This is a genomic window from Prevotella sp. P5-126 (assembly GCF_002251185.1).
Taxonomy (GTDB): domain Bacteria; phylum Bacteroidota; class Bacteroidia; order Bacteroidales; family Bacteroidaceae; genus Prevotella.
In genome coordinates this window covers 1-54,675 of sequence record NZ_NPIZ01000076.1, presented here as the reverse complement: position 1 = coordinate 54,675, position 54,675 = coordinate 1, and the positions used below count along the sequence as shown (strand labels likewise).

Sequence of the window (54,675 nt, the reverse complement as noted above, 5' to 3'; positions counted from 1 at the left end):
AGCGCCTAATATCAATGGGGTAGCTATGTCAAGTTGAGTAATAACAAACAATATAATAAATTAAAAAACAAACAATTATGCCTACAATTTCACAATTGGTAAGAAAAGGCAGAAAGGTGCTCGTTGAGAAGAGCAAATCTCCCGCTTTGGATTCATGTCCTCAGCGTCGTGGAGTTTGCGTTCGTGTATATACAACGACTCCTAAGAAGCCTAATTCGGCTATGCGTAAGGTAGCCCGTGTACGTCTGACAAACCAGAAAGAGGTAAACTCTTACATTCCTGGAGAAGGACACAACTTGCAGGAGCACTCAATCGTTCTCGTTCGCGGTGGACGTGTGAAGGACCTTCCTGGTGTACGTTATCACATCGTTCGTGGTACTCTTGATACCGCAGGTGTTGCAAGCCGTACACAGCGTCGTTCTAAGTATGGTGCTAAGCGTCCTAAGGCCAAGAAATAATAGCCGGTGAGGGTTATTTGGCTCGAAAAATCAAAAGTAAAACGTTTTGCTGGAGAATTGTTATAGACAGGTTGAGTAAATGCTCATGTGAGAGCGTTGAAGAACAAGCAAGAACAGCCCCACGCAGACAACAAAACAAAAAAAACAAAAAATGAGAAAAGCAAAACCAAAGAAGCGTGTGATCCTTCCAGATCCAGTCTTCAATGACAAAAAAGTGTCTAAGTTCGTTAACCATCTGATGTATGATGGTAAGAAATCAATCTCTTATGAGATTTTCTACAATGCTCTTGAAACCGTAAAGGATAAGATGCAGAATGAAGAGAAATCTGCTCTTGAGATTTGGAAGCAGGCTCTCGACAACATCACTCCTCAGGTTGAGGTTAAGAGTCGTCGTATCGGTGGTGCAACCTTTCAGGTTCCTACTGAAATCCGTCCCGATCGCAAGGAGAGTATCTCTATGAAGAATATGATTTCTTTTGCACGCAAGCGTAGCGGTAAGTCAATGGCTGACAAGCTTGCTGCTGAGATTATGGACGCATTTAACAATCAGGGTGGTGCCTACAAGCGCAAGGAGGACATGCATCGCATGGCTGAGGCTAACCGTGCTTTTGCCCACTTCAGATTCTAATTATAATACAAGGAGAAGAAAGAAATGGCAAATCGCGACTTACATTTGACTCGTAATATCGGTATTATGGCTCACATCGATGCCGGTAAAACCACTACTTCTGAGCGTATCCTTTTCTATACAGGAAAGACTCATAAGATTGGTGAGGTGCACGATGGCGCTGCTACCATGGACTGGATGGCTCAGGAGCAGGAGCGTGGTATCACTATTACCTCTGCTGCTACTACCTGTAACTGGACTTGGCAGGGTAAATCATTCAAAATCAACTTGATTGACACTCCAGGACACGTTGACTTCACTGCTGAGGTTGAACGTTCACTGCGTGTTCTTGACGGAGCTGTTGCTACTTATAGTGCTGCTGACGGTGTACAGCCTCAGTCTGAAACTGTTTGGCGTCAGGCAGATAAGTACAATGTTCCACGTATCGGTTATGTAAACAAGATGGACCGTTCTGGTGCTGACTTCTTTGAGACTGTACAGCAGATGCGCGACATTCTTGGTGCTAACCCTGTAGTTATCCAGGTGCCCATTGGTGCTGAGGAGAACTTTAAAGGTGTGGTTGACCTTATCAAGATGAAGGCTATCCTGTGGCACGACGAGACCATGGGTGCTGAATATGATTTAGAGGAAATTCCTGCTGATCTTCAGGATGAGTGCGACGAGTGGCGTAATAAGCTGCTTGAAGCTGCCGCTGAATATGATGAGGCCTTGATGGAGAAATACTTTGATGATCCTAACTCAATCACTGAGGATGAGGTTATCGCCGCTATCCGTAAGGGTTGTGTAAGCATGGCCTGCACTCCTATGGTTTGTGGTTCTTCATATAAGAACAAGGGCGTACAGCCTCTGCTCGACTATGTTTGTGCATTCCTCCCATCTCCTATCGACATTGAGGTAGTTAAGGGTACTAACCCTGATACTGATGAGGAAGAAGATCGTAAGCCCAGCGAGTCAGAGCCTACTTCAGCTCTTGCGTTCAAGATTGCTACCGACCCATACATGGGCCGTCTGGTATTCTTCCGCGTTTACTCAGGTAGCGTAAAAGCTGGTTCTTACGTTTACAACCCACGTTCAGGTAAGAAAGAGCGTATCAGCCGTCTGTTCCAGATGAACTCAAACAAGGAAATTCCTATGGAGTCTATCGACGCTGGTGATATCGGTGCGGGTGTTGGTTTCAAGGATATCCGTACTGGTGATACTCTCTGTGATGAAGATCATCCTATCGTACTTGAGTCTATGAGTTTCCCTGATACTGTGATTTCTATTGCCGTAGAACCTAAGTCACAGGCCGACATTGCTAAGCTTGACAATGGTCTTGCTAAGCTTGCCGAGGAAGACCCAACCTTTACTGTCCGTACTGATGAGCAGAGTGGTCAGACTATTATCTCAGGTATGGGTGAGCTTCACCTCGATATCATCATCGACCGTCTGAAGCGCGAATTCAAAGTAGAATGTAACCAGGGTAAGCCTCAGGTTAACTACAAAGAAGCCATCACCAAGACGGTTAACCTCCGTGAGGTTTATAAGAAGCAGTCAGGTGGTCGCGGTAAGTTCGCTGACATCATTGTTAATGTTGGACCAGTTGATGACGATTGGGATATCAAGGAGAATGGTGGACTTCAGTTCGTCAACGAAGTTAAGGGAGGTAACATTCCTAAGGAATTCATTCCATCAATCCAGAAAGGATTTGAGACAGCCATGAAGAACGGTATCCTCGGTGGTTACCCCGTTGATTCACTTAAGGTAGTTGTTGTTGACGGTTCGTTCCACCCAGTTGACTCTGACCAGCTCTCATTCGAAATCGCCGCTCAAATGGCTTATAAGGAAGCTTGTGCACAGGCTAAGCCCGTACTTATGGAGCCTATCATGAAACTCGAAGTTGTTACTCCAGAGGAGAACATGGGTGACGTGATCGGTGACTTGAACAAGCGTCGTGGCCAGGTAGAAGGAATGGAAGAAGGTCGCAGCGGTGCTCGCATCGTTAAGGCTCAGGTACCTCTGTCAGAGATGTTCGGTTATGTAACCGCTCTCCGTACCATTACTTCTGGTCGTGCAACCAGTTCTATGGAATATGATCACCACGCTCCTCTGTCAAGCACATTGGCTAAGGCTGTGCTCGAGGAAGTTAAGGGACGTGCCGATCTCGTATAATGCAATTTAGGAGTGCCGCTGAGCAAATGACTCTTTAGCGGCCTCCTTTCAATATTTTTATTCATCAATTTATAATTCAAGACAAATGAGTCAGAAAATTCGTATCAAGCTGAAGTCTTATGACCACAAGTTGGTTGACAAGTCTGCAGAGAAAATCGTGAAAGCTGTTAAGGCTACAGGCGCTATCATCAGCGGTCCTATCCCCTTGCCAACCCACAAGCGCATCTTCACTGTTAACCGTTCAACCTTCGTTAACAAGAAATCTCGCGAGCAGTTCCAGCTCTCAGATTACAAACGTCTGATTGACATCTATAGCTCTACAGCAAAAACTGTTGATGCTTTGATGAAGCTCGAACTCCCCAGCGGTGTTGAAGTTGAGATCAAGGTCTAGTAACGATTAAGTAAGATACAAAAACGAATTTATTTATTATTATTAAAAAGTAATTGAAATGCCAGGATTAATTGGAAAGAAAATCGGAATGACATCCGTATTCAGTGCCGACGGTAAGAATGTACCGTGCACTGTTATCGAAGCCGGTCCTTGTGTTGTTACTCAAGTAAAGACCGTCGAGAAAGACGGTTATGCTGCCCTTCAGCTGGCCTTTGGTGACAAGAAAGAAAAGAACACCACTAAGGCTATGCAAGGTGTATTCAAGAAAGCAGGTACAACACCTAAGGCTCACTTGGCCGAGTTCAAATTTGACGAAGAGCATAATCTCGGTGATGTTATCACTGTAGAGTTGTTTAGCGACAATGACTTCGTTGACGTTGTAGGAACTTCTAAGGGTAAGGGTTTCCAGGGCGTTATGAAGCGTCATGGCTTCGGTGGTGTTGGCCAGGCTACCCACGGTCAGGATGACCGCGCACGTAAGCCAGGTTCTATCGGTGCTTGTTCGTACCCTGCTAAGGTGTTTAAGGGAATGCGCATGGGCGGTCACATGGGTAGTGAGCGCGTAACCACGCAGAATCTCAAAGTATTGAAAGTAATACCGGAACACAATCTTATCCTTGTCAAAGGTAGTGTTGCTGGTTGTAATGGTTCAACCGTTTTAATTCAGAAGTAAGCAATGGAAATTAACGTATTAGATATCAATGGTCAGGAGACCGGAAGAAAGGTTACGTTAAACGAATCTATCTTCGGAATTGAACCAAATGACCACGTTCTTTATTTGGACGTAAAGCAGTATCTCGCTAACCAGCGTCAGGGTACACATAAGGCTAAGGAAAGAAGTGAGCATGCAGGTTCAACCCGTAAGCTCGGTCGTCAGAAAGGTGGCGGCGGTGCACGTCATGGTGATATTAACTCTCCTCTGTTGCGTGGTGGTGGTCGCGTATTCGGTCCCCGTCCGCGTGACTATCGTTTCAAACTCAACAAAAAAGTAAAGGTTCTTGCACGTAAGTCTGCTCTGTCTTACAAGGCACAGGAGAATGCAATCATTGTTGTTGAAGACTTCAATTTTGAGGCTCCAAAAACTAAAGATTTCATAAAAGTTGCTAAAAATCTTAAAGTTGAGGGCAAAAAACTGCTGATGGTTTTGCCAGAAGCAAATAAAAATGTATATTTGGCAGCTCGTAATTTGCAGCGCTCTGAAATTGCCCTTGCAGCACAGCTCAATTCATACAAAGTTTTGAATGCTGATGTGATGGTGATCACTGAGAATTCGCTCAAGGCTATCGAGGCTGTTTTAAACAAATAAAGGAGACATAGAATATGACATATATCATCAAGCCTCTGATTTCAGAGAAAATGAATAATATCACAGAGAAGTCTTCTGCTGACAGAACTTTCAAGGCTAAGACCGGTGCTCACAAGGGTGAGATGGTTACTAAGAAGGCTCAGGCTAAATACGGTTTTATCGTAAAGCCTGAAGCCAAAAAGCTTGAGATTAAGTCAGAGGTCGAAGCTCTGTATAATGTTACAGTAGAGAATGTGAACACACTTCGCTATGCCGGCAAGCGCTCTCAGCGTTACACCAAGGCAGGACTCGTGAGAGGCCAGAAGAATGCGTTCAAGAAGGCAATCGTTACTCTTAAGGAGGGCGACACTATTGATTTTTATAGCAATATTTAAAATAAAAAATGGCAGTACGTAAATTTAAACCCGTTACTCCGGGTCAAAGACACAAGATTATTGGCACGTTCGAGGATATTACTGCATCCGTGCCAGAGAAGTCTCTCGTTTACGGTAAGCGTTCTACCGGTGGTCGAAACAACACTGGTAAGATGACCGTTCGTTATATGGGCGGTGGTCACAAGAAGAAGTATCGTTTGGTCGACTTCAAGCGAGAGAAAGATGGTGTTCCAGCCGTAGTAAAGACAATTGAATACGATCCGAACCGTTCGGCTCGTATTGCATTGCTTTTCTATGCTGATGGTGAAAAACGTTATATCATTGCTCCTAACGGACTGCAGGTTGGTGCAACCTTGATGTCAGGAGAGGATGCAGCGCCTGAGGTAGGTAATGCACTCCCATTGGCTAACATTCCCGTTGGTACCGTCATCCACAACATTGAGATGCGTCCCGGTCAAGGTGCTAAGCTCGTTCGTTCGGCTGGTAATTTCGCTCAGTTGACTTCTCGTGAGGGCAGTTATTGTGTTATTAAGCTTCCTTCAGGAGAGACTCGTCAGATTCTCTCTGCTTGTAAGGCTACAGTTGGTAGTGTAGGAAACTCTGACCACGCACTTGAGCAGTCTGGTAAGGCTGGTCGCTCACGCTGGTTGGGCCGTCGTCCTCACAACCGTGGTGTTGTTATGAACCCGCATGATCACCCAATGGGTGGTGGTGAAGGACGTCAGTCTGGAGGTCACCCACGTTCACGCAAGGGCTTGTACGCTAAGGGTCTCAAGACTCGTGCACCTAAGAAGCTTTCAAACAAGTATATTATTGAAAGAGCTAACAAGAAGTAATCACGAAGTTAATTAGAGTAAATTATGAGTCGTTCATTAAAAAAAGGCCCTTACATCAACGTATCTCTCGAGAAGAAAGTTCTTGCCATGAATGAGAGTGGCAAAAAGAGTGTCGTTAAGACATGGGCTAGAGCTTCAATGATTTCCCCCGATTTCGTGGGACATACAGTTGCAGTTCACAACGGAAATAAGTTCATTCCTGTTTACATTACTGAAAACATGGTTGGTCACAAGCTCGGAGAGTTTGCCCCCACTCGTCGCTTCGGCGGACATGCTGGTAATAAGAAATAACAGGCTAATCCACCAGAAATAAAAAGAATAAAATAATGGGAGCAAGAAAAAAAATTGCGGCTAATAAAAGACAAGAAGCCAAAAAGACACAGTATTTTGCAAAGCTGAAAGGTGTTCCTTCTTCTCCACGCAAGATGCGCTATGTCGTTGATATGATTCGCGGCATGGAAGTTAATCGTGCACTTGGCGTACTGAGATTCTCGAAGAAGGCCGCTTCGGCTGACGTTGAGAAACTTTTGCGTTCAGCTATTGCCAACTGGGAAGCCAAAAACGATCGCAAGGCTGAAGATGGCGAACTTTACGTAACACGCGTCTTCGTTGATGAAGGTGTTACAATGAAACGTATGAGACCGGCACCTCAGGGTCGTGGATACCGCATTCGTAAGCGTTCTAACCACGTTACTCTGTTTGTTGACGCTAAAACTAATGATAAATAATAAGTATGGGACAGAAAATAAATCCAATTAGCAACCGTCTTGGAATTATCAAAGGTTGGGATTCAAATTGGTTCGGAGGCAAGGACTTCGGAGATAACTTGGTAGAGGATCAGAAAATCCGCAAGTACCTCAACGAACGTCTGGCTAAAGCTAGCGTATCAAAAATTGTCATCGAACGTACATTGAAGCTCGTTACCATTACTATTTGTACCGCTCGCCCCGGTATTGTCATTGGTAAAGGTGGACAGGATGTCGATAAATTGAAAGAGGAACTGAAGAAGCTCTATGATAAAGAGATTCAAATCAATATCTTCGAAGTGAAGAGACCTGAGCTCGATGCAACAATCGTTGCCAACAACATCGCTCGCCAGATAGAAGGCAAAATCGCTTACCGCCGTGCTATCAAGATGGCTGTTGCCAACACCATGCGTGCAGGAGCAGAAGGTATTAAAGTACAGATCTCCGGTCGTTTGAACGGTGCTGAAATTGCACGCAGCGAAATGATCAAAGAAGGTCGTACTCCACTCCACACTTTCCGTGCTGATATTGACTACTGCCAGGCAGAGGCTCTTACAAAAGTTGGACTGCTGGGATTGAAGGTTTGGATTTGCCGTGGAGAAGTTTACGGTAAGGTTGATCTGGCTCCAAACTTCACTCAGGAGAAAGGCATGGGTCGCTCTAATGGTGGTAACAATGGTGGCAGAAAGTTCCGTAATAGAAAAAAGTAATTAACGTTAAAGTAAGAAGCTAACATGTTACAGCCTAAGAGAGTAAGATATAGAAGACCTCAAGATGGACGTGGCAATAAAGGCAACGCTCACAGAGGTACGCAACTGGCCTTCGGTTCTTTCGGTATCAAGACACTTGACGCCAAGTGGATTGACAGCCGTCAGATTGAGGCAGCCCGTGTTGCTATCAACCGTTATATGAACCGTGAAGGTCAGGTATGGATCCGCATCTTCCCCGACAAACCTATCACCCGCAAGCCTGCTGATGTACGTATGGGTAAAGGTAAAGGTGACCCCGCAGGATGGGTTGCTCCGGTAACTCCCGGACGCATCCTCTTCGAGGTTGAAGGTGTTCCTTTTGAGACAGCCAAAGAGGCTCTTCGCCTCGGCGCTCAGAAGTTGCCTGTTAAGACTAAGTTTGTTGTTCGACGTGATTACGATAAAAACGCTTAATTTATGAAGACAAAGGAAATCAAAGAGCTCGAGACCAAAGAATTGGCCGAGAAATTGGAGACTGAAGTTGCCAAGTACAACATGATGAAGATTAATCATGCAGTAACTCCTGTGGAAAATCCATCTCAGATTAAAGCAGCACGTCGTGATATCGCTCGTATGAAGACGGAGCTCCGTCAAAGAGAACTTAACAAATAATAATGGTTCAGATGGAAACAAGAAATTTAAGAAAGACAAGACAGGGTGTTGTCATCAGCAACAAAATGGATAAAACCATTGTTATTGCCGCTAAGTTCAAAGAGAAGCACCCTATTTATGGTAAGTTTGTCCAGAAGACAAAGAAGTACCATGCTCATGATGAGAATAACGAGTGCAACGTAGGTGACACCGTTCTTGTTATGGAGACCCGTCCCTTGTCGAAGACAAAGAGATGGAGATTAGTACAAATCGTAGAAAAAGCTAAGTAATTATGATACAAGCAGAATCAAGACTGACAGTAGCAGACAACAGCGGCGCTCGCGAGGCCCTTTGCATTCGTGTATTGGGTGGTACACGCCGTCGTTATGCAAGTGTAGGTGATGTGATCGTTGTTGCTATCAAGAACGCCATCCCTACTAGTGATGTTAAAAAGGGTGCAGTATCAAAGGCTTTGGTTGTTCGCACAAAGAAAGAGATTCGTCGTGCTGATGGTTCTTATATCCGTTTCGACGATAATGCTTGTGTGCTTTTGAACAATGCTGGTGAGCTCCGCGGAAGCCGTATTTTCGGTCCTGTTGCACGTGAGTTGCGTGCTGTAAATATGAAGGTCGTTTCACTGGCACCTGAGGTTCTTTAACATTATAAAGTATTAAAGAAATGAGTAAGTTACATATTAAAAAAGGTGATGAGGTAATCGTCCTCGCTGGTAAGAATAAAAACAGCAAGGGAAAGGTGCTCAAAGTCTTGGTAAAGGAAGAAAAGGCTATTGTTGAAGGAGTCAATATGGTTTCTAAGAGCACTAAGCCTAATGCCCAGAACCCTCAGGGAGGTATTATCAAGCAAGAAGCTCCTATTCATATCTCAAATATTAGTCTGATTGACCCGAAGAGCGGTAAGCCTACTCGTGTTTCTATCAAACATGATGGCAAAAACGTAATCCGTGTCTCTAAAAAGTCAGGGGAGGAAATTAAGTAATGGATACAGCACAGTTAAAGAAAGAGTATAAGGAGAAAATTGCTCCAGCTCTCCAGAAGCAGTTCAACTACACTTCAGCCATGCAGATTCCTGTCCTGAAGAAAATTGTTATCAACCAGGGTTTGGGTGATGCAACTCAGGATAAGAAAATCATTGATGTTGCTATCAATGAAATTTCTACTATCGCTGGACAGAAGGCCGTTGCAACCTATTCCAAGAAGGATATTGCTAACTTCAAACTTCGTAAGAAGATGCCTATCGGTGTTATGGTAACTTTGCGTCGTGAGCGTATGTATGAGTTCCTTGAGAGACTCGTACGTGTTGCTTTGCCTCGTATCCGTGACTTCAAGGGTATCGAAAGCAAGTTTGATGGTCGTGGTAACTATACTCTTGGTGTTCAGGAGCAGATTATCTTCCCTGAAATCAACATTGACTCAGTGGACCGCATCCAGGGTATGAACATTACCTTCGTTACTTCGGCTACTACCGACGAAGAAGGTTATGCTCTCCTCAAAGCTTTCGGTCTGCCATTCAAAAACGCTAAAAAAGATTAATAGATATGGCAAAAGAATCTATGAAGGCTCGCGAGGTAAAGCGTGCTAAGATGGTTGCTCAATACGCCGAGAAACGTGCTGCCCTGAAGAAAATCATCGCAACAACAGAGGATCCCGCAGAAGCTTACGAGGCAGCTCGTAAACTTCAAAGCATTCCTAAGAATGCTAATCCTATCCGTCTGCACAACCGTTGCAAGATTACAGGACGCCCCAAAGGTTATATGCGTCAGTTTGGACTGTCGCGTATTCAGTTCCGTGAGATGGCCTCAAACGGTCTGATTCCAGGCGTAAAGAAAGCAAGTTGGTAATCAACATTTGAATCGAAAGAGATTATTTATTTAATATTGTCGGGGTTGTCCCGATTAATTAAACATTTTATTTTATGACAGATCCAATAGCAGATTATCTGACAAGACTCAGAAACGCAATTATGGCTCATCACCGTGTTGTTGAAGTTCCTGCGTCTAACTTGAAGAAGGAAATCACTAAGATCCTCTTCGAGAAGGGTTACATCTTGAACTACAAGTTCGTAGAAGATGGACCTCAGGGAAGTATCAAAGTTGCTTTGAAGTATGACCCTGCAACAAAGGCAAATGCCATTAAGTGTTTGAAACGCGTATCGACTCCAGGTCTTCGCAAATACACTGGCTACAAAGACATGCCGAGAGTTATTAACGGATTAGGTATTGCAATCTTATCTACATCCCAAGGTGTAATGACAGACAAAGAAGCTTCTGATTTGAAGATTGGTGGCGAAATACTTTGTTATGTATATTAAATTGGAGGAATAGCATATGTCAAGAATAGGTAAATTGCCAATTAGTATTCCTGCTGGTGTTACTGTAGCTCAGGGTCAGGATGGAATTGTAACCGTTAAGGGTCCCAAAGGTGAACTCTCTCAAAAGGTTGATTCTTCTATCAAGGTGACTATTGCTGATGGTCACGTTTCTTTCGAAATTGACGAGAATAGTCCTGTTAATCTCAAACAGAAACAGGCTTTCCATGGTCTTTACCGTGCCCTTGTACACAACATGGTTGTTGGTGTAAGTGAAGGTTATAAGAAGGAAATGGAACTGATCGGTGTAGGTTATCGTGTTTCAAACCAGGGTAATCTTATCGAGTTCTCTCTCGGTTATACTCACCCCATTTTCCTTCAGCTTCCAAGTGAAGTAAAGGTTGAGACTAAGTCTGAGCGCAACCAGAATCCTCAGATTGTACTTGAGTCTTGCGACAAACAGTTGCTCGGACTCATCTGTGCTAAGATTCGTTCTTTCCGTATGCCTGAACCTTATAAAGGAAAGGGTATCTTGTTCAAGGGCGAGGTTATCCGTCGTAAATCGGGTAAGTCAGCTTCAGCTAAGTAATAATCATTAAACGAATTGAAGATTATGACAACAAAGAAAGTAGAAAGACGAATTAAGATCAAATACAGAATTCGTAAGAACGTTTTCGGCACAGCCGAGCGTCCCCGCTTGAGCGTTTTCCGTAGTAACAAGCAGATTTATGCTCAGGTGATAAATGATTTGGAAGGTAAAACTCTTGCATCTGCATCTTCTCTCGGTCTTGAGGCTATGCCTAAGATCGAACAGGCTGAGAAGGTTGGCGAATTGGTAGCCCAGAAGGCCAAGGAGGCTGGCGTTGAAAGCGTGGTCTTTGACCGTAACGGTTATCTCTATCATGGCCGAGTAAAGTCTTTGGCTGATGCAGCTCGTAAAGGTGGACTTAATTTCTAAACGATTATGGCAATAAATAAAGTTAAAGTAAATAGTGACGTTGAGTTGAAAGACAGATTGGTTGCCATCAACCGTGTTACCAAAGTAACTAAGGGAGGTCGCACCTTTACTTTCGCAGCCATTGTTGTTGTCGGTGACGGCAACGGTATCATTGGTTGGGGTCTTGGCAAAGCTGGTGAAGTTACCGCAGCTATCGCCAAGGGTGTAGAAGCAGCCAAGAAGAATCTTGTAAAGGTTCCCGTACTCAAGGGAACCATTCCTCACGAGATGGAAGCACGTTACAGTGGTGCTCAGGTCTTCTTGAAGCCTGCTGCTGCTGGTACCGGTCTTGTTGCCGGTGGTGCTATGCGTGCTGTGCTTGAGAGCGTAGGTATTAAGGATATTCTGGCCAAGTCAAAGGGTTCTTCTAACCCTCACAACTTGGTTAAGGCAACAATCGTTGCTTTGAGCCAGATTCGTGATGCTTATACTATTGCCGGCACACGTGGAATCAGTATGGATAAAGTATTTAGAGGATAATAAGGAGATATTAACTATGGCAACAATTAAGATTAAGCAAATTAAAAGCAAAATCGGTTACCCTGTAGATCAGAAGCGTACTCTTCAGGCTCTTGGCCTTCGCAAGATCTCTCAGGTAGTTGAGGTGGAGGATACTCCTGTCATCCGTGGTATGGTACGTAAAGTCCATCACTTAGTGACTGTTATCGATTAATTATCATTTATTAAACAGATTCGAATATGAAACTTCATACTTTAAAGCCCGCTGAAGGATCTACACATTCAAGCCGTCGAATCGGACGTGGTCCCGGTTCAGGTCTTGGTGGTACTTCTACGCGTGGACACAAGGGTGCAAAGGCTCGTTCAGGTTACAAGAGAAAGATTGGTTTCGAAGGTGGTCAGATGCCTCTTCAGCGCCGTGTTCCTAAGGCTGGTTTCAAAAATATCAACCACAAGGAGTATTTCGCAGTAAACCTTTCTACACTTCAGAAGCTTGCTGAAAAGCATGGTTATGCCAAGATTGGTGTTGCTGAACTCGTTGAAGCAGGTCTTACCAATGGTAAAGAGTTGGTTAAGGTTCTCGGAAACGGTGAACTGAAAGTCAAGGTAGATGTAGAAGCTAATGCATTCTCAAAAACTGCCGAAGAAGCAATCAAGGCAGTAGGTGGTAACGCAACAATTATCTAAAAAAGATGAAGAAGTTTATAGAGACACTGAAGAACATTTGGAAGATTGAGGATTTGCGTCAGCGCATCCTCATCACCTTCTTGTTTGTAGCAATATACCGTTTTGGTTCGTTCGTAGTTCTGCCTGGTATTAATCCTAGCATGCTCGACAAACTGCAGTCACAAACGCAAGGTGGCCTTATGTCACTTTTGGATATGTTCTCCGGTGGTGCATTTTCCAACGCATCAATTTTTGCGCTTGGAATCATGCCTTACATCTCTGCTTCTATCGTTATGCAGCTTCTTGCTGTTGCTGTACCTTATTTCCAAAAGATGCAGCGTGAAGGCGAGAGTGGCCGCAAAAAGATAATGACTTATACTCGGTATCTGACAGTAGGTATCCTGCTGTTTCAGGCACCGAGTTATCTCATTAACTTGAAAATGCAGGCTGGTCAAGCTTTGGCCTCGGGAATCAACTGGACGATTTTCTCAATCCCCGCATGTTTTATTCTCGCAGCAGGAAGTATGTTCATCCTTTGGTTGGGTGAGCGCATTACAGATAAAGGTATAGGCAATGGTATTTCTCTAATCATTATGATTGGTATCATCGCACGTCTGCCTCAAGCTTTCATCCAGGAAGTAGGCTCGCGTTTTACCGCTATTACCAGTGGTGGACTTGTGATGTTCCTTGTAGAGATTATCATTCTCTATGCAGTTGTTTGCGCATCTATCATTCTGGTACAGGGAGTTCGTAAGATTCCCGTACAGTACGCAAAACGTCTTGTAGGTAATAGTCAGGTTGGTGGTGCACGTCAGTACATCCCACTCAAGTTGTTTGCCGCCAATGTGATGCCAATTATCTTTGCTCAGGCATTGATGTTCATCCCCTTGGCATTTGTGCAGTATGCAGCTCCTGAGAATGCAAGTTGGTTTGTTCGTTCGTTGTTGAATCATCACAGTTGGACTTACAATATTATCTTTGCAGTTCTTATCATTCTATTCACCTATTTCTATACAGCTATTACGCTTAATCCAACCCAAATGGCTGAGGATATGAAACGTAACAATGGATTTATTCCTGGTATTAAGCCTGGAAAACCGACTGCTGATTACATCGACACTATTATGTCGCGTATCACATTCCCTGGTTCGTTGTTTATTGCTTTCATTGCTGTTATGCCCGCTTTGGCTGGATTGTTGAATGTTCAGGATGCCTTCTCTCAGTTCTTTGGTGGAACATCTTTGTTGATTCTTGTTGGTGTTGTTATTGATACACTCCAGCAGATTGAGAGTCACTTGTTGATGAAACACTACGATGGACTATTGAGTTCTGGCCGTATTCATGGACGTGGCGGTGTAGCAGCCTACTAATCTGTATGAAGATATTTCTAAAAACAGAGGACGAAATAAACTTGATGCGCGATGCTAACCAACTTGTTGGTAAAACGCTCGGGCATCTTGCGAAATATATTAAGCCTGGCGTAACGACCCTTCAGTTGGATCAGATGGCAGAGGAATTTATCCGTGACCATGGAGCTATTCCGACTTTTAAGGGATTTCCAAATCCATATGGAGGGCCGTTCCCTGCCAGTATTTGTACATCAGTCAATGATGTCGTAGTTCATGGAGTACCTAATGCACAGACCGTATTAAAGGAAGGTGATATAATCTCCATTGATTGTGGTACGTTATTGAATGGATTTTGCGGTGACTCTTGCTATACGTTCTGCGTTGGGGAAGTCAGTGATGAAGTTAAGAAATTACTTCGCACAACTAAAGAATCTTTGTACAAAGGCATTGAAAATGCAGTTGCAGGAAATCATTTGGGTGACATCAGCAGTGCTGTTCAAGATCATTGTGAAGTACAAAATTACGGTGTTGTCCGTGAGTTAACCGGTCATGGTATTGGTCATGAGATGCATGAAGATCCTCCTGTACCTAATTATGGTCGTAGAGGAAACGGTATTCTCTTGAAGGCCAATATGTGTATAGCGATTGAACCGATGATAACGATGGGAAAACGCGAAATTTGGCTTGATGCCGATAAGTGGACCATTCGTACTCGAGATGGTAAACCTGCTGCACACTTTGAGCATACCATAGCAATTAGAAAAGGCAAGGCTGAAATTTTATCCTCATTTGAAGAAGTTGAAACGATAGAAGGAAAACAATATTAGTATGGCAAAACAAGGCGCTATTGAGCAAGATGGTACAATTGTCGAGGCATTGTCCAACGCAATGTTCCGAGTTGAATTGGCAAATGGTGTGCCCATTATAGCACACATTTCTGGTAAGATGCGTATGCATTATATCAAAATTCTTCCCGGAGACAAGGTGAAGGTTGAGATGAGCCCCTACGATCTTACTAAAGGACGAATTGTATTTAGATACAAATAAATAAGGAGAAAATTATAATGAAGACAAGAGCATCATTGAAAAAACGTACCCCAGAGTGCAAGATTGTACGTCGTAAGGGACGTCTGTTCGTTATCAACAAGAAGAACCCTAAGTATAAAATGCGTCAGGGCTAATGTTAAATAAGCATAAAGGATACATGAAGTTTCGCAAATTCTGTGTATCTTTGCATGCTTTTTAGCAGAAATTCGAATTTTAATTATTTATTTTAAGTAACAAATGGCAATTAGAATTGTTGGAGTAGATTTGCCCCAAGAGAAGCGTGGCGAAATCGCATTGACCTATATCTATGGTATTGGTCGAAGTAGTTCAGCAAAGATTTTGGACAAGGCCGGCGTGAGCCGCGACCTGAAAGTCAGCGAATGGAGTGACGACCAGGCAGCCAAGATCCGTGAGATTATCGGTGCTGAATTCAAAGTAGAAGGTGATCTTCGTAGTGAGATCCAGTTGAATATCAAGCGACTGATGGATATTGGTTGCTATCGTGGTGTCCGTCATCGTCACGGTCTTCCTGTTCGTGGTCAGAGCACCAAGAACAATGCACGTACCCGCAAGGGTAAGAAGAAGACTGTTGCAAACAAGAAGAAGGCCACGAAGTAATTCACAATTCACAAAAATCAGTAACAGTTAAGAATTAAGAATTATGGCAAAGAAAACAGTCACTTCAAAGAAAAGAAACGTGAAAGTAAATGCCCTTGGTCAGCTTCACGTACACAGTTCTTTCAATAACATTATTGTATCATTAGCCAACGATGAGGGTCAGGTTATTTCTTGGTCTTCAGCAGGTAAAATGGGTTTCCGTGGTTCTAAAAAGAACACTCCTTATGCTGCACAGATGGCTGCTGAGGATTGTGCAAAGGTCGCTTTTGACCTTGGTCTTCGCAAGGTTAAGGCCTATGTGAAAGGTCCCGGTAACGGTCGTGAGTCAGCTATCCGTGCGGTGCATGGTGCAGGAATTGAGGTTATCGAGATTATCGATGCAACTCCACTGCCACACAACGGATGTCGTCCTCCGAAGCGTCGTCGTGTATAATTGAAAGGAACATTATTATTATTTATTAGACATCTATTAAGATTATGGCAAGATATATTGGACCGAAATCAAAAATTGCTCGTCGATTTGGTGAAGCCATCTTCGGCGCAGACAAAGTTTTGTCCCGCAGGAACTTCCCTCCGGGACAGCATGGCAACAATCGCCGTCGCAAACAGTCGGAGTATGCTGTCATGTTGGCAGAGAAGCAGAAAGCCAAGTACACCTATGGTGTTCTTGAGCGTCAGTTCCGTAATTTGTTCGAGAAGTCAGCTAAAGCAGCTGGTATCACCGGTGAGGTTCTTCTCCAGCACTTGGAGAGCCGCCTTGACAATGTGGTGTTCCGCTTGGGTATTGCTCCCACTCGTGCCGCTGCCCGTCAGTTGGTTAGTCACAAGCACATTATCGTTGATGGCAATGTTGTGAACATTCCTTCTTATGCTGTTAAGCCTGGTCAGATTGTTGGTGTTCGTGAGAAGTCTAAGTCTCTCGAGGTTATCGACGCTGCCCTTGCAGGTTTCAACCACAGCAAATATCCTTGGATTGAATGGGATGAGCAGACCAAGAGTGGTAAGTATCTCCACGTTCCTGAACGTGCCGACATTCCTGAGAACATTAAGGAGCAGTTAATCGTTGAGTTGTACTCTAAATAAATCATTAAATTAATGGCGATATTAGCATTTCAAAAACCTGATAAAGTCGTAATGTTGGAGGCCAATGACAAGTTCGGCAAGTTCGAATTTCGTCCTCTTGAGCCAGGTTTTGGTGTAACCATTGGTAACGCCTTGCGCCGCATTCTTCTTTCATCGCTCGAGGGTTATGCAATCAACACCATTCGTATTGCTGGTGTTGAGCATGAATTCTCTTCAGTACCTGGTGTAAAGGAAGATGTAACCAACATTATCTTGAATCTGAAGCAAGTAAGATTCAAGCAAGTAGTGGAAGAATTCGAGAACGAAAAAGTCTCTATCACCGTTGAGAATTCTACCGAGTTCAAAGCTGGAGATATAGGTAAGTATCTGACTGGATTTGAAGTGTTAAATCCCGATTTGGTGATTTGTCATTTAGATTCCAAAGCTTCGATGCAGATTGATCTAACAATTAATAAAGGTCGTGGTTACGTTCCCGCAGACGAGAACCGTGAGTATTGTACCGATGTTAATGTAATAGCAATCGATTCAATCTACACCCCAATCCGTAACGTTAAGTATTTTGTTGAACCTTATCGTGTTGAACAAAAGACAGACTACGACAAGCTTGTGCTTGAAGTAACAACGGATGGTTCCATTCACCCGAAAGATGCTTTGAAAGAAGCCGCCAAGATATTGATTTATCACTTCATGCTTTTCTCTGACGAGAAGATTACATTGGAGAATAATGATGTTGAAGGCAACCAGGAGTTTGACGAGGAAGTATTGCACATGCGTCAGTTGCTCAAGACTAAGTTGGTAGATATGAACCTTTCGGTTCGTGCGCTTAACTGTTTGAAAGCAGCCGATGTCGAGACCCTTGGTGATCTTGTACAGTACAACAAGACCGACTTGCTTAAATTCCGTAACTTCGGTAAGAAATCGCTCACTGAGCTTGATGATTTGCTCGAGAGTCTGAATCTGTCGTTTGGAACCGATATTACAAAGTATAAACTGGACCAGGCATAATAAGGCCATTAGTCCTCTAAGAAAAAACGAAAAATGAGACACAATAAGAAATTCAATCATTTGAGCCGTACTGCAGATCATCGCGCAGCTATGCTTGCCAACATGGCTATTTCGCTGATCATGCACAAAAGAATCACTACGACTCTTGCCAAGGCAAAGGCCCTCAAGAAGTATGTTGAGCCCCTGATTACACGCTCAAAGGACGATTCAACCAATTCACGTCGTGTAGTATTTAGCTACCTTCAGAATAAGGAAGCTCTGAAAGAGCTCTTCGGAGTTGTTGCAGAGAAGGTTGGTGACCGTCCCGGTGGTTACACCCGTATCATCAAGCTCGGTACCCGTCAGGGTGACGCTGCTTCTGTAGCTTTCATCGAGCTTGTTGACTTTGATGAGAACATGGCCAAGACCGTTAAGTCTGAAGCTAAGAAGACTCGCCGTTCACGCAAGTCAACTGCTGCTAAGACTGAGGCTCCCGCTGAGGCACCTGTTGCAGAAGCTCCCGTAGCTGAAGCACCTGCTGCAGAAGAGGCAAAAGCAGAGTAATCATCGATTAATCTCAAATAGTAGAATCCCGCTTACATAAAGTGAGCGGGATTTTTTTAGATATTATTTTTGCTTTTATTGCCATTAAGCCAATCAGGTTACAGTGCTTTTATGTATGGTTTATGATCTCTTATATTAAGTTTAATACACTATGTTTAGCGGATTGAAGTCGCTGTCTTTAATTATTGTCGCAGACACCTTGTTATATCGGAGAAGTTGCCTTTTGGTATTGGCATATTTTTGATTCAATGAATAGTGTGTAGATTTTCAGTTGTGAAATGGACATCTTACTATATTGGAGTAGTTGCCTTTTGGTATTGGCATATATAGGATCAATGATGTTGCGATGGACTTTGAGCTATGGAACTGTGACTTTGAACCTAATGTAAGTGCTTTATATATCTCTTGAAGGTACCGTTCAACGATGGTATATGTGGCATCAAGTAAAGAAGAAGTTGTTCTACTGTATATGTAAAACAGTCCTTTTGCAAAGGTGTCATAACGCATATAATTGCGACGACAGCCTTTTATGATAAGCGGCATATTTTTTTCAAATGGTTTTATAGCTGCTAAAAAATAAGTTTATAGATAGTATAGGATAACAAGAAACGGAATCGGTATTTGAATGAACATGTTTGAGGTAGAAATCTTATGGTCCTTTCTGTCTTTAGTTGCTGCATTGAAGGCATTAGTTCTATATTAATAGAACCAGTCTTAGTTACAATAAGAAGATAACGCAATTCAAAGAATAGCAATGATCGTCATAAGTATGTGTAGATACCGTAGATAATAATAATGATTGTATGATAGAGAATGTAGAAGTGATGGTGATTTTGTTCATCATGGTGATATTAGGCTATGTGCTTTATAAGTTGGGTTACATGGGTGATAAATTCGAACAGAAGTTATCTGCTATTGTAATCGATGTGACGTGCCCTGCGCTTATCTTATCGTCCGTTATGGGTTCAGAAATTCCCGATCGTAGTCTTATTCTTCCTTTGTTGGTTACAGGGTTTCTTACCTATATATTGTTATTGGTCTATGGTTTCTTAGTTCCGCGTTTTATCACGCAAGATCGTGATGCGCGTGGGATGATAGGTTTTGCATTGATGTTTGCCAATGTCGGCTTTATTGGATACCCCATAGTTGCTTCGATATTCGGTGTTAAAGCCGTATTTTACGCAGCCTTATTGAACATGCCCAACACCTTTTTTATCTTTACCGCCGGTGTAATGCTTGTAAAAGGCGAATACAGTATCAAGAGTATCAATCCCAAGTTGCTTTTTTCACCTGCAATGATAGCAGCATTTGTAGCCGCCTTAATGGTTGCATTCGGTATTCATACCCCTGCTATGATAGCTCGTCCCATGACGATGGTAGGTAATATTACAGTTCCAGCCTCATTGATGATCATCGGTTCTTCTATGGCGCGTCTCTCGTTAAGAGAGATAGTAGGCAGCCCGAAGGTATATGTAGCCTCCGTTTTGCGTTTGTCAGTTGTGCCTTTATCCGTTTATTTTCTGTTCAAGATATGTGGTGTAAGCGATGTCATCAACAATATCAATACCGTTGTTATTGCTATGCCCGTAGCATCTTTCGGCACAATGTTCTGCATGAAATACGGTCGCAATCCATCTTTGATGACCGAGATGACCTTCATTACCACAGTAGCCTCCATTCTGAGCATTCCATTAGTAACGCTCTTATTCAAATAAGTGTTATTGATTTAATGTCAGTCGTTATGTGTTTTGAGTCATGCTGACGCGTCATTCATCCGATATATACCTATTCCATTCATCTGATGTATTCCCATCGTAAATGTGATAGCTGTACGAAGTGTGGTAGTCTTTCAATAATCTTGTTGAAAGATGCTTTTTTTGAACTATTAAGCCCATAGAAAACAATTGTTGGGTACGTGCACAGCGTAAATAAGTGTGCAAAATTAACATAATGTAAACATTGACTTTAAAATATTTCGTATTTTTCTTTGAAGTTTCGGGAAAGATACCTATATTTGCATTGTCTTAATGACACATTGCAACAAAGTTACTAAAATATAAAATCCTTAAAACTATGAATGTAGAGAAAATCATGCAAGACCTGGAACATAAGCACCCAGGTGAAGCCGAGTACTTACAGGCAGTCCGTGAAGTGTTACTCTCTATTGAGGAAGTCTATAACCAGCATCCTGAGTTTGAGCGCGCCAAGTTAATTGAGCGTCTTGTTGAGCCCGAACGTATTATCACTTTCCGTGTTCCTTGGACTGATGATAAGGGTGAGGTGCATGTAAATATCGGCTATCGAGTACAGTACAATAGCGCCATTGGCCCATACAAAGGCGGTTTGCGCTTCCATCCCTCTGTAAACCTCAGTATTTTGAAGTTCTTGGGATTTGAGCAGACATTTAAGAATGCACTGACCACATTGCCTATGGGCGGTGGTAAGGGAGGTTCTGACTTCTCTATCCGTGGTCGCAGTGACAACGAAGTGATGCGTTTCTGCCAAGCATTCATGACCGAACTGTATCGTCATATTGGTCCAGATGAGGACGTTCCCGCTGGTGATATCGGTGTAGGCGCTCGTGAAATTGGTTTCCTGTATGGTCAGTATAAGAAGTTGACCCATCAATTCCAGGGTGTTCTTACCGGTAAGGGCATCGAGTGGGGCGGTTCAAAGATTCGTCCAGAAGCAACAGGCTTTGGTGCATTATACTTCGTCAATCAGATGATGCAGACCCATGGTCTCGACATCAAGGGCAAGACCGTTGCTATTTCAGGCTTCGGCAACGTAGCATGGGGTGCCGCCAAGAAGGCTACTGAACTTGGTGCCAAGGTAATCACAATCAGTGGACCTGACGGCTATATCTACGATCCAGCCGGTTTGGATGCAGAGAAGATTGCTTATATGCTTGAGCTTCGTGCTTCAGGTAACGATATTTGCTCACCTTATGCCGAAGAGTTTGCAGGTTCTGAATTCTACGCAGACAAGAAGCCTTGGGAGCGCGAGGCTGACATTTATCTGCCTTGTGCTACTCAGAACGAACTCAATGGAGCCGATGCCGACCAGATTTTGGCCCACAAGCCACTCTGCGTAGCTGAGGTATCTAACATGGGTTGCACAGCAGAAGCAGCAGAAAAGTTCATTGCTGCCCATCAGCTCTTTGCTCCTGGTAAGGCTGTCAATGCAGGTGGTGTTGCCACTTCTGGTCTTGAAATGACCCAGAACTCTATGCGTTTGGGTTGGAGCGAGGCAGAAGTTGATGAGAAACTCCACTACATCATGTCTAATATCCATGAGCAGTGCGTGAAGTATGGCAAGCAGGCTGATGGCTATATCGACTATGTGAAGGGTGCAAACGTAGCAGGTTTCATGAAGGTAGCCAATGCTATGATGGCTCAGGGTATTGTTTAAAAAACTCTCTTTACTAAGCACTCCGATTACAAGTAGTCGGAACATATCCTTGGGAGGGAAGTCGCAAGACTTTCCTCCTTTCTGTTTTTTCTTGCGTCAAAGCAGCTTTGCAAATCAGCTTTATTGCTTTGCTGAGTGATATTATGACGCGTCCTTCCATGATATGCACAGCAGTTCATTGTGCAAATGCGACATGCGAGCGTGATGTACGGCTGTTGCTTTGGTGTCTGATGTTGTTGATGAAGGGATATAAATCAGCCTCTGCTCAGAACTTACGCTCTGTGGCAGAGGCCGACTATATGGGTATTATGTGTTAGCGATTGCTTATTTTGCAGTGATGGTAACAACCTGTCCGGGTTGCGTCATGATGTCGTATTCATAGACCGAAGGAATGTTTGCATCTACACCCTCGTCTATGCGTTTAGCCACAATGGGCTTTGCAATGACCGCAGGGGCATAGAGCATGTTTGGACATTGTCCCTTTGCTTTGCGTAGCTTCTTGCCTTTCAACGGCACAGCCGAACGCAGACGGAGCGTTCCGCCGATAGTAGAATGGATGGTAGCCTGTGTCAACTGATGGTTGTTCCATGTCATATCCACTTCAAATCCGCCTCGTGCACAAAGTCCGTTGATGCTTCCTTTCGTCCAATCATCGGGTAGGGCAGGCAAGAGATGCACCGCACCATCATGGCTCTGAATAAGCATTTCTGCCACACCAGCCGTTACACCGAAGTTTCCGTCAATTTGGAACGGCGGATGTGCATCGAAGAGGTTAGGGTAGGTGCGACCTTCTGGATACTGTGCCGCCAGTTTATCAGAAGGCAAAAGGTGCAACATGTTTCGTATAATACGAAATGCATGATTGCCATCGAGCATACGTGCCCAGAAGTTAACTTTCCATCCCAGGCTCCATCCTGTAGCCATATCGCCACGCTGATGCAGTGTGTTAGCAGCCGCACGGAACAGTTCTGGATGAGAGAAAGGCGATATCTGGTTTGAGGGATAAAGTCCGTAGAGGTGCGAGATATGTCTGTGCTCGTTGTGAGGGTCGTCAGCATCGATGAGCCATTCCTGTAGTTGTGCATATCGTCCGACGTGCATTGGAGGTAGCAAGTCCCTCATTTTCTTCATTTCCTGACGTAGCGGCTCGTCTATTGCGAGCACTTCAGAGGCCTGAATTGCATTCGACAGTGCATCGAAAGCAATCTGATTGTCCATGGTGCAACCAGCCGTTACCGCCGTATGCTTGCCTGTTGGTCCCTGTTCCGGGCTTACCGACGGCACAGCAACACGCCATGTTGTTCCCGGCATGGGTTGCAGATAGTCGAGATAGAACTCCGCTGCGCCCTTAATCACCGGATACCATTGCTTCAAAAAGTCTTTGTTGCCCGTGTAGAGATAGTGTTGCCAGAGATGTGTGGTGAGCCATGCCCCACCGTTGGGAAACATTCCCCATTGTGCTCCGTCTATTGGTCCTGCTATGCGCCAAATATCCGTATTGTGGTGAGCCATCCATCCTCGACATCCATACATCTGTTTTGCCGTTGTCGTGCCCGTGACGCTGAGGTCTTTGATCAGTGAGAACAGTGGTCCCACGGTGCTGCGTAGATTGGTCACCTCCGCCGGCCAGTAGTTCATTTCCGTATTGATATTGATGGTATATTTCGAGTCCCACGGTGCATGGGTATTATCGTTCCATACGCCCTGAAGGTTAGCAGCCTGTCCTCCCTCCTGCGATGATGCGATCAGGAGGTATCTGCCATAGTGGAACATGAGAGCCACCATTGCCATATCCTTGCTTTCTGCAAAGTGAAGCAGTCGTTGATCTGTGGGCAGCAAAGCGTTGCTGTCAGCATCGAGTGTGAGCTCCACGTTGCCAAACTGCCTTTTCCATTCCTTTTCGTGTTGTTCCAAGAGTTGGTTATAGGTGAGTGCTTCTGCAGCATTGAGCCATTCGTTATTGCGCTTTGCAGCGTTTCCCGATACATCGTGATAGTTGACGAAATTGGTAGCCGCGCTCAACAGCATGGTTACCTCCGATGCTTTTTCCACGTGTAAAGCATTCGCAGTGTTGCAACTGTCGTTCAAACATTTCTCCACGACCTTTCCATCGGTTCGAATCTCAGCCACACATTCAGCGGTGAGCGCTGCGTCAATGCCTTCCTGCTTGCATCCTTTCACGCTCATTGTAATCTGTTTGCCGTCAGCCTTTGTTGTATAGTCAAACGGTGCATCGAGTGTGGCTGTCATGTTGATAGCTCCTTTCCGATCCGCCGTCAGTCTTACCACGAGCACCTTGCTTGTCATTGAGGCAAACACGGTGCGTGTATAGTTCACGCCGTCAATCTTGAAATGTGTTTCCGCCACCGCACGGTCCAGTTGCAGATTGCGCAGATAGTCGGTAGCCTTACCGTTTCCGTCCATTTTCATCCGCAGATGTCCCATCGGCAGAAATCTCATACCGTGTGGTCCAACGATGAAGTCTTGGTTGATGAGCTTTGCAGCCTCCTCCTCTTTGCCGTTGAAAATGAGGTTGCGCACCTCCGCCAAGCGCCCCAGCGACCTTGTGCTGTTGTTTTGGTGAGGTCCGCCGCTCCAGAACGTCTCTTCGTTGAGTTGTATGGTCTCGTCGGTTGTACCTCCATAGACCATAGCGCCCAAGTGTGAATTGCCCACTGGCAATGCTTCAAGCCATTGCGTAGCCGGCCGATCGTACCATAGTTGCATAAGTTCACGGCGGTCGTCGCGTGCTGAAACAGCCACCGCCACGACCGCCATGATAATCAGTGATAATGTTTTCTTCATATTTTTTTAATTTGTAGTATTTCGCATTGTTTCCACCTCATCGCCTTCTGCGAGTGGTGATGGTGAGCGTCTTTCCGCCCTCTTTCACCTCTTGGTTGCCTATTGCTGCGCCCACTCGGATAGTCGCTGTACCGTTTTTCAGTTTTCTATCCGCCAGTATCGTCGCCGTATAGCGTATTCCGGCATTGGGCGAAATGCGCTCCACGTGGAGGTTTGGCGATATGTGGATGTGCTTATTGTTGCTCTCGTCGATGACGAATGGTTGCACGTCATATACCGTTTCGTTGCTACAGTTCATGATTTCAAACTGTATGGTGCACTCATCTCCGGCACATACCACCTCATCCATTCCCGCATAGCTGATGCGTATTTTTCGTATGTCGAGTGTCGGCTCCGCTTTCGGTTGGTAGCTGTCCGTCTGCGGCATCTCCTTTGGTCCCTGTCCATCGAAGTCGATTACATCGTTGTTGCCTGTTGTATCCACGCTGTATGCGCTGTCGTCGTTAGGTTGCATGGGCTCACACCGTGGGTCGTAAACATCGGCATCGGCCTGTTGCTGCCGTCTGTTCTCCATTTCCTCCTTGTCGTCAGCCGCCTGTCCGACGGCAGCACCGATAGCAGCTCCGCCCGCCATGCCTATCACGGTTCCGATGTCGCTGCCTCTCGGTCCTCCGATAATGCCACCGATGGCAGAACCGAGGATCGTTCCAAACTGTGCTCCCACATAGGTTCCTACCGCAGCGTTATTAGAGCAACTGCTCATCATGATAGTTGCTACTATGATTGCGAAAACTGTCTTTTTCATACTGTTACGTGTTATGATCTATTGTTTTTCGCAGGCAAAGTTAACAAATTTCTGTCAGATGGCAAGAAAAAATCCCCATCATTGCATAGGGGAATCCCTAATTCTGTAGCAATGATGGGGTCAGCTGTTACCCTGATGTATTATTTCATGAGGTGCTTAGCAGCGAGCACCAAGAACATATAGTCAGACGATCCGCCTCCCAACACATATTCTGTTTGCTGCCAGAGGTATGGAAATTCCAGCAGTTCGGGGAAGTCTGGGCGTATGATGGCTGTGCCCGAAACCACGCCACCCGGCACGTACGACCAGTCAGCGCGTGTAGTTCCGTAGGCCACGGTAGCCGACTTTGCACCCACACCCGATGCAAACGATGCCGTGTTGGAGCCCGGATGACATCCCAATATAAAGTCGAGTGCACTGTAAACCGGCTGTGGTTCGAACAGTTCGGGATAGTATTTTGTGAGATAGTAGTATTTCACACCGAAACTCTGAATACCCCATCCAGCTCCCCAGATGCTTGGTTCGTAGGGCACACCGTATGGAGTTTTCGCCGCTTCGTTCTTCATTTGTTCCACACAGGCAGGTAGTGCTTTGCGGAATGTTGCAGCAAAGCGACGTTCCTGCTTGTCGCCTTGTTGTTCCCACTGTCGTGCGAGTCGTGCCAGAATCGGTGCGTTTCTACCGATGTTCTTGATCACTGCCGCCTGATTTCGCAGGATGTAGTTGCGATAAACAGCATCACCAGTGGTCAGATAGAGTTCCACGGCAGCGTGCAGTTTAGCCCCAGCCACTGGTTCTTCGCGTGCAAAGAGTGCGCGTGCCATTTCCAGACACTGTGCCGCCAAGGTATCGTTATGCAGTTTCAGCACTCGTGTGACACCCGCCAGATGTGCAGCTGTAGTCAGGTCGCGCATTGGATTGTCTTCGGTATATACCCATCTGTCGTCGTCGTTGCCTTTGATACCATCGGTCATGGCGGCAGCATCGCCCAGCATGGCATATTGCCTGAGGTCGTGACTGATGATGCCACGGTAGGGGCGGCCCAGTGCGCGATATGCTGCACATACCGACAATGCGCCGTGTTCTATCTGTTGCAGGATGTCGTTCTTACCGTCAGCTTGGTGAATCTCCGTCAGATGCTGCTGTTGATCGATGGTCGTCACATCTATTTCAGGCTTAAACTGCTCGTATATCATCGCCAGATTGTAGGCTTCGCCAATCTGCGACTCGATGCGAAGGTCCAGGTCGCCAGCATCGTGCCATCCGCCCACAGCCAGTCCATCCACCTCTTCTTCCTCAGCAAAAGGAGACAGTCCCGGTTTCTGATCATAACCATCTATACCGTTTTCGTTGCGTGCCATACGTGCATCGTCCATGTGACATCTGTCGTGCCAAACGCGATATTTCTCGTTGACCCTCATGTGACACATCTGATTAGGCAGGAAATATTCTATCACCGGTTGCCATACACCACGGTCAAACACGGTGTCGTCGATTCTAAATACCGACGACTGCACATTGCGATAGCGTATCTTGTAGAGTCCCGGAGTGACAATGTCAGAGAAATCGAGACGTGCATACTGGTAGCGCAGAAAATTTCCCCACTTGTTGAGTGGCATGGTGCGTACCACTTTCTCGCCTTCCGCGCCAATGTATATGAGTTCGGCAGCGCCCTCTGCACCGTCTCGGCTGTCCATTTCCACTACCGCCACTTTCTGTTGGCGAGTGAGATATCCCACCTGTGAGGTTTGTATCACGGGTTGGTAGCGCCATCCTTTCACCACAGTAGGTGTGATAATCCATTTGATAGCCCCTTTGGTTTTGCTCGCAGGAATCTCCGATCGTAACACAAACCAACCGTTGTTATGGTTCATGCGACCGTCGTAGAGCTTCAAATCTGCTGTCATGCTCTCTATCGTCACCTTATTGTAGTTGTCGTCAGGACGCGACACAAAGCGCCTGCCGACGCAGTATGGCTCGGCAATGATGTCGTCGGCAATGATAGGATTGTAGCCCTTATCGGTGCGCGTCAGACGCTTGAAGTCAATGATCGATTTGCCTTTTTGGTGGAAATCGCCCGTGCGCAGATAGTTGGGTGTGGTTGTAGCGAGCGGAGAGTTCGGTTGCCGTGGGAAAATGCCCGATTGACTGTCCATCAGCCAAGGCTTTCCGAAGAGCGCCCCTGGATAGAATTCAAGGTTGAATCCCACTTTGCCCAACCATTCCTCTGGTATCGGACGATCTAAATCCACGGTTACTTCCACGTGGTTCCCCACAGCCTCAGTTGTTACCGTGTAGCGCAATTGCAGGTCGGGATATATCATCGGGTTGAAGCCCGTGAGGTGTCTTGACGAGTCTGGATAAGCCAGTTCAGCCACGATGGTGTTGCCTTTCGCCTCGCGTCGCAGTTGTTTCGGCACCGGTTGCCATTGTCCTGGAGTAGCTTCCATACGTATATCGCCGTTTGTTGCCACTCTGTTTCCGTTCATCAGGATAGACACTCCGCCTTGATGTCCCTCTGGATAGAAGTCGTAGAATGCCATCACATCGACTCCTTCACACTGGAAGTATCCACCTTCAGTCAGTTTAAAATCTTGTGCTTGAATACCAATGGCATATGCCAATGCGACAATCGTCGGTACGAAACTTCCGACATTAGTTTTGAATAGATGCTTAAAATTCTTCATAGTGAGTAGGTTGTTCTATTGTGCTTGAAAGTAGTAGTATTGGACATGATCTGCGCTATTGCGCACCATCTTTAGTTATTTCGTTGCAAAGATACGCTTTTTCTATCAACTCCACAAGTATTTGAGGTTAAGTTACCATTCATTTGAAACATGATAAAAAAGGTTTGAAACAATAGTGCATGTCTCATGCTTTATTTCTTCACACTGTCCTTATGTCATTCATGTATGTTGTATGGTAGAGTGGTTGACGTTGCATACTTTGCCCTGCAATGCCATCTTTCTGTCTTGTCGATATTCTCTTTTTCAGCAAATCAAATTGATTTGCAGACCAAATCAAATTGATTTGCTAACCAAAATAAATTGATTTGCTGAGCAAAGTAAATTGATTTGCTGAGTAAACTCATTGAAATTGCAGCGTAAATTGATATTTGCAGCTCACAAATGCTTGATACTTAGACAGCTTTCGGATTATGGCAAATCATCGTGAAAAGCATCCTTTTCACAGCGGCGCAATAGTACTTCGCTTGACGCACATCGTGATGTGGCGTAAAACCAAACATGCCCACCTTTGGTGAAAGGTGGGCATGAGTGTAGAGTATGCAGTGGAATTAAAATTCCAGAATCATCGTCTGACGTGGGCGGAGCTTCACATTCTTGTTGAGCGATACATGTCTGCCAGTGGTCACATCGGTGGCTTTGACCGTCTCGCCTATGATTTCAGCATAGCGCTTAACGTCGAGCTCGGCAGCTTCGCGCTTACCGTTGATCACGGTCATCACGCTCTTGCCCTTATACTGACGGGCTACGACATAGACACCCTTGTAGGTGATGAACTGAGTCTGACTGCCTTTGGTAATCACTTCGTTGCCCTTGCGCCAGTGGAGCAAGTTGCTAATCCAGCGGAACATATCGTTTTCCGCCTTTGTTCTACCTTCGGCAGTAAACGCGTTGTGCTTGTCTGAAGCCCATCCGCCAGGAAAATCCTGACGCACATAACCATCGGTAACAGTCTTCGTGCCGTTCATCATCACCTCGGTGCCATAGTAAAGTTGCGGTATGCGATTGATGGTAAGCAGCAGCGCCAATGCCTGTTTCAGTGCAACGGAATCTTTTCCCTCGCCCAAGAAACGGTCGGTATCGTGGTTTTCCACAAAAGCCATCACGCTTTTTGGATTTGGATAGAGGTAGTCGTAACACAACACATTATAGATGCGGTTCATGCCGTTCCACCATTCGTCGGTATCTTCGTTCTTCGCCTGATTGATGCGATCGAAGAAAGCAAAGTCCATCACAGTAGGCAGATAACTGTTCTTCTCAGACAACTTGCTATCTTTCTGCCATGCAGCTGTATAGGCAGGCTCGGTAACCCATGTTTCACCCACGGTGTTGAAATTAGGATATTCCTCGCCAAGCACTTTCATCCAGTGTGCCATAGCATCACGGTCAGCATAAGGATAGGTATCCATACGTATGCCATCAATGCCTACGGTCTCTATCCACCACTCGCTGTTTTGGATGAGATAACGTATCACATGGGTGTTGCGCTGGTTGAGGTCGGGCATAGAAGGCACGAACCATCCATCCACAGTCTCGTGCAGATCCACCTTGCTGGCGTATGGGTCGATCACTGGCGTCAGTTTATAACTGGTCTGGAGATACTTGTCGTTCACCTTAGCCACACCATCTATGGTGCCTATGTTCTTCTGATGCTCCGCAGTTTGATTTTCTGGAGCAAGCCATTCCGATGTGTTGAACCAGTCTTTCGATGGCATGTCAGCCACCCAAGGATGGAAATATCCGCAGTGGTTGAATATCATGTCCATCACAATCTTCAATCCTTTGCTGTGGGCTTCATCTGCCAAACGACGGTAGTCAGCGTTGGTTCCGAAGCGTGGATCTACGCGATAGTAGTCCGTAGTGGCATAGCCATGATAGCTACTGCTCTTTCCGTCGCTGGGACTGTCATTTTCCAAAACCGGTGTAAACCACAGTGCTGTGACACCCAGTTCGGTGAAATAGTCGAGGTGTTGACGGATGCCTTCCAAGTCACCACCGTGGCGCAGACTGGGTGCCTGACGGTCGATGGTCTTATCGCGCATGGTCTTGTAGGCATTGTTGTTGGGGTTCCCATTTGCAAAACGGTCGGGCATCAGCATGTACAGTACGTCGGCATTGGTGAATCCCATGCGGCGTTCGCCCGCCATTTCGCGGTTTTTCAACAGATATTTCACCTTCTTCTGCTGTTTGCCCACCTTGAAGTTGAGAGTCATCTCTCCAGCCTGTGCATCTTTCAGATTGAGATAAACCAGCAAGTAGTTGGGCGAGTCGAGTCGTATCAACGAGTCGATAGCCACACCGGGATAGTCGGTAGTGACGTTAGCCTCGCGGATATTGGGTCCATAGACCATCAGTTGCAGTGTTGCATCCTTCATGCCCACATACCAATCGGTGGGGTCTATGCGGTCTATCTTTACCGCAGCCGAAGCGGAAATCATGCTCATAAGCATCAAAAAGGATAAGAAAATTTGTTTTATTTCGATTGTCTCTTAGTTAAATTAGGTGTAGTTCTTGACGGTAGAGAATCAGTGCCGACTGACCATCGACGGTAGTTTTACCACCGCTGACGGGCATGCCGATGCCTGCTTCACTAATCACTCCATAGCAGCAAGCCACGCGGTATTCACCTTCGGGAATATCGACAGTCTTGGTGTCGCGGTTGCCGTTTAGCACCACGATGATGTCTTTCCAGGTGTCAATGCCTTCCAGATCTTTCAACTGGAATGCAATGAGACAGTCCGAGGCGGTTAGGAATTGCAGATGGCGCACCACGCTTTCAGCCTTAGCGAAGGCGGAAAGCAGGATGATTCTTACGCAGTTGTATTAGGTTGCGATAGTATTCAAACACCTGAGGATACTGCTTCAGGTTGTCCCAGTTGAACTCATTGATGCTGTCGGGCGATGAGAAACTGTTGTGAACACCCTTCTTGTGCGCAACATCTCCTCGCCAGCCAACATAAACGGAACGCCCTGAGAGGTGAAAACTGCCGTTTGTGCCAACAAATCGAGACGTATCAATTCCGCCGTGCGGTCGTCTTTTGACTTTGACGTATCGGTGAGGCTGGGCACACTTGCCTTCAGTCTATCCACCAGACACATATCGTCGTGACAGCTCACATAGCTGATTTGCTGCGTTGGATGGGTAGCCCAAGGCTTCTTGTCGTAGTTCACACGGGTCATATCCACCTGCGGGTGGGCTATACTGCCCACGATTCCGAACTTGATACTCTCTTCCTCGCCAGCGATACCTGCAAGGAATGCCCCCTTTGTATCATCAGAGAAAGGACCGCGAAGTCCGTCGCGCATATCGTCGCTGAAGGCTCCGATACCGTTGAGCAGATGGGTATTGGCTTTCATAGCCAGTTTCTCCTGAGGATAGGCACAGGTGCCAGCGCTCCATCCCTCCGGGTCGGTATCTTCCTGTCTGACGATGGCACCACGCTGACCATTGACACCTACGGCCTTGGCAAAAGTGCCGGGACACTCGCCGCGACCGATGTCGAAAGTGTAGAACTTGCCGTTGAGGTCGCCTTTCACTGTGGCTTCCCAGCGGTCGGTGCCTACGGCGCGCATCTTCACAGTCTTGATGGGCTTGCCACCCTGACCGTTCTGATAGATACGCACTTTGGGCATAGCAGGTGCGTTGAGGTGGAATACGGTCTGTGTCTTATCATAGACCATCTCGTTGAAACGTCCCTGTGCATGGACCACCGGTGTGATTAGTGTGACCATCAGTGCAGATAGAATATATTTTCCATTCATATTGATTGCTGCAATAGGGGATTATTTAGCCATCAGCGAAATAGCGAACCCACCGCCACGTGCCTCTTTGATCTTCAGCACATCGCCACGTTTCACAGTCTTGTGGATAATCTGATAGGCTTTGGGATTACGCTCATAGTCGGCATCCTTACTATCCTGATAGATGGCGCAATCGTACTTACGACCCTTATCGAGGAAGTCCAGACGTACTACGGCGGTGCGTGCTTCGGCATCGGTCTTACCGCCAACAAACCAGTTGTCGGTGCCTTTGGCCTTGCGGGCTACGGTAATATACTTGGCAGGCTCTGCCTCAAGATACTTAGAGTCGTCCCAGTCGCAAGCTACGTCGCGGATAAACTGGAAGGCATCATCGTATTTCTCGTAATGTTCGGGCAGGTCGGCTGCCATTTGCAATGGACTGTACATCACAAGATAGAGTGAGAGCTGACCGCAAAGGGTGGTGTGTACGAAACTTGTGTTACTGCTCCATTCAGAGAGTTTGGTTTCGAAAATACCGGGAGTGTAGTCCATCGGACCGCCTTGCAAACGGGTGAAGGGCAGCATCACAGTATGGTAGGGCACACTACCGCCGAAGGCTTCATACTCGGTGCCGCGTGCACTTTCGTTGCCTACAAGGTTAGGCCATGTGCGGCAGATACCTGTAGGACGTGTGGCTTCATGGGCATTGACCATGATATGATGCTTGGCAGCAGTCTCTATCACACGCTGGTAGTGGTTGTTGGTGAGTTGGCTGTAGTGGTATTCGCCACGTGGGATGATGTCGCCCACATAGCCGGTTTTCACTGCATCATAACCATATTTGTTCATCAACTCAAAGGCTTTCTCCATGTGGCGCTCGTAGTTGAGAGTGGAAGCTGAGGTCTCGTGGTGCATCATCAATTTCACGCCTTTCGAGTGAGCATACTCGTTGAGGGCCTTGATGTCGAAGTCGGGATATGGAGTGACAAAGTCAAAGACATCCAATTTCTGATGGCCGAACCAGTCCTCCCAGCCTTCGTTCCATCCTTCCACAAGTACTTCCTGAAGTCCGTTCTTGGCTGCAAAGTCGATATAGCGCTTCACTTCTTCGTTTGTAGCACCGTGTGTACCGTTGGGCTTGCACTTCTTATAGTCCGTTTGACCTAAGCGTACTGATGGAAGATCGTTGGTATAGCTCCATGTTTTAGTACCCACAATCATGTTCCACCATACTCCGCAGTATTTTGTGGGGTGAATCCATGAGGTGTCTTCTATCTTGCAAGGCTCGTTGAGGTTGAGCGTCAGCTTGCATGACAGCATGTCGCGGGCATCGTCGCTGACGAGGATGGTGCGCCACGGTGTGTTGAATGGAGTGTGGATGAATCCTTTGCGACCTACAGCATCAGGGGTGAGCCATGATTCAAAGACGAGGTTTTTATCGTCCAAATTCAGGTGCATCGTGGGATAATCAAGGCATGCTGCTTCGTGGATGTTGATATACAGACCGTCGGCAGTCTTCAGTTGGAGCGATGTCTGAACACCGGTGTCCGAGAATACTGTGGTCGATGAATTGTTCTTATAGCTTTCGCGATTCTTGGCAATGACCTCGCGAATGCCGGTAAGTGGAGTAATCTGGTATTCATACTCCTGTGTGTCGTAGTCGCCAGGAATCCAGTAAGCAGTGTGGTTGCCCGTCATGGCAAACTGAGTGTGCTCTTCTTCTATCACAAAATAGTTGAGCTGATTCTGTTGGGGAAACTCATAACGCAGTCCCATGCCGTAGTCATAGACCCGGAAACGAATGGTCATGTCGCGACCAGATGTGGGCTGGTTGAGGCATACCGCCATTTCGTTGTAGTGGTTGCGGATAGTGGCTGTCTCTCCCCAAACGGGGCGCCATGTCTCGTCGAAAGTAGAGGTTTGGGTGTCCTTCACTTTGAAACCTTCCATGAGGTCGGTTTCATTCATACCTTTCGACGCATGTTTGTCGCAGGCAAGAGCCAGTCCAAGGTGTGAGGGATTAATCACTTTCTTGCCTTTATACGACATCTCATAGGTCGGTTGGCCTTGTTCTGTCAGCGAGAAGGTCAGTGTGACATTGCCATTGGGTGATGTCACAGTCTGCGCAGCTACCATCATGGGCAGCAGCGCAAGTACAGTCATTATTGTTTTCAGCATGTGGATTGTTATTTTATGAATATTGTCTCTCGGTTGTGATGAGGAGCTTTACGACCTGCCAGTCTGTCGGATAAGGGTGCTGATGGTGTCGGTCAGCTTGCTGTCGGCCATCAAATCCTCAATGTTGAGATGCATGCGGTAGCGCCAATAGTGTTTCGGATTGGCTGGAATATTGATGCGCTCGGCATCGGCATCGGGTAGGCGGAGACGTTCATCCATAGCCAACCAGTCCTGAATGCTTAGGATGCAGAGCATGGACGGGCATGCCAAATGACGTGCGATGATGTCTTCTGCCAACCATCCAGGGAGTGGATGGGGAGCAACGCCGTCGCGATAGAGCATCGTGTTGTAGTAGTCTTGAGTGCGCTTGTAATCTTCGTCCCACCACTGGCGAAGGGTCGGCATGTCGTGACTTGATATGGTGCAGACCGAACGGTAGGGATTGCTGCTGAGATGACCAAAGCGCACTGTGGGCGACTTGGGCATGCTTTGCAGTTCCAGACTGAGTATCTTCAACTCGTTCATCACCCAGGGCACGCAGTCTGGCACCATACCCAAATCTTCTGCGCATACCAACATGCGGGTGGCTTGTACCAACTTAGGCAGTTTCTTCATTGCCTCGCGATACCAGAACTGGTTATTGCGGCGATAGAAGTAGTCGTTGTAGAGTCGGTTGAAAGCCGCCTTATCGTTGTCGTAGAGTGATTCATAGATGAAGTCGAGCTGGGCGGAAATGCGTGGATGGAACATGTTGGGATCGCGGCGGTCGCGAACAAAGAGTACGTCGCTTACCAAGACATATAGTCCATCGCGCAACCATAGGTCTTCCTGACAGGTTGTCTTTGCAAAGCGTGCTTCTATCTTGCGCTGTGTATCTACCTCAGCTTTCATGCGGTAACGCTCGCCATCGATGCGTTCGAGATAGGTTTGGCGCACTTCATCAGCACGCTCGTGGAAGATTCGGTCCAATACCCAGTCGGTAATGAAAGGTTCGGTGAAGCGTTGCTCTTGGAAGTTGAAACCATACTGTGCTATCTCTTCGCGGCTCATGGCCTGCGAAGGAGAAAACTGTCCGAGAAGTCCGTGAACGCTGTCGGTGGGGATTTCCCAAATGCGGAAGAATCCTAAGACGTGGTCGATACGGTAGGCATCGAAGAACTGTGACATGTTTTGGAAACGACGAACCCACCATTGGCAGTCGTCTTTCAGCATTTCATCCCAGTTGTAGGTAGGGAATCCCCAGTTTTGACCGTTCACCGAGAAGTCGTCGGGTGGTGCACCGGCCTGTCCGTTGAGGTTGAAATATTTGGGTTCCATCCATACATCGCAACTGTAACGGTTGACGCCGATGGGGATATCGCCCTTGAGAATGACACCTTTCTGCTTGGCATAGTCGTGCGCTGCTTTCATCTGTGATGACAAAACGCACTGCACGAAATAGTAGAAGGCTACCTCCTCGTAGGCTTTAGTACGAGAGTTTGATAAGTTTTGGCGGTCATCCTCATTCCATGTGTTGTGGTCTTTCCATTGAGTAAAATCGGCTGTACCATACTTATCTCTCAGATATGAATACTGAGCGTATGGTATGAGCCAATTCTGAGTCTCCTGGAAGAATGCCTTAAATTCGGCACTCTTCATCGTCTTTTTACCTTCTTGAAGATAGAGTTTCTGCAAATATGCTAATTTAAATCTGTTTACTGCTTCGTAATCAATCTGTGGCAAAGCGTTCAAACGCTGGCGCTCTGCCTCGGAAGACTTGCGATCTGCCTCATCTGCCAATGCGGGTAAAGCGCGAAGATCGGCATACTGAGGATGGATGGCAAAGATGCTGATGCAACTGTAGGGATAGGAGTCGGTCCAGGTGTGCGTAATGGTTGTGTCGTTGATGGGCAACAACTGCAATACGCGCTGACCAGTCTTGACTACCAAGTCTATCATCATCTTCAAATCGCCGAAATCACCAACACCCGCACTGCTCTTGCTTCTCAGCGAGAATACGGGTATCAATGTGCCTGCCAGTTTGTGATTGTAAATCTCGAAAAATGCCTGATCGAGATGATATACCACTACTTGGCCCTTCGACATGGTGGGCAGACTGATGCTACGGTTGTAGCCACATTCCCATAGTTGGATGCTGCCTGAAGCGTCGGTGATGACGAACTTCAGTTCTACAGGACCGTTGTGCAAGGGTGCTGCATCAATGTCAATCGCCCATTCACCATAGTTATGGAGGGTCATGGGGAGTGACTTCTCAGGATTCCAACCGCCCAATGAGGGAGCAGAACCTATTACTGCCAATCGCTCGCCATTGCGCAACTGTGGTGCACGAACGGTGATCCGCACTGTTTGGGCGAAAGAGGTAGCCTTCATCTGTTGAGGCTCCTGGTGGTTGATGCAGTCTGTAAAGGCGCTACTGTATAGATATGAGTCATCGGGCATACTGTTCCATCGGTCGTAGATGGTATATTCAGTAGCCGTGGTGCTGGTTATGTCCAACAGGTGTCTTACCATCTGCCATTCGTAACGGTCGCCGTTGCTGCCGCCAGACACCTTATAATAATAGGCGAGGGTAGTGGCTTTGCTCTGTGCTAAATCGCAGTACCAATCTGTGCCGTTGATGGTTGTCATGCGGTACGACTTCACCTCATGGCCTTCTATGATGTTCAGCGATACTTCTTCGCCGAAGTTTGTATTGTATTCAATATGGAAATGTAGAGTCATATTTATATGAGTTATTGGGTTTCTCGGTGCGAAAGTAAGAAAAAAAACTGTACCTTCTGGTGCTCCAATCAAACTATTTTTATCTTAAGACGTGCAAACGTTTGCATTACTTACGCTCCCTTTTTGTCTATCAAAGACACAAAAACGGCACCACGTCTTGTCGCTGAGACTACCAACTATCGGTTGTACGAGGATTCCCATCAATGGTGGGAGAATCCAGAATTAACTCAAATCGTGGGGGTCTGCTCCTAAAGTGGCAAAAATACGCGAGATATTTGCGCTTTGCAGGGCGTAGGCAATCTGTACACCGAAGAATCCAAAACTCAAATTCCAGAGTGTCCAGAATGAAAGATCAGGTTTTTGTGTCATTGTTATTATTGTTTTTTTTTGTTTAACGTATGAATGAATGTTTTGTGTCGTATGGTATCATGTTGCTTGCCGTATATTATAATATGCTATGTTAGCGTGTCGTACCTCTGATAACCAGTCGGGTACGAACTACACGCAGTTCTACTTCGTCCTTGGGAATACTGCCTTCCACTTGTCCTATTAGAATGTTGGCAGCCTCTTCGCCTACGGCAATACCGCGCTGCTCTACTGTTGTCAGCATTGGATCGCTGGCTTTGGCACGGTCACTATTGGTAAATCCGCAGATACTGATGTCAGTAGGAATGCGGAATCCCATGTGCTTGGCGGTATAGAGTATGCCGATAGCCGTGTCATCGTTGATGGCAAAGAATGCATCGGGTCTTTCGCCTTCTGGTAATGATAGAATCTCTGGTGTAATAGCCTCGGCTTGTGCACGGTTGTCACATAGTTTAACGAAGCCTTCATGTTCTTTCAAACCATGTTTTGCCAAGGCATCGTGATAGCCGTTATAGCGGTTCTTCGACAGTTCGAGATTCATGGGAGAACCATAGAAAGCAATGCGTTTGCAGCCGGTATCTATCAGATGGGTCACGGCTGTATATGCTCCCATATAGTCATCTACCACAACTCGCGAACCATTCACACCTGTACAGATGCGGTCGTAAAATACCAAAGGTACGCCATTGTCCATCAGTTTGCGGAAATGGTCATATTGCTTGGTGTCCTTGGCTTGTGACACAATGATGCCACACACCTTATTCTTATAGAAGGAGTCGCAGATAGCCACTTCCTTATCATAGCGCTCGTTGCTTTGTGCCACCATCACACGGTAGCCGCGTGCACGTGCTTCTTCCTCAATGCCCGAAAGTACTGACATGAAATAGTAATGCACAAACTCAGGAACAATTACTCCTATCACCTTCATGGGCTGTATCCTACTGTGACGCAGGGCTTCACCAATGACATTAGGATAGAAGTTGCGCTCCTTTGCGTAGGCTTGGATGCGTTTCTTTTGCGATGCGCTAATGCGTGGACTGTCCTTCAAGGCACGGCTCACGGTAGCTACGGAAACGCCCAATTCGCGGGCGATATCCTTCATTGTTATAGGTATTTTATCACTCATGGTTTTCAGTTGTTGGCACAAAAGTACTTATTATTTTTGAAAACAAAGGTGATTTTTGACGTAAATCAATAAAATCAGATGCAAACGTTAGCATTAAAAAAACATCGGATTTGACCTGAAATACTTTTGCCAAACATCTGAAACTCCTTGTCAAAACATGATCTGCAAATACCGATCAGTTTCATTTCTATGCGATATTTGTTGCTTTTGATGGAGAAACAGCAGCACCACAGATACGCTTACGACCATGTTGTGGTCGAAGTGTGGTCGAAATTCCATGATTTGAACATTCGACCACACCGTAAGATCCTAACAGATAGGATATTGCAAATATCTGTGGTCGTGTGGTCGAAATTTCTTAAAAACTAAATTAACTATGCGCGAGAGTATGGCTGCTTATTCGTCATGACTTCTCATCACTAAACCGATGGCAACTGGGTGTTCGAATATTCCTGTGTTTTTAGAATCGAACACCGCTATAATGTGCAGTAATACACGAAGTTATTTCAATGTGGTGTTCGATGTTCGATCTGAAACAAAAAACTAATTCGCGTGCGCACACGTGCGTACGCGATACATTATTATCTGATTTCAGATGAAGAGATGCTACGCATCTGAGGTACTCACGTTCAAAAATACTCAAATAAATTTGGCATTTTCTTCACTTAATCGTACCTTTGGTCTTACAGACCTTAGGTACTCACGTTCGAGAATCCAAAAGAAAAAACGAGTTTTCTTTTGTATTCTTCTCACTTAATCGTACCTTTGTAATCAAATAAACGTACTACAATGAGCACAGTACCACAGCAATGGAATCAGTTTTATCTGAAAGACGTATCGTTTGTCAACCTCATGACACGACGCATCTTCAATGTACTTATAGTTGCCAACCCCTATGACGCCTTTATGTTGGAGGACGATGGCAGAGTGGATGAGAAACTCTTCGACGAGTATATGGAACTCGGCATGCGCTATCCACCATCGTTCAGTCAGGTGTCAACCACTGAAGAGGCAGAGCAAGTGCTTAAAACTACCGATGTCGATCTGGTGATATGTATGCCAGGTAATGCCGACAACGATGCCTTTGCTGTGGCGCGTGACGTGAAACGCATGGCACCACAGATTCCCTGTGTGGTGCTGACACCATTTTCACACGGTATCACCAAACGTATAGAAAACGAGGATATGTCTATCTTCGACTATGTGTTCTGCTGGTTGGGAAACACCAACCTCATACTCTCTATCATCAAACTGATAGAAGACCGGATGAATATCGAGCACGATATCAACGAGGCTGGCGTGCAGATGATACTCCTCGTAGAGGACAATATACGTTTCTACTCCTCTGTATTGCCCAACCTCTACAACTATATTCTGGCACAGAGCAAGCGCTTTTCTACCGAAGCGCTCAATCCACATGCTGCAGCACAGCGCAAAAGAGGACGCCCCAAAGTGGTGCTTGCCACCAACTACGAGGATGCGATGCGCATCTATGAGAAGTATCATGAAAATACCTTGGGCGTCATCAGCGATACCCGATTCCCCATGCATACCCCACACGGACAGTTGGCACAGGTGCAGGATGGCGATGCTGAGGCTGGACTGAAACTGTTGCGCGAGATACGCAAGCGCGATGAATATGTGCCACTCATTCTGCAAAGTAGCGAAAGCGAAAACCGCGCAAAGGCAGAAGCCGAGGGCTTTGACTTCATCGACAAGAACAGTAAGAAGATGAATGTTGACCTGCGACAGGTGATAGAAGAACACATGGGATTCGGCGACTTCATCTTCCGCGATCCGCAAACCCATGAAGAGGTGTGTCGTGTGCGATCGCTGAAGGAACTGCAAGACAATATCTTCAAGATTCCCAACGACTCGATGCTCTACCATATATCGCGCAACCACATGAGCCGCTGGCTCTGTGCAAGAGCCATCTTCCCCGTATCGGCATTCCTCAAACATGTCACCTGGCACAAGCTACAGGATGTCGATGCCCACAGACAGATTATCTTCGATGCCATCGTGCAGTATCGACACATGAAGAATATCGGCGTGGTGGCAGTATTCGACCGTCTGAAATTTGACACCTACAGCCACTTTGCACGCATTGGAGAAGGTTCGCTCGGAGGAAAAGGCCGTGGCTTGGCATTCCTTGACAACATCATCAAGCGCCATCCCGAACTCAACCAGTATCCTAATGCGCGAGTCATGATACCGAAGACCGTTGTGCTCTGCACCGACTACTTCGACCAGTTTATGGATAAGAACAATCTCTGGGGCATAGCCCTCAGCGATGCCAGCGATGACGAGATACTCCATCACTTCCTCAAAGCACAGTTGCCCGATGCACTCATTGCCGACTTCTTCACCTTCTTCGATGCGGTCAAGTCGCCAATCGCTGTGCGCTCGTCGTCGCTGCTGGAGGACTCCCATTATCAGCCCTTTGCCGGTATCTACAGCACCTATATGATTCCTTATCTCGACGATAAGTATGAGATGCTCCGTATGTTGGCATGTGCTATCAAAGGCGTGTATGCATCGGTCTATTATAAAGATTCGAAAGCCTATATGACGGCTACTTCCAATGTGATCGACCAAGAGAAAATGGCTGTCATACTACAGGAAGTGGTGGGCAAGACCTATGGCGATAAATACTATCCGACCTTTAGCGGTGTGCTCCGATCACTCAACTATTACCCGATAGGCGATGAGACTGCCGAGGAAGGTATTGCTTCCCTCGCCCTTGGGCTCGGTAAATATATTGTTGATGGAGGGCAGACGTTGCGCGTTTCGCCCTATCATCCCAATCAGGTGTTGCAAACCTCAGAGATGGAAACGGCACTCCGTGAGACCCAGACACGCTTCTATGCACTCGATATGAGTAGGGTGGGCGATGATTTCCAAGTGGATGATGGCTTCAATATCAAGAATCTGAGAGTGAAAGAAGCCGATAAGGATGGGGCGCTCACCGGTATTGCTTCCACCTTCGATCCCTACGATCAAGTGATTCGCGACGGCATCTACGAAGGTGGACGAAAGATTATTTCCTTCTGTGGCGTACTCCAACACGGGGTGTTCCCACTGCCAGAAATATTGCAGATGTCGGAGCGCTTCGGTGCCGACGAAATGCGCCGCCCGGTGGAAATAGAGTTTGCTTGCAATCTGGAGAATGGCGAACAAGGCAAGATGAACGGCAATTTCTATCTGTTGCAGATACGACCTATTGTCGATTCCAAGCAGGTGCTCGATGCCGACCTCGATGTCATCAGCGATGAGAAATGCTTGTTGCGATCTGCCAACTCGTTGGGACACGGTATTTCGGAAGATGTCACCGATGTGGTATATGTCAAGACCAACGATGATTTTACGGCTTCAGAAAATCCGTATATCGCCGACGAGATAGAACAAATCAACAGACGATTCCTCAACGAGGGACGCAACTACGTACTGGTAGGACCGGGACGATGGGGATCAAGCGACTATTGGTTGGGCATTCCCGTCAAGTGGCCACACATCTCTGCAGCACGCGTTATCGTGGAAGAGGGACTCAAAAACTATCATGTCGATCCCTCGCAAGGCACTCACTTCTTTCAGAATCTCACCTCCTTTGGCGTGGGTTACTTCACCATCAATACCTATACGGGTGATGGCCTATTTCAGAAAGAGGTGCTCGACAGTATGCCTGCTGTGGAAGAGACACCACATGTGCGCCATGTGCGCTTCGACAAGCCGTTGAAGATCATGATGGATGGCAAGAAGCAGAAGGGTGTTGTACTTCTGCCCGATGCCGAACAGTAAACGGAAATAGGCTGTGGGAAGGGGTGACCGACTTTACTGTCCGCCCAAACGCGAGAAGTATTCTATCACCTCTTCCCATGTCTTGAAGGTGTCGCTGCCGTATTCCAATAGCGTGGCCATGGTGTCGGGAGTTTTCTCGCGAGCTATCAGATAGTCGCCATAGAGCAGATGGCGCTGGTTGGTAAATACGGTGTGACCCCAGGCAGGAACACCCACATACTGCGTCAGCCAGTCGGTAGTGACGGCATACTCGGCAGCATCGCTACTGGGCGATGGTGCTACGAAATACACCTGATAGTGCTCAATGAGCATGCGGATAGCTTTTGCCATCGAACTCGTTGGTTTGTTGTAACTGTCGGCAAGAGTCTCAGCACCTATATATATAATAGGTCGTTCGCGTTGCTCCTGGCTGTCGTCAATCCAACGGATGACAGGCAGCACGGAGTGCATAAACGATTTGTCGTTCATGCGGTGCTCACCATGGAAATGCAATGCCTGGCGATAGTGATCATGGAAGTCGGCATAACCATCTACGGTTGTGTCTTCATCGCCAAACAGTCCATAGACCAGCGATTGCTCATCGTCGGTCACTCCCTCAAAACAGTGTTCACAGAAGTCTTTATACTCTTTAGCCAATGCCTTGGTCACGATAAACTCCTGCACTCCGTCCTGTCGAGGGTTCTGAAAAGTCTGTGCCCCGATCATGCCATGACTCTTCATCGTGTCGCCCATCTGTAGGGCTGGGTTTACACAGATGCGAGCATAGCCATAGAGACGCTCGGCATACATGCCACCCATCGATGTGCCGATAATCAGATGAGGCTGTTCCTTCTGGCAGATGTCCTGTAGCAAGGCGATGGCTTCATCGGGATGCAAAGGCAGATCGGGTGCAATCACATGGGCGTTGGGCATCACTTCGCGAAGGCGTGCCACAGTGCCCGACTGTCCGCTTGAAGCAAAGCCATGAACATAGAGTACGGTCTTTCCCGACATCAGTTCGGGATATTGTTGTATGTAAGGATTTTCCATTGAAGTGAAATTTTTTGCAAAGTTACTGATTATTTGCGAAATATTTCGTAACTTTGAACCCAAATATGACTAATAAATCGTAACATGAGAAAAGTATTTCTACTATTGATGACATGGGTGGCTGCTATGACCGTTTCTGCTCAGTCCCTGCGCAACCCTATCATTCCAGGTTATCATCCCGACCCAAGTTTCTGTCGTGTCAATAGCGACTTCTATCTCGTCAACTCTTCATTTCAATATTTTCCAGGTGTACCCATCTTCCATTCCACTGATTTGGTCAATTGGAAGCAGATTGGCAATGTGCTCGACCGTTCCTCACAACTGAATCTGAAGGGTGCGTCGTCATGGTTGGGCATCTATGCACCTACCATTCGCTACCATGAAGGTGTGTATTATATGATCACCACCAATGTGGGTAATGGCGGCAACTTCATGGTAACAGCCAAAGATCCAAAGGGGCCATGGAGCGAACCGATATGGCTTGAGCAGCAAGGCATCGATCCATCGCTGTGGTTTGAAGATGGCAAATGCTATATGATGTCTAATCCCGACAATACCATCATGCTCTGTGAGATAGCCCCTGCAACGGGCAAACAACTCACCGAGAGCCGCCCACTGTGGCAAGGCACTGGTGGACGCTATCCCGAAGGACCGCACATCTATAAGAAAGATGGCTATTACTACCTGCTCATCTCTGAGGGTGGCACCGAATTGGCACACCGTCTGACCATAGCACGCAGCAAAGATATCTATGGCCCCTACGAGTCGAATCCCGCCAATCCGATTCTCACCAACTGCAACATGAAGGGACAGACGATGCAAATACAAGGCACCGGACATGGCGATTTCGTTCAGGCTGCCGACGGAAGTTGGTGGATTACCTTCTTGGCATACCGCAATTTCGGCGGTTCATACCATCATCTGGGCAGGGAAACCTATCTTGCACCCGTTGAATGGAAGAAGGGTGAATGGCCTGTGGTCAATGGTGGTAACCCTATCGATACACTCATGCAGGTGCCGGCGCTCTTTGGCACACTTGCCGACAGCGTGAAGAGTCAGCATGACATCAATCCCAAAGACCCACAATGGGTGTATATCCAGAATCCCATCGCCGACAACTATCGCTTTGCCAAAGGTGGTGTCACACTGAAAGCGTCAGCCAGTACGCTGACGGAGAACAGTCAGCCGACATTCATCGGACGCCGACAGGAAAGCAACACCATGGTTATGGAGACCGAGATTGATGTGGCTTCGCTGGATAAAGGATGTGAGGCTGGCATCACGGTCTATCAGATCCATGACGGACACTTCGACCTTGCACTCGTCAAAGACGACAAGGGTGGGGTGGAAGTACAAGCAGCCTATACCATCAAGACACTCCATCAGGCGCAGAAGGCAATGCTGGCAAAAGCCAAGAAGGTGCGTTTGCGTATCACTGCCGTTGCCGACCGCTATGTGTTTGAATATGCTGCCGACGGTGCACCGTTCACAACGCTGTCCCGTCAGGCCTGTTCGTTGGTCAGCACCGAAGTGGTGGGTGGCTTCACCGGAGTTGTCGTTGGCATGTATGCCCAAGGCAAAGGCGCTGCCCGTTTCAATTATTTCGACTATATAGAAAACTAATCATCAACAAATATATTCACTAAACACGTAACACGATGAAGAAGTACTTAGCAGAAATGGTAGGCACATTCGTGCTGACCTTCTTAGGCTGCGGTGCAGCAGTTAGTTTGAATTGTGGTGTCGATACGGCATCAGTAGTGGGAACGGCTATGGCTTTCGGTATCTCGGTCATTGCCATGGCATATACCATCGGCGGCATTTCCGGTTGCCACATCAATCCTGCTATTACGCTGGGTGTATTCCTCAGTGGACGCATGAATGGCAAGGATGCCGGCATGTATATGGTGTTTCAGACCATTGGAGCCATCATAGCTGCTGCAGTACTATCGCTTCTGGTATGGACCGACCCCAGTTTGGTGGAAGGTACGGCAACTGGCGCAAACGCATGTGCTTCCAATAATGTGTTCAACGGATTGTTGGCAGAGGTGTTACTCACCTTCCTTTTCGTCCTCGTGGTGTTGGGTGCTACCAGCAAGACCAATGGTGCTACCAACAATTTTGCAGGTCTTGCCATCGGTTTGTCGCTCATCCTCATCCATCTCGTAGGTATTCACTATACCGGAACATCGGTGAATCCCGCTCGTTCCATCGGTCCTGCCCTCTTCCAAGGCGGTCAGGCATTGAGCCAACTCTGGGTTTTCATCGTCGGTCCGTTTGCCGGTGGCGCATTGGCAGCAGGGGTGTGGAAGATGATTGCACCCGATGGAAAATAAGTATATCGGCTCTGTAGCAACAGAAACAGTTTGATGCGGTCGTTCTGACTGTCATCCATCAATATGGCGTGACTCCTGTAGAGGGAGTCGCGCCATTGCTATGTTAAGCAATGTCAATGGCGCACAGTCATCATGGGGTGCTGTGTAAACAGAGTGAAAAGAAGTATAACAATACTTGCAAAACGATGGTGTTGGGCAGAATCTTTGTATTTTTGCCGATGAAATGGAAGCACAAACATATCATACAGGCATTGCCCTGACACTGCTCACACTACTGTTGGCAGTGGTGGAAAGTCATGCAGAAGAGGCTGACAGCTGTAGCCATCAGCGCCAACTGGTAGTGGTCGATATGGAAACGGGTGTTCCGCTGCGCAACGTGGAGGTATCTACCGACGACGGACAGCACATGCGCACACCGTGGAATGGTGTGTTCTGTCTGCGCAATGGTTATAAAAGAGTTGATCTGGCTTGCCCCAACTATCAGAGTCGCTATCTATTTCCCGACGAGGTGAAAGGCGACACCATCGGACTGTTGCCCAATCTTAATGCCCTGCGCGAAGTGATAGTCTATGGGCATCGGCACGACAAAACGGCAGCCATCAATGCCCATCTCAACAAGGTGGATGCTCAGTTGATGCAGAAAATACCTGTCGGTTTCAATCCTTTGGCATTGGTGGGATGGGCCATCGGCAAGATAGTTGGTCCGAAGGGACCTTCCAAAGCTGAGCGCCAACGGCAGAAGCAGCAGGCTCTGCTCGATAATTATTAACCCACCTTCGGGTGTCTAAAGCGTAAAGTGCAGGTGGTGGATGGATATGAAGAATGGCAAAAAATGGAATGTGGATTTTGCAAAATGGCAATTGACCAACTGATATATATTAATAATGTGTAAAGATGAGCTACAAACGGATAACTTTTTGTTACCACATCTGACACTTTCAAATATTTTTTTCTACCTTTGCATCAGAATTTAACTAACATATATAAAAATATAAAAGAATATGGTAAATTACAAAGACCTCGGCCTCGTAAACACTCGTGAGATGTTTAAGCGTGCCGTTGCTGGCGGTTATGCTATCCCAGCATTCAATTTTAACACTATGGAGCAGATGCAGGCTATCGTACAGGCTGCTGTTGAAACAAAGTCTCCAGTTATCATGCAGGTTTCTAAAGGTGCACGTAACTATGCTAACGGAACTATCCTCCGCAACTTGGCTAAGGGTGCTGTAGAGTATGCAAAGGAACTCGGTTGCGAGCATCCTGAGATTGTGCTCCACCTCGACCACGGAGATACTTTCGAGCTCTGCAAGGATTGTATCGACAATGGCTTCTCTTCTGTAATGATCGACGGTTCATCACTGCCTTACGAGGAGAATATCGCACTGACCAGAAAGGTTGTTGACTACGCTCATCAGTTTGATGTAACTGTTGAGGCTGAGCTCGGCGTACTTGCTGGTGTTGAGGATGATGTAGTTGCTGCAGAGTCTCACTATACCAAGCCTGAGGAAGTTATCGACTTCGCTACACGTACTGGTTGCGATTCACTCGCTATCTCTATCGGTACTTCACACGGTGCTCACAAGTTTACTCCAGAGCAGTGCACGCTCGTGAACGGTGTGCTCGTTCCACCGCCACTCGCATTCGACGTACTCGCTGAGATCGAGAAGAAGCTCCCCGGATTCCCCATCGTTCTCCACGGTTCTTCATCAGTTCCTATGGAAGAGGTTAACACTATCAACAAGTACGGTGGTCACCTTGAGGCTGCTATCGGTATTCCTGAGGATCAGCTCCGTCAGGCTGCTAAGTCTGCTGTTTGCAAGATCAATATCGACTCAGACTCTCGTCTTGCCATGACTGCTGCTATCCGCAAGCACTTAGCTGAGCATCCTGGAGATTTCGATCCACGTCAGTATCTGAAGCCTGCTCGTGAGAACATGAAGAAGATGTACATCCACAAGATTGTGAATGTGCTCGGTTCTGATGGCAAACTGGCTCAGTGCTAAGTCTATTCATCGCGTAAGCGATAGATAACAATACTATAAATCACTCTGTTGTCCGATGGACGGCAGAGTGATTTTCTTTCTGTCAGGCTAATCAGTGGATGCGGTTTGTCAAAGAGGCAGTTTGCGCTTATCTTTTCTGTTTCTTCACTCTGGCTTTGTAAGATCGCAGCGAGTCTTCTCCTACACATAGTATTTGTGCTATGTCTTTGTTGGAGTAGCCCATGTGAGAGAGTGTTTCAAAAAACTGAAGTTTGGGTGAAAGGGTGTTGTATTCCTTTTCTTGTTGTTCCACAAAGGTTGGTTCTGTCATGCGGTAATACTCCATAAATGCTATGAAGTCTTGTTTATGCCATAGCGCAGTGTTGCCACCCTGCATGATTTCATCGTAGCGTTGTTTGCCTTTAGCCAACAGTTGCGACTGTTCGGTGCGTAACATTTCCATTTCCTTATGCAGGTGTTTAAGGTCTTTAGCTGATTGTTCCGATGATTGTTGCAGGCTTCTGAGGATTTCCTGATTCGACAATGCTTCGTTTTTGTGGTGGCTAATCTCTTTTCGATAGTGTCTGCGTCGCACGGTATAAATGGCAATGCCTATACAGATAGTTACTATGAGTCCACAGCAGATGGCTATCAGCATGTGGCGTTCCTCGCGTGCTTCTTGCACCACATACTCCTGCTCCAACATGTTTTGTATCTCTTTGATACTGTCTTGTTGCTCGATTATCGCCATGCTATCCTTCAGTGCAATAATCCGTTTTGCCACTTGGTGGGCTTCGTGCTCTCGGTCATGTTCATTCAGATATTGGTGCTGTTGCTGTAGTATTTCTATTTGGAAACTGATGTCTGGTGAGTTTAGAGATTTATTCCATAGTGTCATCGCTTTATCTACGTCACCTGCTTTGTAATATATATTAGCCATAAACCCATAGATTTTCGGATTTTCTTCAAGGCGCAATGCTTCATTGTAGAATGAAATAGCCTTCTGTGGATCAACTTCTTCCAGAAATCTTCCCATATTCCCCAAGAAACTAATTCTGATTGATGAGACAAGGTGTTTGGTGAGTGGAGTAGCTTGGTTAATATAATAGCAGGCGCTGTCTATGTTGTTTTGATCAAGATGAATGTCTATTAATCCTGTCAAGGCAACAGATTTCCAAAGGTTGTTGTTTATCTTATTGGAAATCTCTAACATCTTTTTTAAGTACTTTTCTGCTTCCTTTTTGTTATTGGCTGCAAGATTGAAATAGCTGAGGTTATTATATATTTTCAAGTTCAGTATGTCATGATGCAGAGTCTTAGCAACTAATTCTGCTTTCTTTTCAAGGTATATAGCTTCTTTTTTCTTCCCTTGCAAATATAAGATACCACTCTTGTAGTGGTATGCATTGGCCAACTTTTTAAGGTCTTTGTTTTGCTCATAGTAATTGATGGAAAAGCTGATAATAGAATCATTTTTAATCTTTTCTTCTTTTTGCCACATGATTTCTGTCTTCATCAAATTATAATAGGCAGAGTCTGATGTGGACTTTATGGATGTTGGGTCAATGCTATTAAATATGTTGCTTGCAGAGTCAAGAAGATCTCGGTCGAGAAGTTCCTCTACTAATTGTAGATTATGGCAAGGTTTATTTTGACACCCTGCGTAGCAGCAAATCACAATTATAATGAATATGTCTTTGATGGTTCTTTGAATGTTCATAATAGTCTTAATGTGCTTCAAAGGTAAAGAATTTTATGGGATAATACAAATATAACGTAGAATTTTTTATTGTTGGTAGCGTCGCTTTGTTGGCTAAAGCTTTTGTTATCAGTATGATAAGATATTTTATAAATGTTGCGGTAAAAATGTTAAAACGGTATTACCTTCTTTTGATAGCAAATAATGAAGTAAATTTGCAATGCAAACTTTTATGAAGAATAGATGATATCGTAGTTATAATAACAGCGATATTCTATATGGTTTAATATTAAATATAAAAATGTTTTTTTATGAAAAAGATTGGTATTATGATGTTGCTTTGCATGCTGGCGATAGGTGTGCAGGCACAGGAAGAGCGTTGTCCACTGCATTATGAAGGTTCGTTCTCTATGGGAGCATCTTCCAAAGATTTGTCTTTTATGGGTGCAAACATTGATTTGGGCTATTCCCCCATCAATAGGTTGTCTATCCATGCACTGGCACACTCCGATTTCTTTATCCCCAAACTTGGTGCAACCAAAGACTATAACAATGCCGTTAACTTAGGAGGCGGTATCGGCTATCAGTTGCTCAACAACAAGAATTGGCGTATGGGAACACTCGAACTCCGAGGAACACTGACTACATCGTTGGGAAGTTCTACGTATAAGAATACTTCGTATGGTGTGGGGCTGTATTTCTATAAACATTCCAATGCACAGCGCTTCCAACCAGTTATTGGTATAGGCTTTAATGCCAGAAACTTCCATGGTAATGTGCCAAACTTCTATGGCCCTTATGTATCGTTGGGCATTCGCTTCTGATGCTGTGATATTTGCGCTCTGTAATGCGCATTAGACCATGATAGGAGGTGGCTGTCGTCAGACAACGCCTCCTCTTTTATTTCTTATTGTCTTAGGTACTGACGCTCGGAAAAACTCAAATAGATTTGGTTTTTCACTCACTTAATCGTACCTTTGGTCCTACGGCCCTTAGGTACTCACGTTCGGAAATGAAAATAAAAGCGAGCATTTATTTTGCATTTCACTCACTTAATCGTACCTTTGCAAACATGAAATCATTAAGAGAACTATACCGAATAGGTAAGGGTCCATCGAGTAGTCATACGATGGGACCACAGAAGGCTGCGCAAATCTTTGCCAGTCATCATGGCGACGCCCATTCTTTCGAGGTGACACTCTATGGCAGTCTGGCTGCTACGGGACGTGGCCACATGACCGATGTGGCTATCAAAGAAGTGCTTGAACCCATCGCTCCGTTGCAGTTGGAATGGCAACCGCAGGTGTTTCTGCCGTTCCATCCTAATGGAATGAAGTTTGTGGCACGCGACGCGAACAATAATATAATAGATGAGTGGATCTGTTATAGCGTGGGAGGCGGGGCTCTTTCAGAAGGCGAACATCCACGCTGGTTTGCTGATCAAAGTGAAGTATATGAGCTGAATACCATGGCTGAGATTCAACAGTGGTGCGAGAAAAGTGGTCGCAACTATTGGGAATATGTCGGCGAATGTGAGGATGAAGGCATCTGGGACTATCTTGCTGAAGTTTGGAAAGCCATGCAGGAGAGTGTGGAGCGCGGCATCGACCACGAAGGCGTATTGCCCGGTCCGTTACATCTGCCTCGCAAAGGTCCAACCTACTACGTGAAAGCCAGCGGTTATAAACAGTCGTTGCAAACCCGTGCCTTGGTTTATGCCTATGCACTGTCGGTCAGTGAGGAGAATGCTTCAGGTGGTACCATCGTTACTGCCCCCACTTGCGGATCATGTGGCGTATTGCCTGCCGTGCTCTATCACTTGTCTCGCGGTCATAAGTTTAGCGATATTCGTATTCTCCACGCTTTGGCTACTGCCGGTATCTTTGGCAATGTGGTGAAACGCAATGCTTCTATCTCTGGTGCCGATGTAGGTTGTCAGGGCGAAGTGGGTGTGGCTTGTGCCATGGCATCTGCCGCAGCTTGTCAATTGTTTGGTGGTAGTCCGTCGCAGGTGGAGTATGCAGCCGAGATGGGATTGGAGCATCACCTTGGAATGACATGCGATCCGGTGTGCGGTCTGGTGCAGATTCCATGTATTGAACGCAATGCTTTCGCAGCTACCCGTGCTCTCGATGCCAACCTTTACGCTGCTTTGTCAGACGGTAGCCACCGTGTTTCGTTCGATCGTGTAGTGAAAGTGATGAAACAGACCGGTCACGACCTGCCGTCGCTCTATAAGGAGACGAGTGAAGGCGGCCTTGCCCGTGCCTATCAGCAGCATCTCGACAAGAAAAAACAACAGTAATAATACGACAAACAGTCTATCAACAAAAGCGTCCCCGATACCTTGTGAAGTATCGAGGACGCTTTCGCTATTCTCGTGATTTATTTTGTAGGCATGTCGGCATGTATTGTCTCCACAGAACCCGTAACGGGGTTAAGGGTCATGTGGGTGACATAGCGTTTGAAGAGTGAGCCGCTGCGCAGTTCTACAAAACCAAACTGTGCGGCATAGAGGTTGAACGATGCCAACTGATGGTCTTCGCGCAACAGGGTAAACTTGATTCTTCCGGGTACGTTGACAAAGAATCCACCGTCCTTTTTATTCTCAGGAATATCATATTTCTGTAGCGTGGTATGGTGCTCATCTTCAATGTTCATGTAGTAGGGGATGCCCGACAGATCGTCTTTATCTACCAGACCGATCTTCTTGTTGAGGCGGAAAACAACTTCGCGCTTCACTTCTTTCTCCGGACAAATCGTGATAACCTGCTCTACAGTATCGCGTGTAGTGGTGCCAAGAAACATCGACATGAGTGCTTCGCGCTCTTTGTCGAGCTGGTCAATCATCAGTTGCAACTGATCTTTATCGGTCGGCACGTCTTCCGCCTCACCGCTGATGAGCATTTGACGATGGTTTTGTATCTCAAGAATCTGCTGCACGGTCAGTTCAGCCATCTTTGCCACACTACCTGCCGACAATACTTCGGCACTGAGATACTGTTTGGAATCGACAGGCGCCTTGCGTGGCGCAGGTTTGAAAGGCTCTTTCACTTTCACTTTAGCCGGTTCGGCATTGACCGCCTGAAGCACACCGTCGTCGCTCAACTTCACTTCTGCAGTAGCACTCTTACCTTTCAGCATGACGGTATAACACTTTGATGTGTCGCGAACACCAACAGGTGTGAGTCCGTAACTGACGATGCTGTGGGTCACTTCCTCTTCCTGTGCAATGCCAGAGAGACGTAGAAATTTCTCCGCATATTTACAAAATTCGCCCGGCTTGTAGGTCTTTTTCTCAACCAGCAGATTGAGTTGAAACACCGTTTTGGGTAGGAAATATACCACACCCTCTGGAGTCCTTCCGGGTTTCAAAGGTGTTGATACCGCCTGTGCCATGGTGATGATGCTCACGAAGAGCAAGGGCAGTGTGAGTATGTACTTCTTCATATTAGTCAATAGTTGTTATGTTTTTATTCTTTTAATCTTTTGAATGCTCGAGGCAGATAATCGATGATGTCGCTTGCCGTGAGGCTCTCTTCTCCCAAGTCGCGTGCAGCGAGGTCGCCGGCCAGTCCGTGGAGATACACACCCACAATACAAGCATGTTGAGGCTCATAGCCACGTGCCAATAGTGCGGTAATGATTCCGGTGAGCACATCGCCACTTCCAGCAGTTGCCATCCCCGCATTACCTGTCGAATTGAAACGTATATGTCCGTCGGGCATGCAGATGGCGGTATATCTTCCCTTTACGATGACATAGCCATGCAGTCGTTCTGCCAGTTGGTGAGCTTTGGTTAGTCGTTCAAAGCTATCTACCGATGCACCTTCCAGTCGGTCCAGTTCCTTGGCGTGTGGGGTGAGTATGATGCCTTTGGGCAGCTGTTGCTTCCATGCGCGATGACTTGCCAGGATATTGATGGCATCTGCGTCAGCCACAATGGGGCAGGTGGCGCGTCGCAACTGTGCGATGAATGGTATGGCAGTAGCTTCGTTTTGTCCTATACCAGGTCCAATGCCCAGTGCTTGGAAGTTTTCTGTATCTACCGCTTCAGTGATGATAGTCTCTTCATGGTCGAGCTGCAACACCGCTTCGGGCACTGCCACTTGCATGATCTGACAGTTCTTGCGTGGAGTATGAACCGTCACTTTTCCAGCACCAGCACGCAGACATGCCTTGGTAGCGAGTATGGCAGCACCTGCCATGCCGTAACTTCCAGCCATAATCAGTGCGTGTCCCATCTGTCCCTTGTGGGCGAAAGGATTGCGATCTTTCAACAATGGCCTGACATCAGACTCTTCGATGACGGTGTAGTTGGCATCTATTTTACTGATACCCTCCTGACTCAGTCGAATGTCGAGTGTTCGCAATCGGCCGATAAACTGTTGGTTTTCAGGGAAGAGAAACGAGAGTTTGGGTTGTTGCAGCGTCAGTGTGACCGATGCTCTGATGATGTTAGAGCTGACATTGTAGGTATTGTCTTCACTCATCAAGCCAGAAGGCATGTCGATAGCCACGACCTCAGCCGGCGAAGCATTGATGTATTTCACCAGTGAGGCAAATCCACCCGCCAGCGGTTTGTTGAGTCCCGACCCGAAAAGTCCGTCGATGACAAGCATTCCCTTCTCCAGTTGTGGCGGGTCGAACTCTTGTGTTACCTCTACAAATTTCTTGATGTGCTTACATTCCTGCACTCTCCGTTTGTTGATCAGACAGTCGGGCGATAGTCTGCCTCTGATGTTGAAGAGAAAAACAGCCACTTGATACCCTTGCTCGCCGAGGAGTCGTGCCACGGCAAGCGCATCACCGCCGTTGTTGCCAGGGCCGGCAAAAACGACAACTTTCACTGAGCTGTCCCATGTATTGGCAATGGTTCTTGCCAATGTGGAAGCTGCTCTTTCCATCAGATCGATACTCTGAATGGGCTCATGCTCAATGGTATATCGGTCAAGCTCACGAATCTGAGCGCTTGTAAATATCTTCATTTCACTGCAAAATTAGCAAAAATATAGTAATATATAGTCATACTTTGCTGAAAATTTAGTAATTTTGCAAGAAATTTTATATTCCTTATATATGGGAGTCGTAAAGATCAAGGACAAAACATTCGAGACATCGATATCAGAATCGCAAATCAAACAACGCCTCAAGGAGCTCGGCAGCCAGATCAGTGCCGACCTGAAGGATGACAATCCGCTGTTTATGGCGGTGCTCAACGGATCGTTTATATTTGCCGCCGACCTATTGCGCGAGGGGACGATTCCCTGTGAAGTGACATTTGTCAAGGTGGCAAGCTATGAAGGTACAGCCTCTACTGGTAAGGTGAAGCAGTTGATCGGTGTGAACCAAGACCTCACTGGACGCACAGTGGTTATTGTGGAAGACATCATCGAGAGCGGTCTGACCATGCGCAGCATCCTCAACGAACTGTACGACCGCCATGCCGAGCGTGTGTTGATATGTACGCTGACGATGAAACCCGGGCTCAGTAGATAATTAGTGGGGGTAAGCGTATATCATGGAAAGTCTGTAGAGAAAGAATTTCTCATCCCTAATTCCCCTTAGTGCTGCCCTGAAGGACTTGACTTTGGCGTTGAAAGACTCTGCTG

Annotated in this window: 55 protein-coding genes and 3 pseudogenes; 44 read left to right on the top strand and 14 right to left on the bottom strand. The window is 46.4% G+C overall.

The window, feature by feature from the left end:
• Positions 1-77: 77 nt before the first annotated feature.
• The 36 genes from rpsL to CIK90_RS14215 all read left to right on the top strand — a co-directional run bounded on the left by rpsL (position 78) and on the right by CIK90_RS14215 (position 22,050).
• The gene (gene rpsL / locus CIK90_RS09020; RefSeq protein ID WP_094391143.1) at positions 78-458 is read left to right on the top strand and encodes a 30S ribosomal protein S12; all 381 of its coding nucleotides are present in this window, start codon (positions 78-80) and stop codon (positions 456-458) included.
• A gap of 151 nt (positions 459-609) precedes the next feature.
• Positions 610-1,086 (top strand): 30S ribosomal protein S7, encoded by a 477-nt coding sequence (gene rpsG / locus CIK90_RS09015; protein WP_094446817.1) that lies wholly within the window; start codon positions 610-612, stop codon positions 1,084-1,086.
• Between the two features lie 24 nt (positions 1,087-1,110).
• A complete protein-coding gene (gene fusA / locus CIK90_RS09010) occupies positions 1,111-3,237 on the top strand; it encodes an elongation factor G (protein ID WP_094465015.1) in 2,127 nt (708 codons plus the stop codon).
• A gap of 85 nt (positions 3,238-3,322) precedes the next feature.
• Positions 3,323-3,628 carry a 30S ribosomal protein S10 gene (rpsJ, locus tag CIK90_RS09005; RefSeq protein ID WP_027448969.1) on the top strand — a complete coding sequence of 102 codons (306 nt, stop codon included), beginning with the start codon at positions 3,323-3,325 and terminating at the stop codon, positions 3,626-3,628.
• A 58-nt stretch (positions 3,629-3,686) separates the two neighbouring features.
• On the top strand, positions 3,687-4,301 hold the full coding sequence (rplC, locus tag CIK90_RS09000; RefSeq protein WP_094391145.1) for a 50S ribosomal protein L3: 615 nt from the start codon (positions 3,687-3,689) through the stop codon (positions 4,299-4,301).
• A gap of 3 nt (positions 4,302-4,304) precedes the next feature.
• Complete coding sequence (gene rplD / locus CIK90_RS08995) at positions 4,305-4,934, top strand: 50S ribosomal protein L4 (protein WP_094465013.1); 630 nt, start codon at positions 4,305-4,307, stop codon at positions 4,932-4,934.
• A gap of 14 nt (positions 4,935-4,948) precedes the next feature.
• Positions 4,949-5,308 (top strand): 50S ribosomal protein L23, encoded by a 360-nt coding sequence (gene rplW / locus CIK90_RS08990; RefSeq protein WP_094440482.1) that lies wholly within the window; start codon positions 4,949-4,951, stop codon positions 5,306-5,308.
• 8 nt (positions 5,309-5,316) lie between these two features.
• Positions 5,317-6,144 carry a 50S ribosomal protein L2 gene (gene rplB, locus CIK90_RS08985; RefSeq protein WP_094391148.1) on the top strand — a complete coding sequence of 276 codons (828 nt, stop codon included), beginning with the start codon at positions 5,317-5,319 and terminating at the stop codon, positions 6,142-6,144.
• Positions 6,145-6,168: 24 nt separating this feature from the next.
• A complete protein-coding gene (rpsS, locus tag CIK90_RS08980) occupies positions 6,169-6,435 on the top strand; it encodes a 30S ribosomal protein S19 (protein WP_094391149.1) in 267 nt (88 codons plus the stop codon).
• 35 nt (positions 6,436-6,470) lie between these two features.
• The gene (gene rplV, locus CIK90_RS08975; RefSeq protein WP_094391150.1) at positions 6,471-6,872 is read left to right on the top strand and encodes a 50S ribosomal protein L22; all 402 of its coding nucleotides are present in this window, start codon (positions 6,471-6,473) and stop codon (positions 6,870-6,872) included.
• Between the two features lie 5 nt (positions 6,873-6,877).
• On the top strand, positions 6,878-7,600 hold the full coding sequence (rpsC, locus tag CIK90_RS08970) for a 30S ribosomal protein S3 (protein ID WP_094391151.1): 723 nt from the start codon (positions 6,878-6,880) through the stop codon (positions 7,598-7,600).
• Between the two features lie 24 nt (positions 7,601-7,624).
• The gene (rplP, locus tag CIK90_RS08965) at positions 7,625-8,053 is read left to right on the top strand and encodes a 50S ribosomal protein L16 (protein WP_091960123.1); all 429 of its coding nucleotides are present in this window, start codon (positions 7,625-7,627) and stop codon (positions 8,051-8,053) included.
• Positions 8,054-8,056: 3 nt separating this feature from the next.
• Positions 8,057-8,251 (top strand): 50S ribosomal protein L29, encoded by a 195-nt coding sequence (gene rpmC, locus CIK90_RS08960; protein ID WP_094391152.1) that lies wholly within the window; start codon positions 8,057-8,059, stop codon positions 8,249-8,251.
• Between the two features lie 2 nt (positions 8,252-8,253).
• The gene (gene rpsQ / locus CIK90_RS08955) at positions 8,254-8,520 is read left to right on the top strand and encodes a 30S ribosomal protein S17 (protein WP_094391153.1); all 267 of its coding nucleotides are present in this window, start codon (positions 8,254-8,256) and stop codon (positions 8,518-8,520) included.
• A gap of 2 nt (positions 8,521-8,522) precedes the next feature.
• Positions 8,523-8,888, top strand: coding sequence for a 50S ribosomal protein L14 (gene rplN, locus CIK90_RS08950; RefSeq protein WP_094391154.1), 366 nt, complete (start codon positions 8,523-8,525; stop codon positions 8,886-8,888).
• Positions 8,889-8,908: 20 nt separating this feature from the next.
• Complete coding sequence (rplX, locus tag CIK90_RS08945; RefSeq protein ID WP_094391155.1) at positions 8,909-9,226, top strand: 50S ribosomal protein L24; 318 nt, start codon at positions 8,909-8,911, stop codon at positions 9,224-9,226.
• A complete protein-coding gene (gene rplE / locus CIK90_RS08940) occupies positions 9,226-9,780 on the top strand; it encodes a 50S ribosomal protein L5 (protein WP_094391156.1) in 555 nt (184 codons plus the stop codon). The genes rplX and rplE overlap by 1 nt, the downstream gene beginning before the upstream one ends.
• Before the next feature lie 5 nt (positions 9,781-9,785).
• Complete coding sequence (rpsN, locus tag CIK90_RS08935) at positions 9,786-10,088, top strand: 30S ribosomal protein S14 (RefSeq protein WP_094391157.1); 303 nt, start codon at positions 9,786-9,788, stop codon at positions 10,086-10,088.
• 74 nt (positions 10,089-10,162) lie between these two features.
• Positions 10,163-10,558 (top strand): 30S ribosomal protein S8, encoded by a 396-nt coding sequence (rpsH, locus tag CIK90_RS08930; RefSeq protein WP_094391158.1) that lies wholly within the window; start codon positions 10,163-10,165, stop codon positions 10,556-10,558.
• Positions 10,559-10,574: 16 nt separating this feature from the next.
• Complete coding sequence (rplF, locus tag CIK90_RS08925) at positions 10,575-11,144, top strand: 50S ribosomal protein L6 (protein WP_094391159.1); 570 nt, start codon at positions 10,575-10,577, stop codon at positions 11,142-11,144.
• A gap of 24 nt (positions 11,145-11,168) precedes the next feature.
• Complete coding sequence (gene rplR, locus CIK90_RS08920; protein ID WP_094434390.1) at positions 11,169-11,513, top strand: 50S ribosomal protein L18; 345 nt, start codon at positions 11,169-11,171, stop codon at positions 11,511-11,513.
• A 6-nt stretch (positions 11,514-11,519) separates the two neighbouring features.
• Entirely contained in the window at positions 11,520-12,032 is a 513-nt protein-coding gene (gene rpsE, locus CIK90_RS08915) for a 30S ribosomal protein S5 (RefSeq protein ID WP_094391161.1), read from the top strand.
• Positions 12,033-12,048: 16 nt separating this feature from the next.
• A complete protein-coding gene (gene rpmD / locus CIK90_RS08910; protein ID WP_094391162.1) occupies positions 12,049-12,225 on the top strand; it encodes a 50S ribosomal protein L30 in 177 nt (58 codons plus the stop codon).
• Between the two features lie 26 nt (positions 12,226-12,251).
• On the top strand, positions 12,252-12,698 hold the full coding sequence (rplO, locus tag CIK90_RS08905; protein ID WP_094465011.1) for a 50S ribosomal protein L15: 447 nt from the start codon (positions 12,252-12,254) through the stop codon (positions 12,696-12,698).
• 5 nt (positions 12,699-12,703) lie between these two features.
• Positions 12,704-14,047, top strand: coding sequence for a preprotein translocase subunit SecY (secY, locus tag CIK90_RS08900; RefSeq protein WP_094434392.1), 1,344 nt, complete (start codon positions 12,704-12,706; stop codon positions 14,045-14,047).
• Positions 14,048-14,052: 5 nt separating this feature from the next.
• Positions 14,053-14,853 carry a type I methionyl aminopeptidase gene (gene map, locus CIK90_RS08895; protein WP_094446794.1) on the top strand — a complete coding sequence of 267 codons (801 nt, stop codon included), beginning with the start codon at positions 14,053-14,055 and terminating at the stop codon, positions 14,851-14,853.
• Position 14,854: 1 nt separating this feature from the next.
• Positions 14,855-15,073, top strand: a complete 219-nt coding sequence (infA, locus tag CIK90_RS08890) for a translation initiation factor IF-1 (RefSeq protein WP_094391166.1) — start codon at positions 14,855-14,857, stop codon at positions 15,071-15,073.
• Positions 15,074-15,090: 17 nt separating this feature from the next.
• Entirely contained in the window at positions 15,091-15,207 is a 117-nt protein-coding gene (gene rpmJ, locus CIK90_RS08885) for a 50S ribosomal protein L36 (RefSeq protein WP_094391167.1), read from the top strand.
• Between the two features lie 103 nt (positions 15,208-15,310).
• A complete protein-coding gene (rpsM, locus tag CIK90_RS08880) occupies positions 15,311-15,691 on the top strand; it encodes a 30S ribosomal protein S13 (protein ID WP_092067126.1) in 381 nt (126 codons plus the stop codon).
• Between the two features lie 43 nt (positions 15,692-15,734).
• The gene (gene rpsK, locus CIK90_RS08875) at positions 15,735-16,124 is read left to right on the top strand and encodes a 30S ribosomal protein S11 (RefSeq protein ID WP_094391169.1); all 390 of its coding nucleotides are present in this window, start codon (positions 15,735-15,737) and stop codon (positions 16,122-16,124) included.
• A gap of 44 nt (positions 16,125-16,168) precedes the next feature.
• Entirely contained in the window at positions 16,169-16,774 is a 606-nt protein-coding gene (gene rpsD / locus CIK90_RS08870; RefSeq protein ID WP_094391170.1) for a 30S ribosomal protein S4, read from the top strand.
• Positions 16,775-16,786: 12 nt separating this feature from the next.
• Complete coding sequence (locus tag CIK90_RS08865) at positions 16,787-17,779, top strand: DNA-directed RNA polymerase subunit alpha (protein ID WP_094391171.1); 993 nt, start codon at positions 16,787-16,789, stop codon at positions 17,777-17,779.
• A gap of 33 nt (positions 17,780-17,812) precedes the next feature.
• Complete coding sequence (gene rplQ, locus CIK90_RS08860; RefSeq protein ID WP_094391172.1) at positions 17,813-18,322, top strand: 50S ribosomal protein L17; 510 nt, start codon at positions 17,813-17,815, stop codon at positions 18,320-18,322.
• A gap of 803 nt (positions 18,323-19,125) precedes the next feature.
• The gene (locus tag CIK90_RS08855; protein ID WP_094391173.1) at positions 19,126-20,037 is read left to right on the top strand and encodes an AEC family transporter; all 912 of its coding nucleotides are present in this window, start codon (positions 19,126-19,128) and stop codon (positions 20,035-20,037) included.
• A 358-nt stretch (positions 20,038-20,395) separates the two neighbouring features.
• A complete protein-coding gene (gene gdhA / locus CIK90_RS08850) occupies positions 20,396-21,733 on the top strand; it encodes an NADP-specific glutamate dehydrogenase (protein ID WP_094391174.1) in 1,338 nt (445 codons plus the stop codon).
• A gap of 143 nt (positions 21,734-21,876) precedes the next feature.
• Positions 21,877-22,050, top strand: a complete 174-nt coding sequence (locus tag CIK90_RS14215) for a hypothetical protein (RefSeq protein WP_158214858.1) — start codon at positions 21,877-21,879, stop codon at positions 22,048-22,050.
• A gap of 7 nt (positions 22,051-22,057) precedes the next feature.
• Here the strand turns inward: CIK90_RS14215 and CIK90_RS08845 are convergent, their stop codons facing one another.
• From CIK90_RS08845 to CIK90_RS08805, 9 genes and pseudogenes are all read right to left on the bottom strand, one after another.
• On the bottom strand, positions 22,058-24,538 hold the full coding sequence (locus CIK90_RS08845; protein WP_094465009.1) for a glycoside hydrolase N-terminal domain-containing protein: 2,481 nt from the start codon (positions 24,536-24,538) through the stop codon (positions 22,058-22,060).
• A gap of 37 nt (positions 24,539-24,575) precedes the next feature.
• Positions 24,576-25,343 carry a hypothetical protein gene (locus CIK90_RS08840; RefSeq protein ID WP_094440484.1) on the bottom strand — a complete coding sequence of 256 codons (768 nt, stop codon included), beginning with the start codon at positions 25,341-25,343 and terminating at the stop codon, positions 24,576-24,578.
• Between the two features lie 140 nt (positions 25,344-25,483).
• Positions 25,484-28,030, bottom strand: coding sequence for a glycoside hydrolase family 9 protein (locus CIK90_RS08835; protein ID WP_094465007.1), 2,547 nt, complete (start codon positions 28,028-28,030; stop codon positions 25,484-25,486).
• A 608-nt stretch (positions 28,031-28,638) separates the two neighbouring features.
• Complete coding sequence (locus tag CIK90_RS08830; protein ID WP_371596000.1) at positions 28,639-30,531, bottom strand: glycoside hydrolase family 13 protein; 1,893 nt, start codon at positions 30,529-30,531, stop codon at positions 28,639-28,641.
• A 49-nt stretch (positions 30,532-30,580) separates the two neighbouring features.
• Positions 30,581-31,849, bottom strand: a pseudogene (locus tag CIK90_RS08825) (alpha-1,6-glucosidase domain-containing protein).
• A 21-nt stretch (positions 31,850-31,870) separates the two neighbouring features.
• Positions 31,871-34,006, bottom strand: coding sequence for a glycoside hydrolase family 97 protein (locus CIK90_RS08820; protein ID WP_094465003.1), 2,136 nt, complete (start codon positions 34,004-34,006; stop codon positions 31,871-31,873).
• A 48-nt stretch (positions 34,007-34,054) separates the two neighbouring features.
• Positions 34,055-36,727 (bottom strand): 4-alpha-glucanotransferase, encoded by a 2,673-nt coding sequence (locus CIK90_RS08815; RefSeq protein WP_094465001.1) that lies wholly within the window; start codon positions 36,725-36,727, stop codon positions 34,055-34,057.
• Positions 36,728-36,868: 141 nt separating this feature from the next.
• A pseudogene (locus tag CIK90_RS08810) lies at positions 36,869-37,096 on the bottom strand (MFS transporter); the annotation flags it as partial.
• A gap of 91 nt (positions 37,097-37,187) precedes the next feature.
• Positions 37,188-38,219: a LacI family DNA-binding transcriptional regulator gene (locus CIK90_RS08805; protein ID WP_094434408.1), complete on the bottom strand. Its 1,032-nt coding sequence runs from the start codon at positions 38,217-38,219 to the stop codon at positions 37,188-37,190.
• 789 nt (positions 38,220-39,008) lie between these two features.
• Between CIK90_RS08805 and CIK90_RS08800 the strand changes: the two genes are divergently transcribed.
• Positions 39,009-42,017 carry a PEP/pyruvate-binding domain-containing protein gene (locus CIK90_RS08800; RefSeq protein ID WP_094391185.1) on the top strand — a complete coding sequence of 1,003 codons (3,009 nt, stop codon included), beginning with the start codon at positions 39,009-39,011 and terminating at the stop codon, positions 42,015-42,017.
• Between the two features lie 33 nt (positions 42,018-42,050).
• Here CIK90_RS08800 and CIK90_RS08795 read toward each other — a convergent pair whose 3' ends face one another.
• Entirely contained in the window at positions 42,051-43,046 is a 996-nt protein-coding gene (locus CIK90_RS08795; RefSeq protein WP_094391186.1) for a YqiA/YcfP family alpha/beta fold hydrolase, read from the bottom strand.
• 84 nt (positions 43,047-43,130) lie between these two features.
• Between CIK90_RS08795 and CIK90_RS08790 the strand changes: the two genes are divergently transcribed.
• The 4 genes from CIK90_RS08790 (at position 43,131) to CIK90_RS08775 (ending at position 47,385) form a co-directional block, all read left to right on the top strand.
• The gene (locus tag CIK90_RS08790) at positions 43,131-44,669 is read left to right on the top strand and encodes a glycoside hydrolase family 43 protein (protein WP_094464999.1); all 1,539 of its coding nucleotides are present in this window, start codon (positions 43,131-43,133) and stop codon (positions 44,667-44,669) included.
• A 35-nt stretch (positions 44,670-44,704) separates the two neighbouring features.
• Entirely contained in the window at positions 44,705-45,382 is a 678-nt protein-coding gene (locus CIK90_RS08785; RefSeq protein WP_094391188.1) for an MIP/aquaporin family protein, read from the top strand.
• A gap of 223 nt (positions 45,383-45,605) precedes the next feature.
• Positions 45,606-46,151, top strand: a complete 546-nt coding sequence (locus tag CIK90_RS08780; RefSeq protein ID WP_094464997.1) for a hypothetical protein — start codon at positions 45,606-45,608, stop codon at positions 46,149-46,151.
• A gap of 232 nt (positions 46,152-46,383) precedes the next feature.
• Positions 46,384-47,385, top strand: a complete 1,002-nt coding sequence (locus CIK90_RS08775; RefSeq protein WP_094446804.1) for a class II fructose-bisphosphate aldolase — start codon at positions 46,384-46,386, stop codon at positions 47,383-47,385.
• A gap of 127 nt (positions 47,386-47,512) precedes the next feature.
• Here CIK90_RS08775 and CIK90_RS08770 read toward each other — a convergent pair whose 3' ends face one another.
• Positions 47,513-48,880 (bottom strand): tetratricopeptide repeat protein, encoded by a 1,368-nt coding sequence (locus CIK90_RS08770; protein ID WP_158216050.1) that lies wholly within the window; start codon positions 48,878-48,880, stop codon positions 47,513-47,515.
• 494 nt (positions 48,881-49,374) lie between these two features.
• On the opposite strand from CIK90_RS08770, the gene CIK90_RS08765 reads away from it, so the two are divergent.
• Positions 49,375-49,887, top strand: a complete 513-nt coding sequence (locus tag CIK90_RS08765; protein WP_094464993.1) for a hypothetical protein — start codon at positions 49,375-49,377, stop codon at positions 49,885-49,887.
• Between the two features lie 248 nt (positions 49,888-50,135).
• The gene (locus CIK90_RS08760) at positions 50,136-51,368 is read left to right on the top strand and encodes an L-serine ammonia-lyase (RefSeq protein ID WP_094464991.1); all 1,233 of its coding nucleotides are present in this window, start codon (positions 50,136-50,138) and stop codon (positions 51,366-51,368) included.
• Between the two features lie 80 nt (positions 51,369-51,448).
• Here the strand turns inward: CIK90_RS08760 and CIK90_RS08755 are convergent, their stop codons facing one another.
• Together CIK90_RS08755 and CIK90_RS08750 are read right to left on the bottom strand one after the other, a co-directional pair.
• The gene (locus CIK90_RS08755) at positions 51,449-52,513 is read right to left on the bottom strand and encodes a DUF4831 family protein (protein WP_094391194.1); all 1,065 of its coding nucleotides are present in this window, start codon (positions 52,511-52,513) and stop codon (positions 51,449-51,451) included.
• 23 nt (positions 52,514-52,536) lie between these two features.
• The gene (locus CIK90_RS08750) at positions 52,537-54,051 is read right to left on the bottom strand and encodes an NAD(P)H-hydrate dehydratase (RefSeq protein WP_094440496.1); all 1,515 of its coding nucleotides are present in this window, start codon (positions 54,049-54,051) and stop codon (positions 52,537-52,539) included.
• A 91-nt stretch (positions 54,052-54,142) separates the two neighbouring features.
• Here CIK90_RS08750 and CIK90_RS08745 point away from each other — a divergent pair, with 91 nt between their 5' ends.
• The gene (locus CIK90_RS08745; RefSeq protein WP_094464989.1) at positions 54,143-54,562 is read left to right on the top strand and encodes a phosphoribosyltransferase; all 420 of its coding nucleotides are present in this window, start codon (positions 54,143-54,145) and stop codon (positions 54,560-54,562) included.
• Here the strand turns inward: CIK90_RS08745 and CIK90_RS14455 are convergent.
• A pseudogene (locus CIK90_RS14455) lies at positions 54,563-54,675 on the bottom strand (DDE transposase); the annotation flags it as partial.

Excerpts from the sequence above, each read along its gene's own strand:
- rplE (WP_094391156.1), top strand. The coding sequence starts at position 9,226 with ATGGATACAGCACAGTTAAAGAAAGAGTATAAGGAGAAAATTGCTCCA.
- CIK90_RS08815 (WP_094465001.1), bottom strand. The coding sequence starts at position 36,727 with ATGACTCTACATTTCCATATTGAATACAATACAAACTTCGGCGAAGAA.
- CIK90_RS08845 (WP_094465009.1), bottom strand. The coding sequence starts at position 24,538 with ATGAAGAAAACATTATCACTGATTATCATGGCGGTCGTGGCGGTGGCT.
- rplR (WP_094434390.1), top strand. The coding sequence starts at position 11,169 with ATGACAACAAAGAAAGTAGAAAGACGAATTAAGATCAAATACAGAATT.
- CIK90_RS08820 (WP_094465003.1), bottom strand. The coding sequence starts at position 34,006 with ATGCTGAAAACAATAATGACTGTACTTGCGCTGCTGCCCATGATGGTA.
- CIK90_RS08790 (WP_094464999.1), top strand. The coding sequence starts at position 43,131 with ATGAGAAAAGTATTTCTACTATTGATGACATGGGTGGCTGCTATGACC.
- rpsE (WP_094391161.1), top strand. The coding sequence starts at position 11,520 with ATGGCAATAAATAAAGTTAAAGTAAATAGTGACGTTGAGTTGAAAGAC.
- rpsH (WP_094391158.1), top strand. The coding sequence starts at position 10,163 with ATGACAGATCCAATAGCAGATTATCTGACAAGACTCAGAAACGCAATT.
- CIK90_RS08755 (WP_094391194.1), bottom strand. The coding sequence starts at position 52,513 with ATGAAGAAGTACATACTCACACTGCCCTTGCTCTTCGTGAGCATCATC.
- rplN (WP_094391154.1), top strand. The coding sequence starts at position 8,523 with ATGATACAAGCAGAATCAAGACTGACAGTAGCAGACAACAGCGGCGCT.
- rpmC (WP_094391152.1), top strand. The coding sequence starts at position 8,057 with ATGAAGACAAAGGAAATCAAAGAGCTCGAGACCAAAGAATTGGCCGAG.
- CIK90_RS08745 (WP_094464989.1), top strand. The coding sequence starts at position 54,143 with ATGGGAGTCGTAAAGATCAAGGACAAAACATTCGAGACATCGATATCA.
- rpmD (WP_094391162.1), top strand. The coding sequence starts at position 12,049 with ATGGCAACAATTAAGATTAAGCAAATTAAAAGCAAAATCGGTTACCCT.
- rplF (WP_094391159.1), top strand. The coding sequence starts at position 10,575 with ATGTCAAGAATAGGTAAATTGCCAATTAGTATTCCTGCTGGTGTTACT.
- CIK90_RS08835 (WP_094465007.1), bottom strand. The coding sequence starts at position 28,030 with ATGAAGAATTTTAAGCATCTATTCAAAACTAATGTCGGAAGTTTCGTA.
- rplC (WP_094391145.1), top strand. The coding sequence starts at position 3,687 with ATGCCAGGATTAATTGGAAAGAAAATCGGAATGACATCCGTATTCAGT.
- rplD (WP_094465013.1), top strand. The coding sequence starts at position 4,305 with ATGGAAATTAACGTATTAGATATCAATGGTCAGGAGACCGGAAGAAAG.
- CIK90_RS08865 (WP_094391171.1), top strand. The coding sequence starts at position 16,787 with ATGGCGATATTAGCATTTCAAAAACCTGATAAAGTCGTAATGTTGGAG.
- rplO (WP_094465011.1), top strand. The coding sequence starts at position 12,252 with ATGAAACTTCATACTTTAAAGCCCGCTGAAGGATCTACACATTCAAGC.
- CIK90_RS08800 (WP_094391185.1), top strand. The coding sequence starts at position 39,009 with ATGAGCACAGTACCACAGCAATGGAATCAGTTTTATCTGAAAGACGTA.
- CIK90_RS08795 (WP_094391186.1), bottom strand. The coding sequence starts at position 43,046 with ATGGAAAATCCTTACATACAACAATATCCCGAACTGATGTCGGGAAAG.
- infA (WP_094391166.1), top strand. The coding sequence starts at position 14,855 with ATGGCAAAACAAGGCGCTATTGAGCAAGATGGTACAATTGTCGAGGCA.
- rpsJ (WP_027448969.1), top strand. The coding sequence starts at position 3,323 with ATGAGTCAGAAAATTCGTATCAAGCTGAAGTCTTATGACCACAAGTTG.
- rplP (WP_091960123.1), top strand. The coding sequence starts at position 7,625 with ATGTTACAGCCTAAGAGAGTAAGATATAGAAGACCTCAAGATGGACGT.
- rplQ (WP_094391172.1), top strand. The coding sequence starts at position 17,813 with ATGAGACACAATAAGAAATTCAATCATTTGAGCCGTACTGCAGATCAT.
- CIK90_RS08805 (WP_094434408.1), bottom strand. The coding sequence starts at position 38,219 with ATGAGTGATAAAATACCTATAACAATGAAGGATATCGCCCGCGAATTG.
- rpsM (WP_092067126.1), top strand. The coding sequence starts at position 15,311 with ATGGCAATTAGAATTGTTGGAGTAGATTTGCCCCAAGAGAAGCGTGGC.
- rpmJ (WP_094391167.1), top strand. The coding sequence starts at position 15,091 with ATGAAGACAAGAGCATCATTGAAAAAACGTACCCCAGAGTGCAAGATT.
- CIK90_RS08840 (WP_094440484.1), bottom strand. The coding sequence starts at position 25,343 with ATGAAAAAGACAGTTTTCGCAATCATAGTAGCAACTATCATGATGAGC.
- rpsN (WP_094391157.1), top strand. The coding sequence starts at position 9,786 with ATGGCAAAAGAATCTATGAAGGCTCGCGAGGTAAAGCGTGCTAAGATG.
- rpsK (WP_094391169.1), top strand. The coding sequence starts at position 15,735 with ATGGCAAAGAAAACAGTCACTTCAAAGAAAAGAAACGTGAAAGTAAAT.
- CIK90_RS08830 (WP_371596000.1), bottom strand. The coding sequence starts at position 30,531 with ATGAGCATGATTTCCGCTTCGGCTGCGGTAAAGATAGACCGCATAGAC.
- CIK90_RS14215 (WP_158214858.1), top strand. The coding sequence starts at position 21,877 with ATGACGCGTCCTTCCATGATATGCACAGCAGTTCATTGTGCAAATGCG.
- gdhA (WP_094391174.1), top strand. The coding sequence starts at position 20,396 with ATGAATGTAGAGAAAATCATGCAAGACCTGGAACATAAGCACCCAGGT.
- rplB (WP_094391148.1), top strand. The coding sequence starts at position 5,317 with ATGGCAGTACGTAAATTTAAACCCGTTACTCCGGGTCAAAGACACAAG.
- rpsC (WP_094391151.1), top strand. The coding sequence starts at position 6,878 with ATGGGACAGAAAATAAATCCAATTAGCAACCGTCTTGGAATTATCAAA.
- CIK90_RS08760 (WP_094464991.1), top strand. The coding sequence starts at position 50,136 with ATGAAATCATTAAGAGAACTATACCGAATAGGTAAGGGTCCATCGAGT.
- rplW (WP_094440482.1), top strand. The coding sequence starts at position 4,949 with ATGACATATATCATCAAGCCTCTGATTTCAGAGAAAATGAATAATATC.
- CIK90_RS08770 (WP_158216050.1), bottom strand. The coding sequence starts at position 48,880 with ATGAAGACAGAAATCATGTGGCAAAAAGAAGAAAAGATTAAAAATGAT.
- rpsD (WP_094391170.1), top strand. The coding sequence starts at position 16,169 with ATGGCAAGATATATTGGACCGAAATCAAAAATTGCTCGTCGATTTGGT.
- rpsL (WP_094391143.1), top strand. The coding sequence starts at position 78 with ATGCCTACAATTTCACAATTGGTAAGAAAAGGCAGAAAGGTGCTCGTT.
- rplV (WP_094391150.1), top strand. The coding sequence starts at position 6,471 with ATGGGAGCAAGAAAAAAAATTGCGGCTAATAAAAGACAAGAAGCCAAA.
- CIK90_RS08785 (WP_094391188.1), top strand. The coding sequence starts at position 44,705 with ATGAAGAAGTACTTAGCAGAAATGGTAGGCACATTCGTGCTGACCTTC.
- rplX (WP_094391155.1), top strand. The coding sequence starts at position 8,909 with ATGAGTAAGTTACATATTAAAAAAGGTGATGAGGTAATCGTCCTCGCT.
- CIK90_RS08775 (WP_094446804.1), top strand. The coding sequence starts at position 46,384 with ATGGTAAATTACAAAGACCTCGGCCTCGTAAACACTCGTGAGATGTTT.
- CIK90_RS08765 (WP_094464993.1), top strand. The coding sequence starts at position 49,375 with ATGAAAAAGATTGGTATTATGATGTTGCTTTGCATGCTGGCGATAGGT.
- rpsQ (WP_094391153.1), top strand. The coding sequence starts at position 8,254 with ATGGTTCAGATGGAAACAAGAAATTTAAGAAAGACAAGACAGGGTGTT.
- fusA (WP_094465015.1), top strand. The coding sequence starts at position 1,111 with ATGGCAAATCGCGACTTACATTTGACTCGTAATATCGGTATTATGGCT.
- CIK90_RS08855 (WP_094391173.1), top strand. The coding sequence starts at position 19,126 with ATGATAGAGAATGTAGAAGTGATGGTGATTTTGTTCATCATGGTGATA.
- secY (WP_094434392.1), top strand. The coding sequence starts at position 12,704 with ATGAAGAAGTTTATAGAGACACTGAAGAACATTTGGAAGATTGAGGAT.
- CIK90_RS08750 (WP_094440496.1), bottom strand. The coding sequence starts at position 54,051 with ATGAAGATATTTACAAGCGCTCAGATTCGTGAGCTTGACCGATATACC.
- CIK90_RS08780 (WP_094464997.1), top strand. The coding sequence starts at position 45,606 with ATGGAAGCACAAACATATCATACAGGCATTGCCCTGACACTGCTCACA.
- map (WP_094446794.1), top strand. The coding sequence starts at position 14,053 with ATGAAGATATTTCTAAAAACAGAGGACGAAATAAACTTGATGCGCGAT.
- rpsS (WP_094391149.1), top strand. The coding sequence starts at position 6,169 with ATGAGTCGTTCATTAAAAAAAGGCCCTTACATCAACGTATCTCTCGAG.
- rpsG (WP_094446817.1), top strand. The coding sequence starts at position 610 with ATGAGAAAAGCAAAACCAAAGAAGCGTGTGATCCTTCCAGATCCAGTC.